The organism is Methylobacterium sp. ARG-1 (assembly GCF_001262595.1).
In the GTDB taxonomy this organism is placed as follows: domain Bacteria; phylum Pseudomonadota; class Alphaproteobacteria; order Rhizobiales; family Beijerinckiaceae; genus Methylobacterium; species Methylobacterium brachiatum.
In genome coordinates this window covers 1-57,671 of sequence record NZ_LHCD01000002.1, presented here as the reverse complement: position 1 = coordinate 57,671, position 57,671 = coordinate 1, and the positions used below count along the sequence as shown (strand labels likewise).

At 67.8% G+C, this 57,671-nt stretch carries 44 protein-coding genes and 4 pseudogenes (1 of these 48 running past the window's edge); 27 read left to right on the top strand and 21 right to left on the bottom strand.

Annotated features, from left to right (window positions below):
• On the bottom strand, window positions 1-2,030 hold the 5' portion of the coding sequence (locus AKJ13_RS02045) for a recombinase family protein (protein ID WP_050731877.1). 559 nt of this gene lie to the left of the window's left edge; only the first 2,030 of its 2,589 coding nucleotides appear in the window; the start codon lies at window positions 2,028-2,030; its stop codon lies off the left edge, out of view.
• 1,705 nt (window positions 2,031-3,735) lie between these two features.
• Here AKJ13_RS02045 and AKJ13_RS33030 point away from each other — a divergent pair.
• Window positions 3,736-3,870, top strand: coding sequence for a hypothetical protein (locus AKJ13_RS33030; protein ID WP_255538462.1), 135 nt, complete (start codon window positions 3,736-3,738; stop codon window positions 3,868-3,870).
• Between the two features lie 90 nt (window positions 3,871-3,960).
• Here the strand turns inward: AKJ13_RS33030 and AKJ13_RS02035 are convergent, their stop codons facing one another.
• The 9 genes and pseudogenes from AKJ13_RS02035 to AKJ13_RS01975 form a co-directional block, all read right to left on the bottom strand.
• Entirely contained in the window at window positions 3,961-4,209 is a 249-nt protein-coding gene (locus tag AKJ13_RS02035) for a hypothetical protein (protein WP_003596801.1), read from the bottom strand.
• A gap of 66 nt (window positions 4,210-4,275) precedes the next feature.
• Window positions 4,276-5,358 (bottom strand): annotated as a pseudogene (locus AKJ13_RS30125) (IS630 family transposase).
• A gap of 2,029 nt (window positions 5,359-7,387) precedes the next feature.
• Window positions 7,388-7,867, bottom strand: a pseudogene (locus tag AKJ13_RS02005) (hypothetical protein); the annotation flags it as partial.
• A gap of 221 nt (window positions 7,868-8,088) precedes the next feature.
• Entirely contained in the window at window positions 8,089-8,973 is an 885-nt protein-coding gene (locus AKJ13_RS02000) for a 3'-5' exonuclease (protein ID WP_231343940.1), read from the bottom strand.
• A 144-nt stretch (window positions 8,974-9,117) separates the two neighbouring features.
• A complete protein-coding gene (locus AKJ13_RS01995; protein WP_003596813.1) occupies window positions 9,118-11,199 on the bottom strand; it encodes an AAA family ATPase in 2,082 nt (693 codons plus the stop codon).
• A gap of 48 nt (window positions 11,200-11,247) precedes the next feature.
• Window positions 11,248-11,751 (bottom strand): hypothetical protein, encoded by a 504-nt coding sequence (locus AKJ13_RS01990; RefSeq protein ID WP_231343941.1) that lies wholly within the window; start codon window positions 11,749-11,751, stop codon window positions 11,248-11,250.
• A gap of 362 nt (window positions 11,752-12,113) precedes the next feature.
• Window positions 12,114-13,073 carry a hypothetical protein gene (locus AKJ13_RS01985; protein ID WP_003596815.1) on the bottom strand — a complete coding sequence of 320 codons (960 nt, stop codon included), beginning with the start codon at window positions 13,071-13,073 and terminating at the stop codon, window positions 12,114-12,116.
• A gap of 244 nt (window positions 13,074-13,317) precedes the next feature.
• A complete protein-coding gene (locus tag AKJ13_RS01980) occupies window positions 13,318-14,592 on the bottom strand; it encodes a metallophosphoesterase (RefSeq protein WP_003596816.1) in 1,275 nt (424 codons plus the stop codon).
• Between the two features lie 133 nt (window positions 14,593-14,725).
• Window positions 14,726-15,703, bottom strand: a complete 978-nt coding sequence (locus AKJ13_RS01975; protein WP_003596818.1) for a DUF6634 family protein — start codon at window positions 15,701-15,703, stop codon at window positions 14,726-14,728.
• Here AKJ13_RS01975 and AKJ13_RS01970 point away from each other — a divergent pair.
• Entirely contained in the window at window positions 15,696-16,247 is a 552-nt protein-coding gene (locus AKJ13_RS01970) for a helix-turn-helix transcriptional regulator (protein ID WP_238229976.1), read from the top strand. The two genes, AKJ13_RS01975 and AKJ13_RS01970, sit on opposite strands and share 8 nt — an antisense overlap.
• A gap of 68 nt (window positions 16,248-16,315) precedes the next feature.
• Here the strand turns inward: AKJ13_RS01970 and AKJ13_RS32515 are convergent.
• From AKJ13_RS32515 to AKJ13_RS01960, 3 genes and pseudogenes are all read right to left on the bottom strand, one after another.
• Window positions 16,316-16,782, bottom strand: a pseudogene (locus AKJ13_RS32515) (VIT1/CCC1 transporter family protein).
• Between the two features lie 163 nt (window positions 16,783-16,945).
• Complete coding sequence (locus AKJ13_RS01965) at window positions 16,946-17,374, bottom strand: helix-turn-helix domain-containing protein (RefSeq protein WP_026105497.1); 429 nt, start codon at window positions 17,372-17,374, stop codon at window positions 16,946-16,948.
• A gap of 225 nt (window positions 17,375-17,599) precedes the next feature.
• Window positions 17,600-19,738, bottom strand: coding sequence for a heavy metal translocating P-type ATPase (locus AKJ13_RS01960; protein ID WP_050731876.1), 2,139 nt, complete (start codon window positions 19,736-19,738; stop codon window positions 17,600-17,602).
• A 64-nt stretch (window positions 19,739-19,802) separates the two neighbouring features.
• Between AKJ13_RS01960 and AKJ13_RS01955 the strand changes: the two genes are divergently transcribed.
• From AKJ13_RS01955 to AKJ13_RS01945, 3 genes are all read left to right on the top strand, one after another.
• Window positions 19,803-20,225 carry a helix-turn-helix domain-containing protein gene (locus AKJ13_RS01955; RefSeq protein ID WP_003596825.1) on the top strand — a complete coding sequence of 141 codons (423 nt, stop codon included), beginning with the start codon at window positions 19,803-19,805 and terminating at the stop codon, window positions 20,223-20,225.
• A 137-nt stretch (window positions 20,226-20,362) separates the two neighbouring features.
• Window positions 20,363-21,319 carry a cation diffusion facilitator family transporter gene (locus tag AKJ13_RS01950; protein WP_003596826.1) on the top strand — a complete coding sequence of 319 codons (957 nt, stop codon included), beginning with the start codon at window positions 20,363-20,365 and terminating at the stop codon, window positions 21,317-21,319.
• Between the two features lie 7 nt (window positions 21,320-21,326).
• Window positions 21,327-22,013, top strand: a complete 687-nt coding sequence (locus AKJ13_RS01945; RefSeq protein WP_003596827.1) for a hypothetical protein — start codon at window positions 21,327-21,329, stop codon at window positions 22,011-22,013.
• Between the two features lie 59 nt (window positions 22,014-22,072).
• On the opposite strand, the gene AKJ13_RS01940 is transcribed toward AKJ13_RS01945, so the two are convergent.
• Window positions 22,073-22,477, bottom strand: coding sequence for a flagellar basal body rod C-terminal domain-containing protein (locus AKJ13_RS01940; protein ID WP_003596828.1), 405 nt, complete (start codon window positions 22,475-22,477; stop codon window positions 22,073-22,075).
• A 510-nt stretch (window positions 22,478-22,987) separates the two neighbouring features.
• On the opposite strand from AKJ13_RS01940, the gene AKJ13_RS01935 reads away from it, so the two are divergent.
• Together AKJ13_RS01935 and AKJ13_RS01930 are read left to right on the top strand one after the other, a co-directional pair.
• Window positions 22,988-23,749 carry a response regulator transcription factor gene (locus tag AKJ13_RS01935; protein ID WP_003596829.1) on the top strand — a complete coding sequence of 254 codons (762 nt, stop codon included), beginning with the start codon at window positions 22,988-22,990 and terminating at the stop codon, window positions 23,747-23,749.
• A complete protein-coding gene (locus AKJ13_RS01930) occupies window positions 23,746-25,077 on the top strand; it encodes an ATP-binding protein (protein WP_003596830.1) in 1,332 nt (443 codons plus the stop codon). The genes AKJ13_RS01935 and AKJ13_RS01930 overlap by 4 nt, the downstream gene beginning before the upstream one ends.
• Before the next feature lie 8 nt (window positions 25,078-25,085).
• Here AKJ13_RS01930 and AKJ13_RS01925 read toward each other — a convergent pair whose 3' ends face one another.
• Window positions 25,086-25,781: a YoaK family protein gene (locus AKJ13_RS01925; RefSeq protein ID WP_012455875.1), complete on the bottom strand. Its 696-nt coding sequence runs from the start codon at window positions 25,779-25,781 to the stop codon at window positions 25,086-25,088.
• 278 nt (window positions 25,782-26,059) lie between these two features.
• Here AKJ13_RS01925 and AKJ13_RS01920 point away from each other — a divergent pair, with 278 nt between their 5' ends.
• A complete protein-coding gene (locus AKJ13_RS01920; RefSeq protein WP_003596834.1) occupies window positions 26,060-26,323 on the top strand; it encodes a hypothetical protein in 264 nt (87 codons plus the stop codon).
• A gap of 223 nt (window positions 26,324-26,546) precedes the next feature.
• On the opposite strand, the gene AKJ13_RS32510 is transcribed toward AKJ13_RS01920, so the two are convergent.
• On the bottom strand, window positions 26,547-27,041 hold the full coding sequence (locus tag AKJ13_RS32510; RefSeq protein ID WP_244471485.1) for a hypothetical protein: 495 nt from the start codon (window positions 27,039-27,041) through the stop codon (window positions 26,547-26,549).
• 387 nt (window positions 27,042-27,428) lie between these two features.
• On the opposite strand from AKJ13_RS32510, the gene AKJ13_RS01905 reads away from it, so the two are divergent.
• Genes AKJ13_RS01905 through AKJ13_RS32125 form a run of 6 tightly spaced genes read left to right on the top strand, consistent with a single transcriptional unit; the run spans window position 27,429 to window position 34,158 of the window.
• Entirely contained in the window at window positions 27,429-28,802 is a 1,374-nt protein-coding gene (locus AKJ13_RS01905; RefSeq protein WP_003596839.1) for an efflux RND transporter periplasmic adaptor subunit, read from the top strand.
• Window positions 28,803-28,813: 11 nt separating this feature from the next.
• Complete coding sequence (locus tag AKJ13_RS01900) at window positions 28,814-32,062, top strand: CusA/CzcA family heavy metal efflux RND transporter (RefSeq protein ID WP_003596840.1); 3,249 nt, start codon at window positions 28,814-28,816, stop codon at window positions 32,060-32,062.
• 5 nt (window positions 32,063-32,067) lie between these two features.
• On the top strand, window positions 32,068-32,421 hold the full coding sequence (locus AKJ13_RS01895) for a hypothetical protein (protein WP_003596841.1): 354 nt from the start codon (window positions 32,068-32,070) through the stop codon (window positions 32,419-32,421).
• Between the two features lie 27 nt (window positions 32,422-32,448).
• On the top strand, window positions 32,449-32,991 hold the full coding sequence (locus tag AKJ13_RS01890) for a hypothetical protein (RefSeq protein ID WP_003596842.1): 543 nt from the start codon (window positions 32,449-32,451) through the stop codon (window positions 32,989-32,991).
• A 42-nt stretch (window positions 32,992-33,033) separates the two neighbouring features.
• Window positions 33,034-33,975 carry a cation diffusion facilitator family transporter gene (locus AKJ13_RS01885; protein WP_003596846.1) on the top strand — a complete coding sequence of 314 codons (942 nt, stop codon included), beginning with the start codon at window positions 33,034-33,036 and terminating at the stop codon, window positions 33,973-33,975.
• Window positions 33,976-33,987: 12 nt separating this feature from the next.
• Window positions 33,988-34,158, top strand: a complete 171-nt coding sequence (locus AKJ13_RS32125) for a hypothetical protein (RefSeq protein WP_003596848.1) — start codon at window positions 33,988-33,990, stop codon at window positions 34,156-34,158.
• Between the two features lie 66 nt (window positions 34,159-34,224).
• On the opposite strand, the gene AKJ13_RS01880 is transcribed toward AKJ13_RS32125, so the two are convergent.
• From AKJ13_RS01880 to AKJ13_RS01870, 3 genes are read right to left on the bottom strand one after another with little or no spacing between them, the layout of a single operon-like run.
• Entirely contained in the window at window positions 34,225-34,590 is a 366-nt protein-coding gene (locus AKJ13_RS01880; protein WP_003596849.1) for a hypothetical protein, read from the bottom strand.
• Between the two features lie 32 nt (window positions 34,591-34,622).
• Window positions 34,623-37,850, bottom strand: a complete 3,228-nt coding sequence (locus AKJ13_RS01875) for an efflux RND transporter permease subunit (RefSeq protein ID WP_003596851.1) — start codon at window positions 37,848-37,850, stop codon at window positions 34,623-34,625.
• 12 nt (window positions 37,851-37,862) lie between these two features.
• On the bottom strand, window positions 37,863-39,590 hold the full coding sequence (locus tag AKJ13_RS01870) for an efflux RND transporter periplasmic adaptor subunit (RefSeq protein WP_003596852.1): 1,728 nt from the start codon (window positions 39,588-39,590) through the stop codon (window positions 37,863-37,865).
• Window positions 39,591-40,482: 892 nt separating this feature from the next.
• On the opposite strand from AKJ13_RS01870, the gene AKJ13_RS01860 reads away from it, so the two are divergent.
• The 13 genes and pseudogenes from AKJ13_RS01860 to AKJ13_RS01800 all read left to right on the top strand — a co-directional run bounded on the left by AKJ13_RS01860 (window position 40,483) and on the right by AKJ13_RS01800 (window position 53,351).
• A complete protein-coding gene (locus AKJ13_RS01860; RefSeq protein ID WP_003596853.1) occupies window positions 40,483-41,979 on the top strand; it encodes a DUF2235 domain-containing protein in 1,497 nt (498 codons plus the stop codon).
• Window positions 41,980-42,045: 66 nt separating this feature from the next.
• The gene (locus tag AKJ13_RS01855; RefSeq protein WP_003596854.1) at window positions 42,046-42,927 is read left to right on the top strand and encodes an AAA family ATPase; all 882 of its coding nucleotides are present in this window, start codon (window positions 42,046-42,048) and stop codon (window positions 42,925-42,927) included.
• A gap of 111 nt (window positions 42,928-43,038) precedes the next feature.
• Window positions 43,039-44,052, top strand: a complete 1,014-nt coding sequence (locus AKJ13_RS01850) for an AAA family ATPase (protein WP_017484342.1) — start codon at window positions 43,039-43,041, stop codon at window positions 44,050-44,052.
• An 84-nt stretch (window positions 44,053-44,136) separates the two neighbouring features.
• Window positions 44,137-44,505: pseudogene (locus AKJ13_RS01845) on the top strand (hypothetical protein); the annotation flags it as partial.
• Window positions 44,506-44,807: 302 nt separating this feature from the next.
• Window positions 44,808-45,029, top strand: coding sequence for a hypothetical protein (locus AKJ13_RS01840; protein ID WP_003596862.1), 222 nt, complete (start codon window positions 44,808-44,810; stop codon window positions 45,027-45,029).
• Window positions 45,030-45,203: 174 nt separating this feature from the next.
• Window positions 45,204-46,838 carry a Fic family protein gene (locus AKJ13_RS01835; RefSeq protein WP_003596864.1) on the top strand — a complete coding sequence of 545 codons (1,635 nt, stop codon included), beginning with the start codon at window positions 45,204-45,206 and terminating at the stop codon, window positions 46,836-46,838.
• Between the two features lie 526 nt (window positions 46,839-47,364).
• The gene (locus AKJ13_RS01830) at window positions 47,365-48,024 is read left to right on the top strand and encodes a response regulator transcription factor (RefSeq protein WP_003596865.1); all 660 of its coding nucleotides are present in this window, start codon (window positions 47,365-47,367) and stop codon (window positions 48,022-48,024) included.
• Complete coding sequence (locus tag AKJ13_RS01825; protein ID WP_003596867.1) at window positions 48,021-49,316, top strand: ATP-binding protein; 1,296 nt, start codon at window positions 48,021-48,023, stop codon at window positions 49,314-49,316. Before AKJ13_RS01830 ends, AKJ13_RS01825 begins: the two co-directional genes overlap by 4 nt.
• Before the next feature lie 92 nt (window positions 49,317-49,408).
• The gene (locus tag AKJ13_RS01820; RefSeq protein ID WP_003596870.1) at window positions 49,409-50,185 is read left to right on the top strand and encodes a membrane protein; all 777 of its coding nucleotides are present in this window, start codon (window positions 49,409-49,411) and stop codon (window positions 50,183-50,185) included.
• A 68-nt stretch (window positions 50,186-50,253) separates the two neighbouring features.
• On the top strand, window positions 50,254-50,661 hold the full coding sequence (locus AKJ13_RS01815) for a hypothetical protein (protein ID WP_003596871.1): 408 nt from the start codon (window positions 50,254-50,256) through the stop codon (window positions 50,659-50,661).
• Window positions 50,662-50,732: 71 nt separating this feature from the next.
• Window positions 50,733-51,530, top strand: coding sequence for a hypothetical protein (locus AKJ13_RS01810; protein ID WP_238229975.1), 798 nt, complete (start codon window positions 50,733-50,735; stop codon window positions 51,528-51,530).
• Window positions 51,503-52,279, top strand: coding sequence for a hypothetical protein (locus AKJ13_RS01805; protein ID WP_003596877.1), 777 nt, complete (start codon window positions 51,503-51,505; stop codon window positions 52,277-52,279). Before AKJ13_RS01810 ends, AKJ13_RS01805 begins: the two co-directional genes overlap by 28 nt.
• Before the next feature lie 298 nt (window positions 52,280-52,577).
• Complete coding sequence (locus AKJ13_RS01800) at window positions 52,578-53,351, top strand: phosphatase PAP2 family protein (RefSeq protein WP_003596879.1); 774 nt, start codon at window positions 52,578-52,580, stop codon at window positions 53,349-53,351.
• Between the two features lie 16 nt (window positions 53,352-53,367).
• Here the strand turns inward: AKJ13_RS01800 and AKJ13_RS01795 are convergent, their stop codons facing one another.
• Together AKJ13_RS01795 and AKJ13_RS01790 are read right to left on the bottom strand one after the other, a co-directional pair.
• Window positions 53,368-56,034, bottom strand: a complete 2,667-nt coding sequence (locus tag AKJ13_RS01795) for a PAS domain S-box protein (protein WP_003596880.1) — start codon at window positions 56,032-56,034, stop codon at window positions 53,368-53,370.
• Window positions 56,035-56,163: 129 nt separating this feature from the next.
• The gene (locus AKJ13_RS01790) at window positions 56,164-57,525 is read right to left on the bottom strand and encodes a PAS domain-containing protein (RefSeq protein ID WP_012455880.1); all 1,362 of its coding nucleotides are present in this window, start codon (window positions 57,523-57,525) and stop codon (window positions 56,164-56,166) included.
• Window positions 57,526-57,671 lie beyond the last annotated feature (146 nt).

Sequence of the window (57,671 nt, the reverse complement as noted above, 5' to 3'; positions counted from 1 at the left end):
GGGTCCGCCTCGCGAAGGAGGTCAATCAGGATCTGGTCCCCTGCGGCATAGACGAACCGCGAGAGTGCACGCCGCATCTCCAGCGCGTCGCCGAACGCCGCCGACAGCAAAGGCAGGCCCGTCCGGAGCCGGAGCAGGAGGGCGTCGACCAGAGCCCGCGTCGGGATGTGGCGCGAGTCATTCCTGTGGCCCGTGACGTCCGGGAGGTGCTTGGCGACGAGGGCCCAACGCGCGTCGTCGATCCGATAACCTCCGGTTGCCATAAGCCGCTGGGCGTCTTCGCGAAGGCGGACATGGCGTCCCATCGGCTGCTCGACATCGACATGGATCACGTCCAAGCTAACACCGGGCGAGCCGCAGCTCCCGTCCTCCTGTAGGAACGCCAAGAAGTCCAGGTGGATGGCCAGGCCCAAGGTCCCCGCCGGCCGGCCATCCCGTATGACCACCACCTGCTGGACGAGGCGGGCAAGGGCGGCGGAGACCTTCGCCTCCGCCTCCGTCAAGGCCCTGAATGGCACCCGCTCGATAAGGTGATCCAACGTGGCGGAAAGTGTTCGAAGCCTCTCACCGGCTTCGTCCACCTCGGGCAGTTCGGCGAGGCCCGCCGAACGGGCCTGAAGGTCTGCGAGCTCCCCCGTCAGCCGGCTCCTCTCCTCGGACAACAGGTCGGATGGATAGGTCGATTCAAGCTCCTTGACGAGCGCCCGGCGAAGCTGTTCGCGGGTGACCGCAATCTTACGCGCAACATCCGCACGGGCGGCGCGGCGGGCGGCGGAGGCCTCACGTAGCGAGCGGTCGACGGCAGCCGCGAAATCCTCCTCGCCGACGAAGGACCGCAGCTTGCCGCAAACGGCGGTGAGGACGGCGCGCTCCACGGTCTCGTGCATAACGGAGTGACGCCTCGCCGGGCAGCAGCCCCCGTCCGACCAGACGTTGCAGGTTAGCTGTCGACCACCCAAGGTGAACCGCTGGCCTTCGACCCCGGCGCAGTCGCACGTCGCCTTTCCGGCCAAGAAGTGGCTGTGCTCGAACTTCTGCTTCCCCCGGGGGCGTCGCTTCTCGTTGACAGCGAAAAACAGATCGTCTGGCACAATTCGAAGGTGATCGAAGTAGTTGCGGGTCATCTCGCTCGGATGCCGACGCTGGACGGTGACCTTCCCCGATTTGCGGTCGAACGTATTCAAGGTAAATGGATAGTACCATCTACCCGTATAGGCCAACTGGCCCAAAACGTTCGCAACGGTCGATTTCGTCCATCTGCAATCCTTCGTCGGTCCTGCAACCCCGCGTTCCTTCATGATCCGGCCGATGCTTCGGTAGGAAATTCCCGCGGCTGCCATTTCAAAGATTGAAAATATGGTCTTCTCTTCCTCGGGGTGACGCACGAGGAAGCCCCTTTCTTCGCCGTACCGATATCCGAAGAACGCACCGGAATGGGCGCCGCCCTGGGCAGCGTGCTGGAACCTGCCCATGCCCATGATCAGGGTGCGACGGTCCCGATCCGCCTCGGCCTTGAGTGCCGCTTCGATGACCTCCTTCTTGTTCAGTGCCTTGAAGTCGCCGGCGCTATGAAATTCCACGCCAAGCTCATTCAATTCCTCGCATACTTCGACCGCATCGTAAGTTTCGCGGGACCACCGGTCAAAGTCCTCAACCATGATGACTTTTATCTTGCCAGACCGACAGTCTTCGAGCAAACGCTGCAGGCTTTCACGATCACGCATTGATCGGGCACTTCGAGCAGGGTCGTCATACAGCACGTAAATCGCGTAACCAAGCTTCCTCATGTAAGCGGTTACAACCTTGACCTGACGCTCGATGCTCATCTCCTTCTGCTTATTAGACGAGTAGCGAGCGTAGAGGCCCACGGGCACAAGCTTGTCCGGTGGGCCGAAGCCGTCACGGCGTTCGACATCCAGGTTCCGTCGAAGGGCCAACCGGTCCAGAGGGCACAATGCCGTCGTATCGACCACCTGCCGCAGATCCACGGCGCCAGGCATCAGGTCGGTCGTCCGTTCACCGTGGGCCATCGCAACGCCGCTCCATGCGAAGAGAAGGGAGAATTGCTTGCCTGAGGACGCGATAGCCGGGACGTGCGCGGGTTCGCTTTACGTCCATCTCGGTGCGCCGGATGGCTTTCCTTTGACTCCGCCCGAGACCGTCACGTTCTCCTCGACGCACCTGGCCGGGTCGCAAGCGGTCATCCTTCCAGGCATCCCGGTAGCGACCGGCGTTCGAATCCATGCCGCGCGACGCCACGTACGCTTCGGCTCGCTCCCGCCGACAAGCGACTTCGGGCGCTTGGCCGTGATTTTCGTCTCTCCCGTCCACGGGGCCGGGTCTCCGCTGCACCATCGCGACGTGAATTTCGCATCCTGGCCGGAGCATTTCGCGTCACGGCGACATCTAATTCCAGGTCGCCCGCGTACAAGTCCCGACCGGCAACTTTCCTATTCTGTCCGCGCGCGACCAGCCTTTGGGCGTCCGACCGTTCGGCGGCCATCCCCACCAAGCCCTCGAACAATGCGTCTAAGACCGTGAGCGGCCGTCCTGAACTGGACGATTCGCCCCGAAACCTCTGGATGCCGAACGACATCGTTCGCTCCCCCTGTTCCATTGAAATTACCCCTGGATCGCGCATGGCGGCTGGCGTACGAGAAACGCGCGTCGGCCGCCCCTTCTGGGACGGCCGCGCCGCATCGACGAAACGTGGGTGAAGTCTCTAATTATACCGCAGGTATATACAACTGCAATACCGGAGGCCGATCCGGAACTCGTCGCCATGTGCGGCGACCGACGGGACGAAAGGGCATCGCGGCCGCACGCGGTGCCGAAGGTAGCCTGTCCAGTTGCAAGAGACCGTTTCCGTTCTCAATGAACCTCAAAGGTCGATGCGGAAGCGGTATGGCGCGTTACGACGCCGCGGAACCGCCACCTGACTTGCGATATCCGCGAGCGCCACCTCCGACCTTGTCGTCCCAGTCCCCGTTGCGAATGCTCCGTCGGTACGGGCAGGTGTCCAGGGCGTCGGCTTCGGTCCGTACCAAGCAGCCCGTGAAGGGCATTCACGACGTTTGCCGGGCGGCTAGGCTCGGAGCAATCGGCCTGCTCCTGAGGAGCAAAAGCACAGCCGCTGACCGAGATGACGTGGGAACCGATGGCCCCCAGGGCCATCCCGGAGAGCACTGACCCTATGCCTGTCGTCGGTGCTGCCGGGCCGTTGCCGAATTCCCCTTACCGAAGTTCCCGCAATCCACAGGTCGACACGACCATCCTGGTCCGGCGCGGCGAGGGTGATGGTCAAGCAGGCGGATCGGCGGTAGAATATACTGGCGATATAAATACGACGCTGGTGCCGCCAAGTGCCGATAGGGTTTGGCTGCCCCTGCGCCAGTGGTCGGACGGTATCGCGACGTCGAAGTCCCCCGGGCGGTAGGCTGCCCCGCCCTGCAGATCAACCGCCCGACCGCGAGCACATGGCCGCGACCGGTGTCAGACGATTTACGACTCCGGTTCCCCAGACACGAAGCGCACTCTAGCAACGGGAGTGAGACGATGAGGCACGCGAGTCCGCGCGACGTTGAGCAGGATAAGGCTCCGTCAAGCTCAACCGGAAGGGCCACACGCCGGCGCCTTCCGCCGACCAGGGAACGGTTGGGCAGGCTGAGGGCGGTATCAGATCGCGTCGTCGAATCCACCGAATACGATGAGGAGACCCAAGGAGCCTTCGTCGAGGTGATGGGTCCCGAACTGCTCGACGTCGCGTTCGACGAACTCGGGGACCTCGCCTTGGTCCGAGGCGAGCTATCGGACAGCTTGCGGCTGCATGTTTCGGCCCTGCAGCGTCTCGACGAGGAGGACCTTTGGTGACGCAGGGCCGAAGCTGCGCCAATCCTTCCTGAGGTCCAGGTGAGTTTAGCCCGCCGGCGCTCTCGGGAGGCGCCGGACACTTCGCCAACCCTACCCGGCGCGCGTCCGCTTGCCCAGCGCGCCGTCCCAGCCTGGGAGGCGCGCATAGGCGTCCTTGCCAACCCTCTGGAAGTATCGCTCGTATTCGACGCTGATCTCGATCTTCTTGCGCGGCATCCCCTCGGATAGCGCTTCCTTGACCAAGCGGCCGCCCTTCAGCGTCGTCATTCGCAGCCGAACCATGATGTCCGCAACCGACATGCTGCCTTGCGCAGGCAGGATCTCGTAGGCTTCGTGCATCACGCGATCCCAGAACTCCTCAGAACGCACGTGGTCCAAGCGCCGGCTAATACCAATCGGCATGGTTCATAACCGATAGGCCCATTCGCGCAGTCCGAGCGACATGATCATCCAAGGCTGTGCGACGAGCTTGTTCCAAGCCTCGCAGCATTGATCGAGGATGTCCTCGTAGGAGTCGAAGATCCGGTCGCCGAGCCAGTTCTCGCGCAGGAACTGCCAGACATTCTCGACCGGGTTGAGTTCGGGCGCATGAGACGGCAGCGTCAGCAAGGTGAAGTTGTCGGGGACGACGAGGTCGGCGGCGACGTGCCAGCCGGCGCCGTCGAGGATTTGGACGGCGTGCGCGCCGGGATCGACGGCGCGGCTGATTTCGGCCAGATGCGCGTTCATGGCCGGTGTGGCGCAGCGGGGCAGGACGAGACCGGCGTCCTTGCCCTTCTCGGGACAGATCGCCCCGAAGATGTAGGCGGACGCCGTGCGCTGATCCTTGGGCGCCGTGGGCCGGCTGCCCTTGCGCGCCCACCGGCGCGGGACCGTGTTCTTCTGACCGACGCGGGCTCTCATCCTGAGGCTCTCGAAGGACGTCCTGCCACCAGAGTTCGAGCGGCGTGTCGACTGGCAGTTGGGCGCGGATCGCGCTCACGCGGGCGGGGAGGTTTTTTTAAACGCCGTCAGCGCCGCCGGGTCCTGCTGATGATGGCGCGGACGGGCCGACAGCTTGGCATAGCCCATCCGCTTCACCTCCCGTCCGACACTGCTCTCGTCGAGGCTGACGCCGAAGCGCGCGAACAGCCAAGCCGCCAAGTCCTTCAGCCGCCAGCGCACCACGCCGTCCCGTTGCAGGTCCGGCCCTTCCTCGATGGCAACCGCGAGCGCCTGCCGCTGGGCCGCGTCGAGCTTGAACCGCGGGCCGGGCTTCTTGCGCTCGATCAGGCCGTCCGGCCCGGCCGCGTTGAAGGCCAGCACCCAGTCGCGCACCGTCTGCAGGCCGACCGCGCCGATCCGCGAGGCCTGCGTCCGGCTCCCACCCTCGTAGATCGCGGCCAGCGCGAGAAGCCGCCGGCTCTGACCGGCATCGCGGCTCTTCCGCGCCAGACGTCGCAGGGTATCCGCATCGAAATCCTCGCGCAGATCCACGGCCTTCGACATGGCAAACCTCCTAGCTTGCCACATCGAATCACATCCGCCGCTTCCGCGTAAACCCGCGAGTCCTCACCCGTACCGATTGGTATTATGGGTACGCTGATTGTGCAGCAGAGATGCGGGACAATTTAAGCGCAGCAATTCCTGGTTGCCTCGCTCGTCGCCGGCTTTGCGCCGAAAACGGCCGTTTGCGGATCATTTTGGAACGAGACTTCGACTTTTCCGTCCCGTCGAGCGTTACGTGCCTGTAGGAAATGCGCACCCGCCGCCGCTCGCTGTTCACATCGTCTTCGGCGGCGGTCGTTGAACCTGCCAAGGTCGCCACACGAAATCGATCCCCGTAATTGCGGAGTTTATTCCATGACACGTACGTCTAAATTCAGAGCCTCACTCATCGCTGGCTTTGCTGCGCTCGCACTAGGCTTTGGCTTGGCAACAATCCCCGAACCGGCAGCCGCCCAAGGCCATGGCTACGGTCATTCCCGCGGTCATGGTGGCGGCTACGGCGGTCACGGTGGCGGCGGTCGGCACGGCTATGGCGGCGGACATCGCAGATCGTACAGTGGGCACGGCGGCGGTCGGCGACATGGCTATTCCGGTGGGCACGGACGCTCGGGTGGCGGCGGTCATCACAGGGGTGGTGGCCACTAGGGACACAAACTAGAAGCTTGATCCCGCAAAGATTGTCTTGAGCCCAAGCATTAGGCGAGGTTGGCGGGACTCAGTCATCGGATGACGGCAAATAGTTCGTTACTCAGAATAATTCTCCGACGTAACGAAATCCGATCCGGAAGCAAAGCACAGCCATGTTTTTTCTTCCAAATCCGAGCACAGGAGAATGATGTCGTGATGAAAAAGTCAGCAAGAGCAATGATCGCTGCGGCCTTTGCCGTATCTCCAACAGCAGTCTTCGCTCAGCATATCGATGTCAATCCGGGCGGGGTTCGGGTGGAAGGCGATAGCCACGGACGACGCGTTGTCGAAGAGCGTAGCGAGGGCGGCCATCATGAACCTCGCAGAGAGCACCACGAAGAGCGTCGAGAGGGACACCATGGCGATGCCCCGCGGGAACGTCACTGACGCCTTGAGATAAAAAGAGCTGTGAATAAGCGACGGGTGGCCATTACAGGTCGCCCCTCGTCTACATTTCAACGATATTGTCTAGGCCGACTAGCACAGATCAATTCAGTTGCTTCTGAAGCTGACGTACAAACAAGGGGAATTTACAGCTTAGCTGTGGCTATAAAATATATTTTTATTACTGTATAACTCTTCACCTTATTTGCTTTCTTCGAAGTCATGTGATGGAACGCTCCTGCCAAGCGCGCGGGCGAGGTGGGATGAAAACACCATTCAGCAGAGCCTGCCGGATCGCACCCGTGCGTTCAGGCGTTGGGCAAGGCAGAGGGCCTTGACCCGCTCAAACGAGTCTTCGGGAAGGGACGCGCAACGCAAAGGAGAAATAGTTATGGCTCGTCTTGGTAGGGTGAAGACGGCACTGAGTGTCGGCCTTCTGACGGTCACGCTCGTCATCAGCCTCGTGGCCATTCCGAGTGCGGCCCAGGCTGAAGGCCATCATGGCGGCTATGGCGGAGGACATGGGTTTTATGGCGGCCATGGCGGAGGCCACAGGTACTATGGCGGCCACGGTCGCACTTATGGGTATGGTGGTTTTGGCTATGGGCGCCGCTACTATAGCGGTCGCGGCTACCGCAGAGGACACGGACATTACGGCCATAGGCGGGGTTACTACGGGGTCCCCGTTGCAGCTGGATTGATCGGTGGCTTGGCGCTCGATGGGCTCGTGGCGCACAGCCCATACTACGGCCACTACGGTTGTGGTTACGCTCCGAGCTTTGATTACCACTACGGTTACTGAGCACGGTCGAGTGTGCCTGCTATACTATTATTTGTCGTCGGGGCCGGATGCTCAACGGTAGATCCGGTTTCGGCTCAGTCTGATATCGATTTTGCGATCTAGTTGCGTCATCATCTGCGAGGCGACTTCTCATAGTCTTCATTTGTTCGTCGTCAGTGTCGCCCGGCTGAGCTCGACCGCAATGCTCAAGGCTTCGGTTGTCTGAAGCTGGGTTTGCGCGGTGATCACGTCTGAGCGAGCAGCGACACAGGCAGCGTACTGGTTCTGAGTGATCACGAGGCTGCTGTCGCCGTTCCCGTCCAGGACCAGCATCACGCCGAGGTCCCTGGCGCTCGCGGCACGGTCGAACAGGATCATCTGCCGTGCCTTCGGGCTCGCTTCCGCGGTCTCGGGCGCGCGCAGGTTGTCGACGACGGCCCGCAGCGAAAGGTCGATGATCTCGACGTTGCGGGCGATGTCGCGTTCGATGACCTGCATGAGGTTCCTGGAGGTCTGCTCGGCCTTGTCCCAGGCATCGCGACGAAGATCGAGGAGCATCGACGCCGACACGATCAGCACGCCGATAGGTGCCAGGACCCCGAGCGCCACCCAAGCGCGGCTATATTCAAGTGGTCGCGAAAGGCGCGGCAGGGTCATCGGCTGTTCCCCCCTGGGCTTGCTGGCCGTTGCCCGATCCTTCGCACGCCAGCCATTACGGTCGATTTACCCCGATGGCTTTCGACGCCTTCGACTCACTCGTGGCTAACGCCCGGTTTTATCGCGGTCTCACGCCGGACCGGCGGATCCGGGCGCGGGACCTGCGTCCCGCCGCCCGCTCATGGGGCATCCCGAGGATTGGCTACTCCGCGACCCGGCCCTCAGGCCCCAAGCGAGCTCCGTCGAGCTCCGTGACAGGTGTCCGGACCAGCCACCACCGCACCCGACCCGGTCGTTCGACCCACATGCATCGGCGCGCGCGATCCAGTCCGTCGCCATTCCTGCGCGAAGGCCGCCAAGTGCGGGCGGGCCGGCCCCTCCGCATCGAGGTAGCGCAGGAATCCCTCCACGGCTGCATCGTGGCCCGCGGCATCCGTCCTGCCCGTCAGATGCGCCCAGCGCATGAAGATGACGTAGAGGTTCGCCACGTCGGTCTCGCAGTAGTCCCGCACCCGACCGAGTTCGTCGCGCGCGACCAATTCGGCGACGCAGGACCCGTGCTCGCCCATCTTGCCCGGTGCGCCGACCGCCGCCGCAGCCTCCTCCAGGGTGAGACGCGAGGCCGCCCCGAAGGCTGAGATCGCATCCATGAGGTCGAGGTGCCAGTCCTGGGCGTAGCGCTGCCCGTAATTGGCCCAGCGCGTTCCGCGAAGAAACCATGCGGGGGCCGCGAGACCGTGCATCAACGAGCGGGCGAGGACCACCGGCATGTCGAACGCCCTGCCGTTCCAGGTGACGAGCCTGTAGCGTCCCCCCTCGAAAAGCCGCCAGAAGGCGCGCAGCAGACGTGCCTCGTCCCATCCCGGTTCGCCGCCGCTGCGGCAGGACCGCAACTCGTAGGTCTCGACCCCCGTGCCCGGCTCCCGACCGACCCCCGCCTCGATCACCGAGATGGCGACGACCTGATGCCACATGGCCTTTGGAAACCGGTCGGCCGGCCAATCCGCGGGCGTTAGGATCGGGTCCGGAACGGTCTCGATGTCGAGCATCATCAACGTGTCCGGGCTGCCCTCGTCGAAGTCGCGGCGGCGCAAGGGATGTCGCATGGTGTCAGGGCGCGGCTCCGCCCCGGGTGAGGCGGCGTCGAACAACGTCCGTTCCGCGAGCGGGCGACGGGCGGGTGAGCGCGACGCGGACGGGTCCCGGCATGCAATCGGTCGGCGTACGAAGGACGTCATGGCCTCTCCACTTCAGATGTCGTGCGTGCGGTGGGCACCGCGGCCCGGACCGGCGCGGCGTCGGGGGGAGGCGGCCTTTCCCGAGAACAACGCCCGAATGGCCGCGTCGTCGAGGTAGGCCGTGCGGAACAGGGCCTCCGCGATCCGTTCGAGGGCGAGGCGCTCGGTCCGCATGAGGTCGCACGCGCGCTCGTAGGCCAGCCGGAGCCGCTCAAGGACCGGGCGCATCAGCCAGGGCATCCGGGCCAGGTCGATGTCCTGGGCGGGGGCCAGGGACAGCAGCGGGAAATCGGCCGAGAACCCCCACGACGCCTCCATCGCCGCGGCGCATCGGGTCGCCTCGGCGAGATCCGAGACCGCGCCGGCGGAGACGTCGCCCAGGAGCACCTCCTCGGCCGCGCGGCCCGACAGGATCATCACCAGGGACCGTTCGAAGTCGCCCTCGGTCAGGGCTCCGTAGGCATCGACGAGCGCATGCTCGGTCAGGCCGCCGGTCGGGGCGATGGTTAGCGTCACCGGTCCGCTCGCGCCGCTGGCCAGGAGCGCGACCGCATGCCCGGCCTCGTGGACGGCGCAGCGCATCCGGAGCCCATCCCCGAGCGCCGGCGTCCCATCCGAGGAGCCTGCCAGGATGTCGTCCACCGTGAGGGTGCGGCCGGCCCGTCGCGCGCTGCCACGCGCCCGCCGCACCAGCGCCTCGACGTCGGCACCCGTCATGCCCCGCAGCAGCGGGACCACCGGCGCAAGGTCGAGGTCATCGGCGTCGGTCCCGAGATACTGGACCAGCATGCCGGTCAGCGCGTCGAGACCGGGAAGCTCGATCCGAAAGTGCCGTTCAAGCCGCCCCGAGCGCAAGATCGCAGGATCGATCCTCGAAGGATGGTTGGTCGTGCCGACGACGACGACCCCTTCGCGGCCGACGGCGCCGTCGAGGTGTTCCAGGAGGGCGTTGACGACCTGGCTGGAGTAATCGCGATGATGTTCTGAGAAAGTATTCCTATCTCCAAAGGAATCGAGCTCGTCGATCAGGACCACGCAAGGCGACCGCCGCGCTTCCTCGAAGAACTGCCGCATGGCGCCCAGGGTATGGCCAAGATGTCCGTCACGGGAGCCCTGCCACTGCGCGAGGGAGCCCGGATGAAGCGGTAGGTTCGCGCTTCGGGCCAGGGCCGCCGCGAACCGTGTTTTGCCCGTGCCGGGCGGCCCGCTGACGAGGGCGGCCGATTCACAGGCGGCGAACGGGATGATCCCCTCGTGCCACGACCGTAGGTCCGCCACCAGGCCGAGCCCCCAATCCCGGGCGGCTCCGAGACCGAGCGAGTCCTCAAGGCGGGGCGCGTTCGCGGTGCGCTGCCTCTCTCGCAGGCGCGAACGCCCGAGGCGCTCCAGGGCCTCGGATGCCCCGCGACCCGGGCGGATACCGAGCCGAAGGTCGGCGGCGGCCCGGACCGCCACGCAGTCCCCGAGCGCGGCGAGGGGCGGAACCTCGCCGGTCACCGCCTCGATCACCAGGCTCAGCACCTCGGCGTCGAGCGGAGCGACGAGAACCTCCCGGTCGACGGCGCGCAGGAAGTCGCGCGGCAGCGTCCTGGCGGGATCCGACGCGACGCCGATGAGCGGGACGCCGGCGACCACGGCCGCGCCGACGGTTTCGTTGCCGCGGTCGGGCCTATGCTCGCGCGAGGCCCCGTCACGCGCGAACACGACGACCTCCCGCCGGCTGCGGTCGTTCCAGGCCCCGCGCCCGCCCTCGCCATCCCGAACCCTCCATCCCAGTCCGAGGAGGCAGGGTCCCACGACGCACCGCATCGGCTCCACCCAATCCGGAGAGGATACGCGCACCAGTAGGACGGGGAAGCCGTCATCGGCCGCGGGAGGTCCTGCCGGAGCGAACGCGCGCCCCAGCATGACCGCGGCGGCCACGACGTCGGCGGCCAGCCGGGGCATGAGTGATGCCTCCCGCCGGCCGAGCGCGAGCGCGTCGAGCTCGGCTTCGTCCAGGCACCATGATGGATCCGGGCTCGCGGCTTCCTTCCGCAACGCCTCGACGAAGGCGCGCGCCATCGCGCAGGCCGCCTCGTTCGGTTCGGGCATGGCATCCTCCGGCTTCGCACGGGACTTCGATGGTGGGGGGCCGATGGTTCAGCGGCGGCGAGACTTGCGCATCCTCGGTCGCGCCCATCGCGCCGCGAGCCGCATGAGCCGGCGCTCGTCGGCGCTGCGCCGTGCCAGCGCGCGCAGGGCGTAGGCGATGACCGCCGGCGCGGTCGCGTCGCCGCGCTCGGCCATCAGCAGGAGATTGCCCATCACGAGATCCGACGCGACCGAAGCCGCGCCGCACGTGCGGACGTGACGGATGGCGAGCGCCGTGGCCGCGGCCGCGTCCCCGTCCCTTGCCGCGGACCAGCGCGTTTCGCCGAGTATCGACGTCGTCGCCAGCAGCCGCGCGAGGGCCGTTGCTTCCGCCCGGTCGAGGCGTCCAGGCGGGTACGTCCGCCAAGCCGCCACCACGCCGGCTTCGACCCTGGGCGGCACGCCGCGCCGCGGGGTTCGGATCGCACGCCGCAAAACCGAACACGAAACCACCCGGCCAGGCTCCGATGCCATATCCACCTCCAGCAGCCCCGCCCGTTCCAAGGCGGTCAACGAATCCGTCACGCTTTCGAAAAACTCGGCCGGTGCCCCCGCGGGGAGCCGGAACGACCCGATAGGCGAATAGGCGGTCGCCGCGCGGCGGACGGGCTCGGCTTCACAGCCCCCAAACCGATTGGCCCGGCTGTCGAATTGGCCACGACTTTTGAGAATACCTATATTATACCTGTGATATATAATACGATCAAGCCACTGCTGTCTTTGGCGGCTGGGAAAAGTCGTGGCGGCGGCAGCCCGAGGCGGGAAGCCAGCGAAGGGCGCCGTCCCCGCCCAACCTTTCCCGGCTCCCGATGCCCGTCGGCCTGTCCGAGGAGCTTGGTGCGGGCGGCCCTGGGCCGTAGGTCGACGTTCCCATCTCAGGCCTCGACCACCAAGGCTGAGTCGAAGGCATCGGCCGCATCCCAACGCCGCAAGGGGTTGGCGACCACCCTGGTCCGGCCAATGCGGTAATCCGCCGGGGCGACGGCCCGGCCGTGGACCCAGAGCGTCGGCGCCCCCCAGGCGTGCATGACATCCTCCAGGTCCGAGGCATGCGAGGCTGCCAGCCAGGCGTCCCCGAGCCATCCCGTCCAGGCGTCGGGCAGCGAACGGCGTGAAGGCGCGAAGTGGGTGAGCACGACGGCGCGGTCCCCGGGGCGAACACCGGGCACGAGCGTCCCGGGTCCCCTCGCGACGTTCAGCGATTGACACACGATGCTGGTGAGGGCGTCCTCGATGTATCCCCGCGATCTTGCATGGGCCCCGAGGGCGTCGAGCGGCGACCACGGGCGCCCCCGCCGAAGCAGGACGCGCCGGCAATCCGCCCAGCTGTGGCGGGCCGCGACCCTGGCCAGGCGGCCCTCGAAGCTCCCTTCGAGGCACCAGTCGGTCCACAGGGTCGCCCCGACCACCACGGTCCCGCCGCCGGCCTCGGGACCGATGCGTACCGCGTCGTCGGCGAGCAGGTGGATGCCGAGGTCCCGGGCGAGCTCCCGGCCGCGGGCGACCGCCTCCACCATGGGCGTCTCGGACCACAACTCCGCGCTGCCCGCCACCATCAGGACGGGCCTGTTCCCCTGTCTGCCGTCCAGGGCCCGCGCCAACCAGTTCAACGCGACGTCCAGCCCGATGGCCACTCCGCCCGCGACCAGCAGGACGTCGAACTCAGGAAGCGGATCGGGGAGCCGGAACTCGGGATTGCGGTCGACGAGCAGGTCGGACAGGATCCAGAACCTCGCGTTCTCCCTTCGGCTCCCGACGGAGGCCGGTCCGGGACAGGCCGTCCGCACCTCGGGCGTCGGGTCGATCCGCGCTCGGGGCCGAAACGGAAGCGGCAACGGCTCCGGGACCTCGGCGCCCGGAACACGACGAGGGGGGCGAACATGCCGCGTCATCGTAGCCCCCCGGCGGCCGCCGATCCCGTTCCGGTCGAGCCCGGGGAGCGGAACGGGATGGGATGCGGCGGAGGTGCTCCCCGGCATCCTAGCGCACGAGGCTCACGGGCGAAGTCCGGCAAGGGCGTCTCCATCGGCTCTCGGCTTGCGGGAGGCAGTCAGGGCGGGGCGGCCGCCCCGGGCGGTCTCAGACCTCGACGACCAGCCCGGGCTGGAAGCGCGGGTTCTCGCCGGGATATCCTCGCGGGTTGCAGAGCACGCGGGTCCCGCCGAGGCGGTAGTCGAACGGCGTATGGGTGTGCCCGTGGACCCAGAGCGAAGGCCGACCGGCCTCGATCAGGTCGTCCAACCGCGACGCGTAGGCGGCATTGAGCGGCTTGCCGAGGAACCGCGGCGCGACGCTCCCCGCCGCGGGAGCGTGATGCGTGACCACGACGTGCGCCCGCGTCGTCGCGTCCGCGGCGGACCGGAGCGCGGTTTCGAGGAAGCGGCGTGACGCGAGGTGCAGCGCGAGCGCCTCCTCCGGCCGGAACCGCCGCCACTCCGGCTTGCGGCTCCAGGCGATGAGGCGGTGATCGTTGAGGCCCACGCGTGCGTCCCGCATGGCGGGGACCCGCGTCGCCGGTCCGTCGAGCTCGTAATCCGTCCACAGGGTGCATCCCGAGACCACGACGTCGCCGAAGCGGACGGTGTCGTTCTCCAGGAGGTGAATTCCGGCCTCCATCGCGGCCGCGCGCCCCGCCTGCAACTCGTCCGGCAGGCATCGACGGTAGAATTCATGGTTTCCGGCCACGAACGCGACCGGCATATGCGGCCGGACCGTCGCGGCGAGCCACGCGATTGACTTGACGAGGCCCTCGCCGACGTCGCCGGCGACCACCGCGAGATCGGCCCCGGGGATCGAGGCTGGGGTCCATGGACTCCCGATGTCGATGTGCAGGTCCGAAAAGATCCATAGGCGCATCGGTTCTCCCTCGGTGTCGTCACCCGGAAGCCGCAGCCGGTCCGGCGCCCCGTCGTCGCTCCCGGCGGAGACGCCCGCCGGCTTAAGTTCCACCCGGGACCGCCACGCATAGGCGAACCGGGCATGGTGCGGTCCGCCCGTCCCGTCGGCGGCGAGACGGTCGAGCGCATCGGCGAGGAACGTCGCGGCAGCCTTTTCGCCGCGAAGCGCCAGCGCGAGCGCCGCGGTGGCGACCACGTCGACGTCGGGATGCGCCGGACCGCATCGTCCGAGGACCGCCCGGGCGTCGCGGAGCGCCGCCGGGGCGTCTTCCCATTCCGAGGCGGCCACGGAGGGACCGGACCCTTGGAGGGCAGCCGTCGCCGCAGCCAGCAACGGCTTGGCCAGATCGGGCGCGAGGGCGCCCGGTCCGACCGTCCGCCACAACCTGGTGAGGGACGTCGAACCGCCCGCCGCCGGCAGCGCCCAGCGACGTTCGCCTTGGGGGTGCACGGGCATCTCCTGACATCCTCGCATGGCCGCCCGGACAGGCGGCGAGGGCTCCCCCGCCCACATCTCGACGGGCGGGACCGGCTTCCGCCTTTCGAGCGAGGGAGGGGCGACCCGCCTCGACGGAAAGGGAGACGGTGCGCTACTGCAGGGAGGGACGCGGACCGGCGGGCCGTCCCAGGCGGTAGAGCCTGGAATAGGTGCGCGCCCAGGTACGACGGTCGGAAACGTAGACTTCCGAGGTTCGGACCCGGCGACCTGGGGGAAAGTCCGGATGGTGCGTGACGCGACCGACGAGCGCCGCGACCGGCCGCATCCCGAACTCCCATTCCTCAAGGACGGGGGCGGCGGCGAGCTCCTCCGCGGACGGGTATTCGCCGTCCTCCGCGGCGTCCAAGGCATCGGCAAGGTCCCGGAGCCGGTCCTGCGCGTCGCGGCGGTCCGCCTCGCCCATCCCGGCCAGGACGGGAGCGATGACGTCGCCGGGATGCCCCGGCATCGGGACCGCACCGGGTACGACCGCGTTCAGCACGCGAAGCGCAGCGCGAACGGACAGGGACGCGAGCAGGGATCCATGGGCCGGGGCGGCGGCGTCCCGCAGCGGAGCCGGCAGGCCGCGAGGGATCACGCGGATCGAGGTGTCGTCCAGGCCCGCGGCCGCCGCCGTGTCGCGCACGGTTCGGTCGGACGCTCCGAGTGAGGGGAAACCGCACCCCAGCAGCCAAGGGACGGCGGCATGCGCGGTCGCGCGCAGCATGGACACGGCCATGGCGCGTTCGAGGACGGACGGTCCGACGGCGATCACCCTGGGACATTCCCCGAGATCAACCGGGCAGTCCGCCGCCCACCCTGGCGGCAGGTCGAGCACCACGAGGCGTCGCGCGGGATCGGCGGCCGCTTCCCGCGGGAAGTCCTCTGCGAAGGAGGGACCGTCCCTGCAAAGCTCGACAACGCGCAGCGTGTCCGGCACGCTGTCGAGTCGAGGCAGCCGGGATTCGTGCGCGCCTACGACGCGCAGGAGCGTCGTGGCGGTGCCGACCGAGGCTGCGGCACGGGCAATCAGGAAGGCGGCGTGCGTGCCAACGGCACGGCCATCGCCGCCGAACAGCGCGATGATCATGGCGAAACCCCAAAGGCGGAAAGCGGCCCTCCCGCTCGACGATCAGTCGGGCGGGGGCGGGCAGTCGGCGGTGCTTGTTGAAGTTCCCAATTATACCTGTGCTATAAAAATCTTTCAAGCCTCGCCCGACGCGCCTCGGGGAGTGGACTTCGCCTCGGCTGCGGATTTCCCTCCGGACCGGACCGTGCCAGGATACCTATGCCAAGCCGCCCGCCTGCTGGTCGGTCTCACCCAGCAGGAGCTTCACCTGCTGGCGCGCGTTTCGAAGAAGTCGATCAACGACTACGAGAACGGCTTCATCGCGATCCGAGTCGCGCTTGCGAAGCGCTTGGTCGCGGCCCTTCGCGGCGCGGGCGCCCGTTTCATCGCGGGCGAGGGATACGTCGGCGTGATCGTGAGCGGGCGGAGAACGGAGGCGGGCGTCCCGGCGGCTCCCTTCGGACAGGGAGTCCAGGAAGCCGGGATCGTCTCCGACCCGGGTCCCTCGGGCGGTTCCGCCAAGCCGCGCCCCGCCCGCGGCAGGCGTGCGTCGCAGGGGGATTGAGGCTCGAAATCCCCCGGTGGCGGTTCTCGGCGCGTTCCAGGCTCACCCCGTCCTGCCTTCGAGCCTCGTCACACGACCTTGCCGACGAGGCTCCCGATGCCTGCGGTGACGCCCACGGCGAGTGATCCCCGGAACGTCACCTGTACTGTACCGTCGCCCGCGGCACTGCGGCACCACCCGCCTTCGCCCCGAGGGCGCCGAGAATGGCGAGGAACACCAGCGAGGCCGCTACCTCCGTGTATTCGGGCCCGCGCTCGACGTAGATGCGAGCGAGATTTTGGCGCTTCGCCAGGGGTCGTCGGTGAGTTCGAGCCGCTCGCGGTCGGCCCGCTCGGTCTCGGACCGGGAATTGACCGAAGGGCACTTCCCGACCGCCATCGACATCGCGCTAGCCATCAGGATCTCCCCGTTTGTGCGTGGCGGACACCGCGACGCCGACGCTGAGGCTCGCGGTCGATACGGGTCCATCGTTGGTGCTAAACGCCGCGACGCGAAGCCAGCCGGCACGGTCGATAAGGTGCTGTGCGGGTCCTATTTACGGCTACGGCGAGAACAGCGAGGGTCGGCAGGCCCAACGTGTTCATCCGAAAGACCTTTGACCGCAGCACGAGCTGAAACTTTCGTGGCGGATAAACCAGCGCTGCGTCATGGCCGACACGGCGCAAGCTTGCCCGGCTTTTCCTGAGCAGGTCCCGGATTCAGGAGATGCGGCCGTGCTCATGCGCGCACTGTCGATGGTCGGCCAGCGTCTCGATCACCCGACACTCCCCCACCCGACCGTGGCCACATGCCTCGACCATGCGCCGCAACTCTCCGCGCAAAGCCACGAGTTGCCCGATTCGACGCTCGACCTCGGCCATGTGTCGACGGGCGATGCCGTCCACCTCCGCGCAGGACCGGTCCGGCTCGGTGGACAGAGCCAGCAACTCGCGAATCGCCTGGATCTCGAATCCGAGTTCGCGCGCATGACGGATGAAATTGAGCCGGGATATCTCTGTCTCCAAATAGCGACGCTGCTTGCCCTCGGTGCGGGTCGGGGCCGGCATCAAGCCTGCTCCCTCGTAGTAGCGGATGGTTGGCACCTTCACGCCCGTGCGGCGCGACAGCTCTCCGATTGAAATGTTCATATCCCGGCCAAACCTCCAGTCCTTAGAGGTTGCACTCTCCTTCCTCCTCGATGGGAAGGGGGCACGAAAGCGGATGGCTCCGACGAACTGTCCGAACGCCATCCGTCACTCGACCGTTTTAAGCCGCCGCAGCCCATCCTTTTGACCTTGAAGCTTTGCGTGACGCTCTCCCGTTGATGACGTCGCACACGGATGGGACCTCCCATGGTGGGAACGTGAAGGGCCTCAGGCGCTCGATCTTCCCTCTCCAAGGAGCCGCAGCGCGTTTGCCGTCACCAGCACGGTTGCCCCGGTATCCGCCAGGATGGCAGGCCATAGGCCGGTGACCCCTAGAACCGTCGTGACCAGGAACACTGCCTTCAAGCCGAGCGCCAGGGCGATGTTCGTCCTGATGTTGAACAGCGTCCGGCGCGAAAGCTCGATCATCCGGGCGATGTCTGCGACGCGTCCGTGCAGGGCCGCCGCATCCGCCGTCTCAAGCGCCACGTCGGCGCCCCCACCCATCGCGATACCGACGTCCGCGGCCGCGAGCGCCGGCGCGTCGTTGATGCCGTCGCCGACCTTGGCCACCACGGCGCCAGTGGCTTGGCGCTCCCGCACGATCCGCTGCTTGTCCTCAGGCAGGAGCTCGGCCCACACCTCGATGCCGAGCGCGGCCGCCACGGCCCAGGCCGTCCGCGCGGTGTCGCCGGTCAGCATGATCGCGCCGACGCCGAGCGACGCAAGGCGGTCGACCCCCTCCCTCGCGTCGGACCTGGGCTCGTCTCGCATCGCGAGCAGCCCGGCTACCGCCCCGTTCGCGAGGAGCACGGACACGGTCTTACCCTCGCCCTGGAGCCCGGAGACCCGCTCCTCCTGATCGGGCGTGAACGGCACGCGCGCGCCGGCTTCCCTCGGCGAGCCAAGGAACAAGTCGAGCCCCCCGACCTTGCTGGCGATGCCCTTGCCGCCGAATGCCTGGGCCCCGAATGCCGGGGGCACCGGCGCTCCGGCCTCGGCGGCCTTGGCCAGCACGGCCCGGGCGAGCGGGTGCGAGGAGCCACCCTCAAGGGCGCCCGACAGCGACAGCACGTCCCGCTCGGACCTCCCGAATGCCACCACGTTCGTCACGACGGGCTTGCCCTCCGTCAGGGTTCCCGTCTTGTCGAAGGCGACCGTCGTCACCGAGGCCAGCCGCTCCAGGACGGCGCCGCCCTTGATGAGAAGCCCGCGCCGGGCCCCGGCCGAGAGGCCGGCCGCGATGGCCGCCGGCGTCGAGATGACGAGCGCGCAGGGGCAGCCGATCAGCAGGATCGCCAACCCCTTGTAGACCCAATCCCCCCACGCGCCGCCCGTGAGAAGCGGCGGGACCACCGCCACCAAGGTGGCCACCGCGACGACGGCGGGGGTGTAGACCCTGGAGAACCGGTCGATCAGGCGCTCGGTCGGCGCCTTCGCCTCCTGCGCTTCCTCCACCAGCTGCACCACCCGGGCGATGGTGTTGTCCTTGGCAGCCGCGGTCACCCGGACGCGGAGCGCCCCGTCGCCGTTGACCGTCCCGGCGAAGACTGCGTCGCCAGGCTCCTTGCGCCTCGGCACGCTCTCACCGGTGACCGACGCCTCGTCGACGTCGCTCCCGCCGTCGAGGATGGTCCCGTCCGCCGGGACGCGGTCACCCGGCCGCACCAGCACGGTGGCGCCGACCTTGAGGCTCGCGGCGGGCACAGATTCAGTCGTGCCGTCGCGTTCCAGCAGCGCCGTCTCCGGGACGAGACCGGTCAACCCACGGATGCTCGCCCGGGCTCGACCGGCAGCGACGCCCTCCAGAACTTCGCCGATCAGGAACAGGAAGACGACGGTCGCCGCCTCCTCGGTCGCCCCGATGATGGTCGCGCCGACGGCGGCGATCGTCATGAGCATCTCGATGGAGAAAGGCGTCCCATGCCGGGCGGCCAAGATAGCTCGTCGGGCAACCGGCACCAGCCCAACCGCCATGGCCGCGAGGAAAGCCCAGCGCTCGGTAATCGGCGCGACGTGCCCGAGCGCGTAGGCTGTCACCAGGGCCGCGCCGCAGGAAGCCGCCAGCAGGGCTTTCGGCGCCCTCCACCAAGGTGTCTCAGCGGTATCCCCCAACGCCACGGCGTCCGGGTCCTCGGCCCCGTAGCCGAGGCCGCGGACGGTGTCAGCGATCATTCTCGCATCGGTCCCGGGTCCGTGACGCACCGCGAGCGTCTCGGCGGCCACCGAGACCTGCACCTGCGCGATGTCGGGCAGGCGGCGCACGGCGGCCTCGACCTTCGCCGCGCAGGACGCGCAGTCCATGCCGGTCACCCGCAGGCGGGTCGTCGGGACGTCGGTCCTGTCCAGGGTCGCTGCTTCGGTCACGGCGGGTGCCTTCCTTGTGGTTAAGGCGACCCTACTTCCTCTAGCGACTAGAGGAGCAAATATCTTGAAGCCCATCGCAATCGGGGAATTGTCGCGGCAGGCAGCCGTGAAGGTGCCGACCATCCGATTCTACGAGGAGCGCGGACTCCTGCCGCGCGCGTCCCGAACGGAAGGCAACCGGCGGACCTACGGCGCGGCCGACGTCCGCAGGCTTCGGTTCATTCGGCACGCGCGTGAACTCGGATTTGAGATCGAGGACATCCGCGCGCTGCTCGATCTCGCCGAGCAGCCGGAACGCCCGTGCGGGGAGGTAGACGCAATCGCCCGCCGGCATCTCGCTGACATCGACGACCGGATTGCGCGGCTCACCGGGTTGAGGGTGGAGGTCCAGGCGATGCTGGATCAATGCTCGCGGGGCAGTGTCCGGGAATGCCGCATCGTCGAGGTGCTGGCCGATCACGGTGAATGCCTGCACGAGGTTCACTGATGCCTACGGCCACGCGGAATTGGATTTTATGCGCTCACCACGTTCGAAACCCCTTGCTCCTCCAGTCGCTAGAGGAATTAGGCGTGCCGCATATGTCGGACGCCCCGCCGAGGGCATGAAGCCGAGCGGATTTCCCAATGACCGGACACGCAGATCGCTCCGTCCGTGCCCTCCGTGACGGAGGTGGACACGAACACGGCCATTCCGGCAATGCTCAGGCATCCTTCGGTTTCGGAAGGGCCTTCGCCGTCGGCATCGGTCTGAACGTCGCCTTCGTGATCGTCGAGGCGGTCTACGGGTTCTTGAGCAATTCCCTCGCCCTCGTCGCCGACGCAGGCCACAACCTCTCGGACGTACTCGGGCTCGCCGTCGCCTGGGCCGCGGCCATTCTCGGGAAACGGGCGCCTAAGCCGCGCTACACCTACGGCATGAAGAGCTCCTCGATCCTGGCCGCCTTGTTCAACGCGGTCATCCTCCTCGTCGCCATGGGCGCCATCGCCTGGGAGGCCGTCCGGCGCTTCGGTGAGCCCGCACCGGTGGCCGGGACCACCGTGATGGTGGTCGCGGGCATCGGCATCCTGATCAACGGCATCAGCGCTTGGCTGTTCGCATCGGGGCGCGAAGGCGACCTCAACGTGAAGGGGGCCTTTCTGCACATGGCCGCCGATGCCGCCGTCTCGGCGGGCGTCGTCGTCGCCGGCCTGCTTATCGCCCTGACGGGTTGGCGTTGGCTCGATCCGGTGACCAGCCTACTCATCGCCGCGGCGGTCGTATGGAGCACTTGGGGACTCCTGCGCGACAGCGTGCGGATGTCGCTCGCCGCCGTGCCCCCCGGCATCGACCCTGACGCCGTGCGCGCGCATCTGCGGGGCTTGGAGGACGTCACGGCCGTCCACGACTATCACGTCTGGCCGATGAGCACGACCGAGGTCGCCCTGACGAGCCATCTCGTAAGGCCGGACGGCACGGACGACGCTTTCCTTATACGAGCCGCACGCGAATTGAGGGGCCGCTTCGGGATCGTCCACGTCACGTTGCAGGTCGAGACGAGCGAGACGACCGCCTGCGCCCTGGCCCCGGACGGCGTGGTCTGAACCTGCGATGCAAGCCTGGCTCTATACCCTCATCCCGGCAGCCGCCGCCGTCCTCGGCGCCGCGGTCGCCGTCAACATGCGGCCGGGACCCGTCTTGGTCAGCGCCATCCAGCACTTCGCCGCAGGCGTCGTATTCGCCGCGGCGGCGGGCGAGATCCTGCCTGACCTCAAGCATGCCGGATCGCCTTGGGCCACCCTGGTCGGCGGCGGCGTCGGTGTTGCCGCCATGCTCGCGGTCCGCACTCTGGAGCGTCGGGTGAAAGGACCAGTCGGTCTACTGACCGTCACCGGAATTGATATCTTGGTGGACGGGCTCGTCCTCGGCATCGCCTTCGCAGCGGGCGCCAAGGCCGGTTTCCTGCTTACGGTCGCCCTGACCATCGAGGTGCTGTTCCTCGGCCTGACCGTCGCGAACGAACTCGGCGAGGGCGGAACCTCGAAAGCCAGGGTGGTCGGCTTGACCGCCGCCCTCGTCGTCCTGCTGCCGCTCGGTGCGCTGCTCGGCGGCCCGGTCGCCACGCTGCCCGCGGCCATCCGCGGCGGCTTTCTCGCCTTCGGCCTGATTGCGCTCCTCTACCTCGTGACGGAGGAACTTTTGGTCGAGGCACACGAAACGGAGGACCGTCCATGGGTGACCGCGATGTTCTTCGCAGGCTTCCTGCTATTGCTCTTGCTCGATGAGCTTGTCGGTTGATGGCGCACGTGCCGGCCGCGTTTGATGCGTCATCACGAAAGGCTTTCGGGTCGATGACATCAGCTCTTCAGTAGCGCGAGCGTCTTTCCTTTCAGGTCGTCAAAGGTCGCGATAGTGCGCAGATTGGCCTCGTACGCTCGCATCGCAGAGCGAAGTTCGGACATCTCGACCGTAGGGCGGACATTGGGAAGCTTGAGGTTGCCGCCAGCATCGGCGGCGGGGTGTCCAGGACTATGAACCGTCGGGAATTCGGTCTTGTCGCGTACGATACGGATGGCCGGTGCCTCTTCGGTGTTGCCTGTGATCGGCTCGAACACTGCAATCTTGCGCCTATAGGGTTCGCCGTCTGGGGCGGACGCCGTGGAACGCGCGTTGGCAATATTCTCGACCGACACGCGCATGCGACCCTGATGTATGCGTAGGGCGGCAGACGCCAAGCTTGGCCCGGAAATGTCGTCCTTCATCGCCGCCAGCCTCCCTCTTGCCGGCATCCTGTCCCGGCGTGCACAAATTTGTTAATCAAATCTAATGAGTTAGAGTTAAAAAAAGGTTAATTCACGCCTCATGGTGTTAGAGTAATCCGAGCGCCGGCCCGTCCGAATTCAGGAGTATTCGGCGATGTCTTCGAACCACCGTTCAGCTCTTTTCCGGGAAATCGGGCGAACGAGCATCGGATCGCTCCATTCGCACCTCCGCGACAGCCGGATCCATAGGCCGATTTGTACTCACCCGGCATCGACCGCTTCTGACTTCAAAATTTTGATATCCTCGTAAATTACATTTAATTATGTATAGAGCATACTATCAAATCAAATTGGTCGTATTTTTGGTCGAGCAGTCGTATCGACAATATAAAATATGCAAAATTTATACAAGTGACTTCATTGACGTTCGTGGCCCACTCGATGAGAGTCCCCTGATGCGTTATCTGAATCTGACGGAGACTTTGTTCGCAATGGACCCCGCGGCGATGGATGAAACGGTGGCTGATGGAACGCGATGACAGGCCGGGAGCGGGCTGCGCACAGGAGCACATCCTCCTGATCGAAGACGACGACGGCATGCGGGTGTTGGTCACGCGACTCCTGAGGGAGAGCGGCTACCGCGTCACCGGTTGCCGCAGCGGCGCCGAGATGTGGTCGCTTCTGCCCGGGAAGTCGGTCGATCTCGTCTTGCTCGACGTGATGCTGCCCGGCGCCTCCGGCTTCGATCTGCTGCGGGCGCTGCGCAGCAAGGGCACCGTGCCGGTCATCATGCTCTCCGCCCGCAACGAGGAGGCGGACCGGGTACTCGGACTCGAACTCGGAGCCGACGACTACGTCGCCAAGCCGTTCGGCCGGCCGGAACTCCTTGCCCGCATCCGCGCGGTGCTGCGTCGGACCACCATCGCGCCGGCCGCCACCGCGGCGGAGAGGGCACAGGTTCTGACCTTCGCCGGCTGGCGGCTCGATTTGCGCAGCCGGCAGCTGACCGATCCCGGGGGGGCTGCCGTAGACCTCTCGGGGGCCGAGCACGACCTACTCATGGTGTTCCTAGAGCATCCCGGGCGCGTGCTCGGCCGCGAGCAGATCCTGGAGATGAGCCGCGGACGGCTCGCCGCCCCGTCCGACCGTAGCGTGGACACCCTGGTCAGCCGCCTGAGGCGCAAGCTCGAACCGCCCGAGGGCACGCTCCCCGTGATCAAGACGGTTCGCGGCTCCGGCTACATGATGGCCGCCAAGGTCGAGCGGGCGTGAAACAACTGGTCGATCTTGCCCGCAGCCTGGAGGGGCGCACCGTCGCCGTGCTGTTGCTGGCGGTACTCGTGGTCCACGGGGGCGCGTTGTTGCTGTACCGTCAGTCGGCGTCGGCCGCGGCCGACGAGGCGTTCGCGAACGAAGTGGCGCGACAGCTCGTCTTGGCGCGGGAAGCGGTACTGCGGCGACCGCCGGGGGAGCGCGGCATCGAGGCAAAAGCCCTCTCGTCGGGTCATTTCGAGATAGGCTGGGAGCGGGGGGAATCCGCCGAGACGGGCAAGACAGACCCCGCCTTGCGCGATCTGCGCGAACGCGTCCTGGAGATCGAGCCCGTGCTCGGCCCAGGTCTGGCGCTCGCCCTGGCGGCGCCGGACGAGCCGCTGCACCAACAGGACCTGCGCGGCGCCTTCCCGCTGCCGGACGGCAGTTTCCTGACCTTCCGGTCCGCCCATTCGCCTCACCTGGTCCACCTTGCACCCTGGGCGTACCTCGCCACCGCGATGGCGATCCTGGTCGGCGTCGCCGCCGTCGTGCTGGTGCACCGGATCGCCGGCCCGCTCAGGGAACTTACGCACGCCACCGTCCGGATCGGGCACGGTACGGTCGTGTCCGTGCCTGAGGTCGGACCGGACGAGACGCGCGGGATCGGTCGGGCGCTGAACGCGATGCAAGGGCGCATCCACCGCCTCGTCGCGGAACGGACGCAGGCTTTGGCGGCGGTCTCGCACGATCTGCGCACGCCGATCGCCCGGCTCCGTCTTCGCCTGGACAAGGTCGATGACCTTGCGGACCGCCGTGCCATGGCTGCCGACCTCGACGACATGCAGGCCATGATCGACGCGACGCTGTCGTACCTGCGTGGCGAAGCCGACCCGGAAGCACGGCAGGTCGTCAACGTGGCGAGCGTGCTGATGAGCGTCGCCGACGCCTCCGCGGACGTGGGCCGCGAGGTGGGCTACGACGGCCCCGGCCGGGCGCTGGCGTCGGTACGTCCCGTTGCCTTCCGCCGCGCGGTCGAGAACCTTGTCGACAACGGTGTGCGCTACGGGATCCGGGTCCGGGTCGGCATCGAGATCGAAGAGGCGACCCTGGTGGTGCGCATCGACGACGACGGCCCCGGCATCGCGCCGGAGGACGTCGCCCGGGCCTTCCAGCCCTTCACCAGGCTGGAGGGGTCGCGTAACCGCAACACGGGCGGGACGGGGCTCGGACTGACCATCGCCCGGCGCGCGGTCGAGGCGGACGGCGGCACGCTCGTCCTGTCGAACCGGCCAGAGGGCAGCCTGCGGGCCGAGATCCGCCTGCCGAGGGCGAAGGGACGCGATTGAGACGCGGCCTACCGGGCGGTCGCCGGTGCGTCGGGGTGCGCGTCCGGCTGCGCCGACCGCTCGTTCGAGACATAGCCGCTCCCAGGCAGTGCCACCGTGAGGATGATGCCTGCGACAGCCAGCGACGCGGACAGGGCCGCCGGAACGAGGAAGGCATCGGGACCAAGGGCCTTCTGGATGAAGCCGCCGGCGACCGCGCCAAGCGTCAGGCCCGCCCAAAGCGGTGCCTGGAGCCAGAACGACGGCGCGGGCTTGTGCAGGACCATGTTCGCCAAACCGGTCCCGAAACGTACGACGGTTCCGGTGACGTAGGTCAGGGCGAGGCTCCGCCCGGCCTCATCCTGCAGCGTCGCATTCAGCATGCCGAGGGCAAGGACGACGGGATAGGCATGAAGAGGAAACGCATCGGAAGCTTCCGGCAGGAGGTTGCCGATGGACAGCAGGACGGCCTGCGCGCCGAGCAGGACCGAAAGACGCCACCGCCCAGCCCAAGCCGCAACAAGGGTGCCGGCGAACGCACCGAAGCAGAACAGCGCGATGGTGCTGCCGAACCTGGTGACGCCCGACCAATCGAAGGAACTGGCCGCGACGCCGAACCGGGTCGTGTTCCCACTCATGAACGACATGAACAGTTGAGAGTGTTCCAGGAAGCCTATCGAGTCGGCCGAACCCGCCAGGAATGCCAGCGCGACGGCCAGGGGCACGCGGGTCTCGGGTCTCGACGGGAAAGATCTGTCCACTTGGCCACCTGTCGCTGCCGCGTCGGATCTCGCCGGGGTCGCGTTCGACCCGGCGTCCGGTCCTGCGGGGAGCCGGTAGGGATACGTCGACCCCATGGCCGAGGCTTTGCTCGACCTTGACGAAGTGTGTCGGCACGCGCGCCTGACACACTTCGTCACGAACGCGGCGAACGGCAGTCAAACGGGTCGGCTATCTCCACTCCTCAAGCGGCCGATGTGGCCGATGGAAGGGATACAGATCGATGAAGCGTACGCTTGCCGCCGTTCTCACCGCCGCGATGCTGGCCGGAGCGGCCACGCCCGCCCTCGCGGTCGACGGGCACGGCAACGCCTCCAATCCGGAGCGCAGCGTCCCGAACTCGGGCGACGTCTCCGGCGGACCCGCCCACCGTGACGATCCGCGGGTGCGGGAGGCGCAGGAGAAAGGCCCGGACGGCAAGCCCGCGCACCGCGAAGGCGACGGCCACGCGCACGGGCACAGCCAGGATAAGCCCGGCAAGAAGTAAGCTTCCCACGAGGTGACACGATGAGCGGGAGACGCGCGATGCGATTGCTGCCCCTGCTCGTCGTCTTCGCGCTCCTGGCAACGGGCCTCGGCTACGCGCTCGCGGCGTCCCCTTGCCCGGACGACTTTTCACGGTGCGATACAGCCCCCTCACGCATCGTGGAAACGCCCGCCTCGACGCAAGTCGGGGCGGGCGTCCGCCTTGGTTCGGTCGACCGAAACGTTCAGTCGTCGAACTCGCGGTGATCGTGGCGCTCAAAGCCGTGGCGGTTCTCGTCCCGGTCGTCGTGATGATGGCGACGAACCTCCACGTGGTCGTGGTCGCCGTGATGGTGGCGGCGCACCTCCTCATGATGGTGGGGAGGTGGTCCGTAGCCGTAATGTTGGGCCGACGCGGTCATGGGGACCGATGCGAGGGCAGCGGTCGTCAGGGTGATCAAGCGACGTTTCATGGACGAAAATTCCTTGCTGGTCGCACAAGGCTCTGCCGACGGCTTTGAACGGGGCGTGAAGCGACCATTCAGTATCCTCCGACCAGGGAAGCCTTCACCACAACGGGCGACCGCAGCTTGCGACACAGCCTCGGAATCGCAGATAAGGACGGTGATGACTTCGGCGCGGCGCCATATGAGCTTCGGAGCGATGACGGGGTGGTGGGCAACCGCCGCCCTCGCGCTCGTCCTGGCGCTGGCCATCGCGATGCCCGGCGCCGGTCTCATGGACGACCTTGTCTCTCACCAGGGCCGTCAAGGCCATGACAGGAGCGAACTCTCGCTCGTCCCGCATACGGTGTCTGGCCTGGATCATGCCTCCGACCCCGGGTCAGCCGACCACGTCCATTGCGGTTGCCACGTCGCCTTGAGCACGACCGTCGCCGGCGATGCCCCGCTCCCCGACGGAACGCGCCCCTCCTACGCCAGATTGTCCGAGAGGATGCCCTCGGTCTCTCCCGACCGCCTGCCAAGGCCGCCGCGCGCCTGAGGTGACGCCGCGAAGGCGGCGCGTCACGAACCCGGGTCCGACCGACCCGAGCCGTCTCCTCACGTCACCGACCGCGATTGTCCGGCATGTCCGTCATCGGCTTCCGGCACGCCCGAGCAGGCATCATGCGCATCATCCTGACCGCCCTCATCCTGGCCGTCGGCGTCCTCGTGGGCGCTGCGGTTCCCGCCGTCTCCGGCTTCGTCCAGGGGCTGTTGATATCGGCTGGCCTGCCGCCGACCGTCTTCAACCTCGCCAGCGGCCCCACCGCCGCGAATTCCGCCGAGGCTTCCCCCGGCGAGGCGGGCCACGCCGCGGGCGACGGACACGGTCACGGTCACGGCAAGCCGGCCAGTAAGCCCGGGGCCGAGCAGACCCAAGGCGAGCATGACCACTCCGAGGCCGAAGGCGAGGAAGGTCATGTCAAAATGACCGCCGAGCAGATCGAGAACCAGGACATCAAGGTGGCCAAAGCCGAGGGCGCCATGCTGTCTCGCCATATCCTGGTGCCCGGTACGATCACGCCCGACACCGACCGGATCGCGCGGGTCCCTGCCCGGGTCGTCGGCACCGTCGCCGAGATGCGCAAGCGCCTGGGCGACGCCGTCAAGAAGGACGAGGTCGTTGCCGTCCTGGATAGCCGCGAGGTCGCGGACTCCAAGAGCGAGTACCTCACCGCCTCGGTGAAGGCCGACCTGGAGAAGACCAATTTCGAACGGCAGCAGGCGCTCTGGGACAAGCGGATCTCGGCCGAGAGCGCCTTCTTGAATGCCAAGGCGGTCTATTCCGAGGCGACGCTGCGCCAGGATCTGGCGCGGCAGAAGCTGTCGGCGCTGGGGCTCGACGCGACGGCGGTGGCCAAGCTGGCCAAGCGCGACGAGACCACCCCGAACCTGTCGAGCCTGCGCCAGTACGAACTGCGCTCGCCGATGTCGGGGCGCATCGTCGAGCGAAAGGTCGACGTCGGCACCGCGGTGGGCAAGGAAGGCGACCCTTCCGACCTCTACACCGTCGCCGACCTCTCAACGGTGTGGATCGAACTTGCCGTTCCGACCTCGGAACTCGCCAAGGTCAAGGAAGGCGCGTCCGTCACGGTCGCGCCGGGCCAGGAGGGCGGCGTGCAGCACGAGAAGGGCAAGGTCGTCTTCGTCAGTCCTTTCCTCACCGCCGACACGCGTGCCGCCAAGGTCATCGTCGCCCTGCCGAACAAGGACATGGCCTGGCGTCCGGGCACCTACGTCACCGCCGAGGTCGAGATCTCGCGGGATGCCGTTCCGGTGAGCGTGCCCAAGGCGGCCCTCCAGACCGTCGAGGGCAAGCGCGTCGTCTTCGTCCGCACAGACGAGGGCTTCGAGAAGCGCGAGGTCGAACTCGGGCGCTCCGACGACGACGCCTACGAGGTCGCCTCGGGTCTCAAGCCCGGCGAGGCCATCGCCGTCGGCAACACCTTCCTCCTCAAGGCCGAGCTCGGAAAGAGCGAAGCCGACCACGCGCATTGAGGGGACGGGCCATGATTTCGAAGATCCTCGACTTCTCCGTCCACCAGCGCTGGCTCGTGCTGCTGCTGTCGCTGCTGGCGGCCGGATTCGGTGGCTATGCCGTGACCAAGCTGCCCATCGACGCCGTCCCGGACATCACCAACAACCAGGTCCAGATCAACACGACCGCGCCCTCGCTCTCGCCCGTCGACATCGAGAAGCAGGTCACCTACCCGGTCGAGACCGCGCTCGCGGGCATCAAGGGGCTGGAATACACCCGCTCGCTCTCGCGCAACGGCTTCTCGCAGGTCACCGCCGTCTTCGCGGAGAAGCTCGACATCTACTTCGCGCGCCAGCAGGTCGCCGAACGCCTCTCGCAGGTGAAGCAGGACCTGCCGCCCGGCGCCGAGCCCGCCATGGGCCCGATCTCGACCGGCCTGGGCGAGATCTACATGTGGTCGATCCACTACGCCAAGCCGGGCGAGCGCCAGGTCTCGGCCGCGGGTAAGCCCGGTTGGCAGCCGGACGGCAGCTACCTGACGCCGGAAGGTCAGAGCCTCAGGACGGAACTGGAGCAGACCGCCTACCTGCGCACGGTCCAGGACTGGATCATCCGCCCACAGATCAAGACGGTCCCGGGGGTCGCCGGCATCGACGGCATCGGCGGCTTCGAGAAGCAGTACCACGTCCAGCCGGACCCAACGAAGCTCGCCGCCCGCGACCTGTCCTTCGGTGACGTCGCCCGCGCCCTGGAGACGAACAACGCCAACCAGGGCGCCCGCTACCTGGAGGACAACGGCGAGGGCTACGTCGTTCGCGCCGCCGGGCGCCTGGAGAGCATGGACGAGATCGGCGACGTGGTCGTCGCCACCCGTGCCGGCGTCCCGGTGCGCATCCGGGACATCGCCGAGGTCCGCATCGGAAAGGACTTGCGCACCGGCTCCGGCAGCGAGAACGGCCAGGAGGTCGTGATCGGCACGGCCCTGATGTTGATCGGAGACAACAGCCGTAAGGTCGCCGCCGCGGTCGACGCACGCATGGAGCAGATCCGCAAGTCGCTGCCGCCGGGGGTCGAGGTGCAGACCGTCCTCGACCGTACCCGCCTCGTCGAAGCCACCATCAAGACCGTGGCCAAGAACCTGTCCGAGGGCGCCGCCCTCGTCATCGTCATCCTGTTCCTGCTGCTCGGCAACATCCGCGCGGCCATCATCACGGCGCTCGTCATCCCGGTCGCCATGCTGATGACCATGACCGGGATGGTCGAGGCGAAGATCTCGGCCAACCTGATGAGCCTCGGCGCGCTCGACTTCGGCCTGATCGTCGACGGGGCGGTCATCATCACCGAGAACGCCCTGCGGCACCTCGCCGAGAAGCAGCACGAACTCGGGCGGAGCCTCGACACCGAGGAGCGCCTGCAGACGGTGCGGGCCTCGGCCGAGGAGATGATCAAGCCCTCCCTCTACGGGCAGGCCATCATCATCCTGGTCTACGTCCCGCTCCTGACCTTCACCGGGGTGGAGGGCAAGATGTTCGAGCCGATGGCGCTGACAGTCATCATCGCGCTCGTGGCCGCCTTCGTCCTCTCGCTGACTTTCGTGCCCGCCCTGATTTCCATCGTCATCACCGGCAAGGTCACCGAGGAAGACAACTTCATCATCCGTGCGTTCAAGGCAGCCTACCGCCCGGTGCTGGCCGCTGCGGTCCGCGCGCCCGTCGCCTTCGTCGTCGGAGCGCTCCTGCTCCTCGTCGGTGCGGGAATCCTCTCCACACGCCTGGGCACCGAGTTCATCCCGCAGCTCGACGAGAAAAGCATCGCGCTCAACGCCACACGCATCCCCTCGACCTCGCTGACCCAGTCCCAAGCGATGCAGCTGAAGGTCGAGCAGGCCGTGTCAAAATTCCCGCAGGTTGCCTACGTCTTCTCGAAAACCGGCACGGCGGAGGTCGCATCGGACCCGATGCCGCCGAACTCGTCGGACACTTTCGTCATCCTGAAGCCTCAGGAGGAATGGCCCGACCCGAGCCTGTCCAAGGCGGACCTGCAGGAGCAGATCGAGAAGGCGGTCGGCGAACTCGCCGGCAACGTCTACGAGTTCTCCCAGCCGATCCAGCTGCGTTTCAACGAGCTCTTGGCCGGCACCCGCGGCGACCTCGCCGTGAAGGTGTTCGGCGAGGAGTTCGAGCCGATGCTCAAGGCGGCCAATCAGGTCGCCCAGGTGCTGCGCGGCATCACCGGGGCCGAGGACGTCAAGGTCGAGCAGACCGCCGGCCTGCCGTTCCTGGAAATCAAGATCAACAAGGCCGAGGCCGCCCGCTACGGGCTCAGCGTCGGCGCCATCCAGGAGGTCATCGGCGCGGCCATCGGCGGCAAGGATGCCGGCGTGGTGTTCGAGGGCGACCGGCGCTTCCCCATCGTCGTGCGCCTGAACGACAAGGTGCGCGAGGACCGCGAGGCATTGGAGAACATCCCGGTGCCGCTTCCTCCGGGGCTGAACGGACGGGCGAGTTCGGTCCTGCTCAAGCAGGTGGCGTCGTTCTCGGTGACCGAGGGGCCGAACCAGATCTCGCGCGAGAACGGCAAGCGTCGGGTCGTGGTGACGGCCAACGTGCGCGGCCGCGACATCGGCTCGCTGGTGGCGGAGGCGCAAGGAAAGGTCGCCGCACAGGTCCAGCTTCCGTCCGGTTACTACGTCACCTGGGGTGGCCAGTTCGAGAACCTCGCCTCCGCCAAGCAACGTCTCATGATCGTGGTGCCGGTCTGCTTCTTCCTCATCTTCCTGCTGCTCTACTCGGCGCTGGGCTCGCCCCGGGACGCCCTGCTGGTGTTCAGCGCGGTGCCCCTGGCCCTGACCGGCGGCATCGCGGCGCTGTGGCTGCGGGGCATGCCCATCTCGGTGCCGGCGGCGGTCGGGTTCATCGCGCTCTCGGGCGTGGCGGTGCTGAACGGCCTCGTGATGCTGACCTTCATCAAGCAACTCGTCGCCGAGGGACGGCCCAAGCGCGAGGCCATCCTCGAAGGCGCCATGATCCGACTGCGGCCGGTGGCGATGACGGCGCTCGTCGCCTCGCTCGGCTTCGTGCCGATGGCCATCGCCACGGAAACCGGCGCCGAGATCCAGCGGCCGCTCGCGACCGTGGTCATCGGTGGCCTGATCAGCGCCACCTTGCTGACCTTGGTCGTCCTGCCGGCCCTGTACGCGCGCTTCGGCAGGGTCGAGACCACGGCAGCGGCTGAGCGCCCGGCGCCGTCGGTTCCTCGCCAACTCAAGGCGGCGGAGTAGCCCCGATGGGAAGGGTCCGGTCGGGCATGCTCGTGTGGTTCGGCTTGACCATGGCCGTTCAGGCCGAGCCGACCAAGATCGTCGGCATCGGTGCCGCCTCCTGTGCCCGGTTCGGCGCGGATGCCGCGGCGCAGCCAGCCATGGAGCGCGACTACTTCGCCTGGGCGCAGGGGTTCATGAGCGGCGCGCTGATCCGGGCGCCGGACGGGGTCGACGAGGGCTTGGACCTCGCGCCGCCCTCCATGCCCTTGGCCGCCCAGGCGGACTTCCTACGCACGTTCTGCGCGGCCAATCCGGCCACCGATTACTCGGACGCGGTTCGTGCCCTCTACCACCGACTGCGTGGACCCGCGTCCTAGGAACCGGGTCCGACGGGAGACCGAGCGATGAGGTGGCACCTGCGCGTCCTTCACGCGGCCGCATTCGCGGTCGTCCCGGCCCTCGCCGCCGATGCGGGCGAGGCGCCGTTCGGCCTTGCGTGGGGACCGCTCTCCGAAGTGCCCCGTCCGCTGAAGGTCGACCGCGAGGCGAACTTGACGGCCCTGTACTACCCGCAGGGTTGGCGGCCGGCCACGGGACCCGGGACGGCCGAGGTCATCCTGGTGATCTGCCGGACCGAGGGGCTGCAGCAGGTGGTCTGGGTCGGCGTGCCACTCTCCGGCGACGACCTCGCGAAAGCGCGTCGGGCCATCCACGACGAAGGCGTTCGCCGTTACGGCGAACCCGAGCCGGGACCGACGGCGGATGCGGAACTCTGGCCCGGTGGGCAGGCGCTGCTGGCCAGCCGCGAAACCGCGGACGGACGGCGCGAACTCGTCATGACGACGTTCGGCCCCGGATACCAGGCCTGTTCCGGGACGCACCACGTCGAGGCCGGGCATCCGGCTGGCGCACACGTGGCCGACCTGATCGGCGGAATCGCGCCCTGAAACCCGCGGTCGGACACATCATCGCAAACCTGGGATCGGCATATGGGACACGGACACGCACACGGCGGCGGCCATGGGCATTCGCACGGCGGCGGCATTCCCTCGGGCTCGGCTGCGGCCCGCAACAAGGGACGCCTCGCCTGGGCGCTCGGGCTGACCTTGACCTACATGTTCGCCGAGGTCGTCGGCGGCCTGCTCACCGGCAGCCTCGCGCTCCTGGCGGATGCCGCGCACATGGTCACGGACGCCGGCGGCCTCGCCCTGGCGTTGCTCGCCATTCACTACGCGGCCAAGGCGCCGACGGCGGGCAAGAGCTTCGGGTATATGCGCTTCGAGATCCTCGCGGCGCTCGCCAACGCCGTCGTGCTGCTCGGGGTCACCGCCTACATCCTCTACGAGGCCTATCGGCGCTTCGTGGAGCCGACCGAGATCCTCGGCTGGCCGATGATGCTGGTGGCGCTGGTTGGGCTGGGCGTGAACCTCGCCAGCATGAAGCTGCTGTCGGGCGGCTCGTCCGAGAGCCTCAACGTGAAGGGCGCCTACTTCGAAGTCTTTTCGGACATGCTGGGCTCGGTCGGCGTCATCCTCGCGGCCCTCGTGGTGATGGGCACGGGCTGGACCTGGGTCGATCCTCTCATCGGCGCCGGCATAGGCCTGTTCATCGTACCCCGGACCTGGCGACTGCTGAGCGAAGCCCTTCACATCCTGTTGGAGGGCACGCCTCCCGGCGTGGACCTCGCCGCCCTGAAGACCGAGATCGAGGCGATGCCGGGGGTGCGCCGCGCCTACGACCTGCATGCCTGGACGTTGACGTCGGGCTTCGACGCGATGAGCGGGCACGTGGTGGTCGACGACGTCGCCGGCGGGCCGGCGGTGATCCGTGCCGTGCGGGGCCTAATGAAGGAGCGGCACGGCATCGAGCACGTCACCGTCCAGGTCGAGGACGAGGCACTCTCCGCGGAGTTCCCGCACCTTCCCGTCTGAGGCGGCGCGGCCATGGTAGGCAAGAAGCTGGCCCGGGAAATCGAGAGATGGGAGTCCAAGCCGCGCGGCAGGCGTCGTGCCCGTCCGCACGTCAGAAGGCGGGCGGGACGCGACCTCGTCAAGGTGCTGGCGGTGTGCTTCCTGCTCCTGGGCTTCCTGGTGCTCCTGGGCCATTTGTCCTGACCCGGAGGTAGCCGGGCCGAGGCGGCCTGCGCGGAAGGAACCGCACGGGCCGCCCCACCGACGGCCCTACTGCTTCTCGAACCGCGCCTGGATGTTGTGCCCGTGCATCTTCGCGGACAGCACGACCTTCGCTCCCGCCGCCAGCGGGGCCTTAAGGTCGGCCATGAGCTTGTTCGGCGCCCCCGGCTTCAGGGTCAGCGTCTCCGTCTTGCCTCCGACCTGCACGAATGCCTTGGCCGAGAGGCCGGCGGTCTCGACCGGCTTGCCGTCCTCACCGGTCACGAAGAAGGTGATGCCGGTCTCGGTCGCGACGAACTCGACGGGATGTCCATCGGCGACCGTCGTCTGGCCGCCGTTCGGGCCGGCGGCGAGGCAGGGCGACGCGAGGGCGATGGCGACGGCAACGACGGCGAGGCGGAAGGGGGAGCGCATGACGATGTCCTTTCTCGGGGGTCGGGAAGGTCTCAGAACGCCTCGACGGGCGAACTTCTCGGTGCCTCGGGTGAAGCCTCGGGGCGGTGACGGGCCTCGTCCCGCAGCCGCTCCAGGGGCTTGCGGCCGAAGGTCAGGAACAGCACCGGGGTCAGCACGGTGTCGAGCAGCGTCGCACTGATCAGGCCGCCGAAGATCGTCACCGCCACGGGGTGCAGGATCTCCTTGCCCGGCGCGTCGGCGCCGATCATCAGCGGCACCAGGGCGACGCCCGCCGAGAGCGCCGTCATCAGGACCGGCGCCAGCCGCTCCAAGCTGCCGCGGATGACGAGGTCGCGCCCGAACGGCATGCCCTCGTGGATCGCCAGGTTCAGGTAGTGGCTGATCTTGAGGATGCCGTTGCGGGTGGCGATGCCGGTCAGCGTGATGAAGCCGATCATCGAGGCGACCGAGAGTGGCTGCCCGGCTATCCAAAGGGCGGCCACCGAGCCGATCAGGGCGAGCGGGATGCTGCCTAGGATGATCAGCGTGAAGACGACCGAGCGGTAACGGGAGTAGAGCAGCGCGAAGACCAGGGCGAGGGAGAGCAGCGACAGCAGGCCGATGGTCCGGCTCGCCTCTGCCTGGGCCTGGAAAGAGCCCTCCAGGCTCGTGGCGTACCCGTTGGGCAAGTTCGCCGCGGCGACCTTCTCCTGGATGGCCTGGACGATCTTTCCCATGTCGGAGCCGGGTTGGGTGTTGGCCTGCACGACGATGCGGCGCCGGGCGTTCTCGCGCAGGATCTGGTTCGGCCCGTCGGTCTCGCGGATGTCGGCGATCTGGCGGGCCGGCACCCAGCCGGACGGGGTCTCGATGAGGAGGTCGCCGAGGCGCTGGGTCGTGCGCATCGTGTCGGAGAGGCGCATCACCACGTCGAAGCGGCGGTAGCCGTCCACCACCCGCGAGACCACCTGCCCGTTCGACAGGCGGCTCAACTGCTCGACCAGGGCCGCGGGTTGGACGCCGTAGAGGGCCGCGCGGGCATAGTCGACGCGAATTTCCAACTGGGGGATGAGCACCTGCTTCTCGACCTGGAGGTCGGCGAGGCCGGGGATGTCCGAGAGCCGCGCCCTCGTGTCCTCGGCGAGCGCGCGCAGGGTGTCGAGATCCTCGCCGAAGATCTTGAGCGCGATCTCGGCGCGCACGCCCGAGAGCATGTGGTCGAGCCGGTGCGAGATCGGCTGGCCGACGTTGACGCTGACGGGCAGCACCGCGAGGCGCCCGCGGATGTCGGTGACGAGTTCGGGCTTGGGTCGCGACCCCGGCTTCAGGTCGATCTCAAGGTCGGAGGAGTGGACGCCTTCCGCGTGCTCGTCGAGCTCGGCCCGGCCGGTGCGGCGACCGATGGACTTCACGTCCTGCATCTCCAGGAGCAGCCGTTCCGCCACCAGTCCGATCCGGTTGCTCTCGGCCAGCGAGATGCCGGGGTTGAAGGTCATGTTGACCGTGAACGAGCCCTCGTTGAACGGCGGCAGGAAGGTGCGTGGCAGGAAGGTCGCCGCGAGCCCGGCCGCCGCCACCGCCAGACCGGCGACCGCCATGACCGGCCGGCCATGCCCGAGCAGGCCGCGCAGCAGGGCGGCGTTCCCGCGCTTAAGCCACTTGAGGAATTGGCTGTCATGCTCCTCCAGTCGCTTGAGGCCCGGCAGCAGGTAGTAGGCCAGCACCGGCGTCAGGGTGATGGAGACGAGGAGGCTCGCCAGGATCGAGACGATGTAGGCCTGACCCAGCGGGGCGAAGAGCCGGCCCTCGATGCCCGACAGGGCGAAGAGCGGCACGAACACCAGCACGATCACCATAGTGGCGTAGACGATGCCGGAGCGCACCTCGTTCGAGGCCTCTACCACGACTGTGAAGACGCTTTTGGGGTTACCCGCTTTACGGTTCTCGCCGAGTCTCCGAAAAATGTTTTCGACGTCGACCACCGCGTCGTCGACGAGTTCGCCGATGGCGATGGCGAGGCCGCCAAGGGTCATCGTATTGATCGACAGCCCGGCGAGGTGGAACACGACCGCGGTCGCCAGGATCGAGACCGGGATCGCCGTGAGCGAGATCGCGGTGGTGCGCACGTTCAAGAGGAAGGCGAACAGCACCACCGCGACGACGACGACGGCCTCCATCAGCACCGTCTCGACGTTGCGTATCGAGGTCTCGATGAAGTTCGCCTGCCGGAAGATGAGCTGGTCGGCGCGCACGCCCTTGAAGGCGCATGCCTCGCCGACGGGTTCGGCCACGGACGGACCCGTCCGATCCGAGCTGCCCTTGCCCGCGTCGGGGCCGCAGGCGTTCAGGCTGGCGGTGATCTCCGCGAGGGCCGTCTCGACCTCGCGGGTGAGCCGCACCGTGTCGACGGCCGGCTGCTTCTCGACCGAGACCACGACCGCGGGCGCGCCCATGTAACCGGCATCACCCCGCTTCACCCGGGCCGCGAAGGAGACCTCGGCCACCTGCCGCAGGTAGATCGGTCGGCCGTTGACGGTGGCGACGACCATGTTGCGCAGGTCGTCGAGGCTCATGCTCCGGCCGAGGTTCCGGATCAGGTACTCGCGGGCGTACTGGTCGGTGAAGCCGCCGCCGGTGTTGGTGCCGAACTGAGCCAGCGCCGTCTCCAGTTGGCCATGGGTGACGCCGAGCGCCCGCAGGGCCGTGGGCTGGGGCGCGACGCGGAACTGGCGCACCTCGCCGCCCATCGGGATCACCTGGGCGACGCCGGGGATCGAGAGCAGGCGTGGTCGGATGGTGAAGTCGGCGAGTTCCCGCAATTGCATCGGCGAGACCGTGCCGCCGTTGAGGGCGACCATCACGATCTGGCCCATGATCGAGGAGACCGGACCCATCATCGGGTTGACGTTTGGGGGTAGTTGCGGGCGCACCATCGCGAGGCGCTCGGCGACCTGCTGGCGGTTGCGGTAGATGTCGGTGCCCCAGTCGAACTCGACGTAGATCACCGAGAGGCCGACGCCGGACACGGAACGCACCCGGGTCACGCCCGGCAGGCCGTTCATCTGCGTCTCGACCGGGAACGTGACGAGCTGCTCGACCTCCTGGGGGGCGAGTCCCTCGGCCTCGGTCATGATCGTCACCGTCGGCCGATTGAGGTCCGGGAATACGTCGACCGGAAGCTTGGTCGCGGTGAAGGCACCGTAGATGACGAGCACCGCGGCAAGCGCCAGTACGAGGAGGCGGTTGCGCAGGGATTGCGTGACGAGGAGCGTGAACACGGGTTGGCCTCCTCAGCGGACCTGGTTGAGGAGTTCGGCGCCTTGGGTCACGATCCGCTTGCCCGCGGCGAGCCCGGAGACGACCAGCACCTGCCCCGCATCGAGCGGCTCGACCCGCACCTCGCGGGGCTCGAAGCGCTCCGGCGCGGTGTGCTCGTAGACGATGCTTTGGCCGTTGCCGCCACGCACCACGCTCATGCGCGGAAGCGCCAACCCCTTCTGCTGTGCGTCGGTTGCGGCCAGCACGGTGACGAACTGCCCGGTCCGCAGTTCCGACGGCGCGCCTTCGACGGCGAAGTGCATCGGCACGGCTTGGCTGCGGTCGGCGAGCCCTGCGCCCATGTAGGCGAGGCGCAGCATGCGACCGTCGGCAAGGCGGGCGGTGGCGTGCTGGCCGCCGGTGAGGGCGTCGAAGCTCAGCGCCTCGATCCAGAGGCGGGTCGGGTCGACGATCTGGAACACCTGCACGCCGGGGCTCGCCATCTGCCCGGCCACGGCGGTCGCCTCGGCGATCACGCCGTCGACCGGCGCCTTGAGTGCTTCGGGCTGCTGGCGGATTGTGTCGAGGGCGGCGCGGCGGTCGAGCAGACCCTTCAGCTCGGCCTGGGCGTCCTCCAGTTGCACCTGCGATACGGCGCCGCCCGGTGCGAGCTTGCGGTAACGTTCGACCCGTCGCTCCGTGACTGCGATCTGCTGGTCGAGTTCGCCCTGGCGTTGGCGCATGTCGGAGGCGTCGACCGCCTGCACCGGCGGCGTGACATAGGCCAGCACCTCGCCCTTGCGCACCCGCGTGCCGAGCCGCGGGAAGATCCCGGATTCCGGCGGCGAGAGCCGGCCGCCGACCGAGGACTGCACGACCCCGCTGGCACTCGGATCGGGCACGATGCGCCCCGGCAGCTCGACGGTGCGGCGCATGATGTCGGAGGATGTCACCACCGTGCGCACGGCCAGTACCCTCTGGGTGGGCTTGGGCACGAAGATCGACCCGTCCGGTTGACGTCGCGCCAAGTCCTGTCCCGCCGGCGCCGGGGCGGCCATGAGGGTGGTTTGCGATCCGGGGGCACTCCCGTGACCGTGCCCCTCGCCCGCGAAGGCGCGCGGCGCGAACGCGAGGGCGACGATGAGGGCGACGAGGGCAGTGGCCGGCAAGTAACGGCGCCCCTTCATCAGGAGCGTGACCGCGATGCCGAGAAGGAAGCCGGTGCTGCCGATGGCCAGCGGCAGCGGGTCGGCCTCCTTCAGGTGGCGCTGAAAGTCGTGGGCCGCGGCGAGGCCGGATGCCCACGCGGAGACACCCGCCTCAGACTTCGGCGGCGGTGCCTCCCGCACCGTCAACGTGACCGGAAACATGTCGGTTGAGCCTGCCGCGGTCACGGTGAAGAGCACCTCGTGCTCGCCGGGGTGCAGGCTCCAATGTGCATCGACCGCGTAGCTGCCGTCCGGCATGGGCGAGGCGGTGAGGGAGCCGTCCGGCGTCTCGGCTCGGACGACGGCGTCCGTCACAGGCTCGTTGGTGCCCACACGGTCGAGGAACACGGCCAAGCGGCCGCTTCGGACGATGGCGACCAATTCGAGCGCGTCGGTGCTCGACGTACTGCGCGGCGCTGTAGCCGCCGCCGGAGCCTGCGCCTCGTTGCCGTGGTCGTGCCCCTCATGGGCGACGGCGAGCGTCGGCGCACCGGCCCAGAGGCCAAACGCCAGGAGAGCCGTCCGCAGGGCGGAGGCGGAGAGAACACGCATGGGATGATCGAGCCTTCGCGTAAAGGAGGCTGGCGGCTGTCGTTCACGGACAGCCGCTCAGGGCGCGCGTTGGAGCGCGGACCTCAGGCGAAGGTTCGAGGGGGTTCGGGAAGCGTCTCAGGAACCACGCTGTCGAACGTGACTTTGCGGACGCCAGCCAACGTTCGCTCGGGCTTCCAGGCAACCACGACGGTCAAGCAGTCCCAGCGCGCGAACGACACTGGGCAGCAAAGGCCGCAAGGACCAGCCACCGACTCTTCGGCGCTTCGGTCGGCATGGCCCACCATGTCGTCAACCTGACCTGGCCCTCCGGTCACTTGGTACCCGACCGAGACGGACGTGTCGTGTCCGACGTGAAGCTCCCCCGCGTGCGAGTGTCCCGCACCCGCCACCGAAAAGGCGGCAAGCGACACGATCTGGAAGACCGTGAGCAACGAACGCCAAAAGGACCGGGTGGCCGACATGATGCGGGGTGCATAGCACATCCACGCGGGCAGACCATGAGCTATTTGGCGCTCAACGAGTGGCGCCCCGACGAAAGTCCTTGGATGTATCCGCCCCAACCGTTCGGTCCGGTGAGCGAGGTTCAAATCCGGGCACCGGCGGGGCCGGCCGCCGGTAGGGGGTTAGGTCCCGGCCGCCATTCCGGCCGCCTTGGTGTCAGGGGTGAGGTTGTTCGCGTGCAGGGCGCGACTTCGCCCGCCGGGCTTCGTGCTCGGAGGCCATGGCCTCCGTCAGCGCGTACACTCTGGTCGCAGATTGGGAACAAACAAGGAACCTGGCGGTTGCGACTCCCGAAGCTGGGCTTAACCGGTCTGACTGGGCGTCGGACGCGATCCAGCCTCGCAAGATGGGCTCCATTCCAGGACCATCCCGGCTGCAGGAGGGGGGCGTGGCTAAGAACATCGTGGTCTTCTCGGATGGCACCGGCCAGGAAGGTGGCCTCCGCGAGGAACAGCGCCTCAGCAACGTCTACAAGCTCTACCGCGTCTGCCGGGTCGGGCCGGACAGCGGCATCGACCCGCGCGAGCAGGTCGCCTTCTACGACGCCGGCCTCGGCACGGACGGCTCGGCCCCGGGTTTCGTCGGTGCCTACCGCCGACTGCAGAAGCTGCTGTCCTCGGTGACCGGCCTGGGCATCACGAAGAACATCGCCGACTGCTACGAGTTCGCCATCAACCACTACGAGCCCGGCGACCGCATCTACCTGATCGGCTTCAGCCGAGGGGCCTACACGGCCCGTTGCGTGGCCAACGTTCTGTTCCTGTGCGGCGTCCCGACGAAAGTGCCGGGCGGAGACCTTCCACGCTTCCGCAAGGCGACGCGGGACATCGCGGATGAGGCGGTGATCAAGGTCTATGAGTACGGCGCGGGTTCACCCCGGGGCGGCGACTACGAGAAGGACCGGTTCGAGTTGGCGAGGCGATTCCGGCGCAAGTACGGGTCGGGTGACGACCTTTCCTCGAACGTGGCACCGCACTTCATCGGCGTGTTCGACACCGTCGCCTCGCTCGGCGCGACCGGACCCAAGTGGTGGGGCATTGCGGCCGGCCTGACGATCCTGGCCGTGCTGGTTGCAGCCGTGCCCGCCGTCTTGTCCGACCTAGCGTTCGGCACCGGCTACTGGCGCCCGTTCCTGGCCACCCTCTCGCTCACTGCGGCGTTCGTCCTCTGGCGTTGGCTGCCGACAGCGGTCAAGACCATCACCGACTCACCGGTGAACGGGAAGGCGCGCTGGCACATCGCGCAATGGCGCTCCGGGAACTACGACCAACTGCTGAGCGGCCATGTCGGCTATGCCCGGCATGCCCTCTCCATCGACGAGACCCGCGCCGACTTCCCGCGGGTCAGGTGGGGCAGCCGGGACGGGGTGCGGAAAAAGGTCCAGGGCGAGCCCGATCCGCTCATCCAGATGTGGTTCGCCGGCAACCACTCCGACATCGGCGGCAGCTACCCCGAAGCCGAGAGCCGGCTGTCCGACGTCGCGTTGCAGTGGATGGTGGAGCAGGCCACCAAGATCCCGGATCCGCTTCGGGTCGACGGGATGGTGTCCGAAGAGCCCGGTACCGGCCGGCTGCACCTGCATCCGGCGTCCGATGGCATGCAGCACTGCGAGGTCGCAGGCATGCACGACTCCATCGCCGGCATCCTTCCCCGCTGGCTGTCCCGTCGGATGGGATGGCTGGGATGGCCGGTGAAGGTCCGGGAGATCCCGGAGGATGCCCTGGTCCACCCGAGCGTCAGGGAAAGATTCGATCTGGCCGAGGTGACCCAATGTGATGGGAAAGGTCCTTATAGGCCGTTGGCGTTGGCGAACCACCGGGACTTCAGGACCGCTTATGCGCCGGGCTCGCCAAACCCAGGGGCAGCGAAATCCGGCATCGTCTAGCAGACCAATCTGCGATTGCAGTTGCTTGGCCATCCGCGAAGCTGCGGACCGACTACGAGGGATGGAATGAGGCTCGACAGTTTCAGGGTCACCAATTTTCGCAGCGTCGAGGATTCGGAAGAGGTCACGCTCGGCGACATGGTCTGTCTTGTCGGCAAGAACGAGGCTGGCAAGACCGCCCTCCTTCAAGCCTTGGCCGGCCTGAATCCCCACCCGGCGACACCAACGGTATTCGATAGGGAACGGGACTACCCCAGGCGGCACCTGAACGAGTACGACGCACGGCATCCGAAGGAGGAGGGCGAGGCAATCGTCATCACGTCCAAATGGTCCCTATCGCCCGAGGATGTGGCGACGCTGGCCGAAGCGTTGGGCCCCGACTGTCTCCGGTCGCGTCAGATCACCCTCTCGCGCCGCTACGACGACGAAACCTTCCGCATCGACGTTCCGCTGAACTACCCGGCCATCGCCGAGTACCTGATGGCCAGCCACGGCCTCGGCGAAACCGTCAGGGAACCGCTTGCGGAAGCCACAACCACGGACATGCTCCGAAAGGCGTTGGAGGCGTTGGCGGAGCCGACGCCGGACCAAGTCGCGCTCCTGGAAACGATCAGGTCGTTCCCCGGCCAGAACGCGGTGGGTTTCGTTGGGAGCTACATCCGCTCCGTGACGCCCCAGTTCATGTACTTTTCGTATTACGACCGCATGGCCGGGCAAATCCGGGTCGACGACATCGTACGCAACGGGGACGCACCGTACCACCATCCCGGACATCCGCATGGAAACACGCATTTGGACGTCGGCGAGAGGGTTTTCCTCGACTTCCTCGAATTCGCCGGGACCTCGGTGGAGGAGATCAAGGCGTCGACGACCTACGAGTCGCTGAACGCCAAGTGTGAATCCGCATCGAACGCCATCACCGACCAATTGCAGGAATACTGGACGTAGAACGCGTTCCTGGAGCTTGAGGTCAGGGTCACGAAGGCGGAAGCGGGCGACCCCGCCCCGTTCAACGCCGGCGCGATCGCCCGCGCCCGTGTCAGGAACACCCTTCACAGGGTGACGGTGCCGTTCTCGGAGCGTAGCGCCGGGTTCATCTGGTTCTTCTCGTTCCTGGTGAAGTTCGCGCAGGTAAGCAAGCGTGGGGGCAACCAGATACTCCTGCTGGACGAGCCGGGGCTGACCCTCCACGGCAAGGCCCAGGCCGATCTGCTGCGGTACTTCGCCGACCGACTCCTGCCGAAGCACCAAGTGGTCTTCTCCACGCATTCGCCCTTCATGGTGCCGCCCGACGACCTGACGCTCTCCCGGATCATCGAGGACCAGGTCGAGCAGAAGCGTCCAGGCTTCTGGACGACGAAGGGTACCAAGGTCAGGGGCGACGTGCTCGCCACGGACCCGGACACCCTCTTCCCCCTCCAGGCCGCCTTGGGCTACGACGTCACCCAGGCGCTGTTCATCGGCAAGCACACCCTGCTGGTCGAGGGACCGGGCGACATCCTGTTCCTCAAGGCCCTGTCGGCTCAGCTGAAGCGACGGCGACGGACCGCGCTCGACCCCCGCTGGACGATCTGTCCGGCCGGTGGGCTCGACAAGATCCAGTCGTTCGTCTCCCTGTTCAAGGGCGCGAACCTACACCTGGCGGTGATGTCCGACAGAGCCCAGGGCGACAAGCGCAAGCTTGAGCAGCTCAAGGCCGCCGGTGCCATACCAGAGAGCCGCATCATGAATTATCCCGACGTGCTCGGCATCGCCGAGGGCGACGTCGAGGACATATTCGAGCCCGAGACCTATGTCGGCATTGTCAACGGCGCCTTCGAGCTCAAGGGGCGTTCCGCACTGACCCTAGCCAAGCTTGACAAGGATGCACCGGGCCCCGGCCGGCTGGTGAAGCGCATGGAGACGGTGTTCAGGATCCTCCCGGCATCCACGCCGGAATTCGACCACTTCAGCCCGGCTGATTGGCTCATCCGCAATCCCAGTTTCCTGGACGGAAACGGCCCTGGCGTCGTGACGACCCTCGACAACGGTGAGAAGGTCATCGAGGCCATCAACGCTGCTTTGCCACGGTAACCGGTCAACCCGACGCTTTTCACCGCGACAGGCGACCCGAGCGCCTCGCCCGCACGAAGGGCCGGCAACAGTCGTCAGTGGACGCTCTATTGCACCGTATATCCCTGCCATAACTGTGCCCGGCACCTCGTCACCGCCGGGGTGAAGCGGGTCTATTACGTCGAGCCTTACGTGAAGAGCCTCGCGGTCGAGCTTCACTCCGACACCATCGTTACGGAACTTCCGCAACGGCCCAAGGACGGAAAGGCGCCGACCCAGGCCCAGATGGTCATCGTTCCATTCACCGGCGTCGGCGAGCGAATGCATGAGGATTTCTTCATCAAGAAAGGTGATCTGAAGGACGAGCACGGCACGTTCGTGCCTCCCGGCGGGGGCCTGCCCGAACATGCCGTCCGGCTGCGTGACTTGGCCTCCGTCGAGAGGCGTGCCGCCTCCTTGGTCCCGGAAGCCTGACGATGGCCGAACGCAAGATCCTCAGCTTCCCGACCCGGGCGCTGGCGCCGCATGCCGTCCCGTCCATGCCGGACCTGCAATACACCCTCTTCCCCGGCCAGGACGACTGAGAGGGCGCCGTCGCCTTCGTCGACATCGAGGGGCTGACGGAGGAGCCTCTGCTGCGCCTGATTGCGACCAACGCCGCGCGGGCACTCGTCGATCTGAGGCCGCGACCCGTCTTCCAGCGTCCCCGCTTCCGGCACAAGAACGTCGTCTTCTACCTGCACGACCGGGACATCCGGTACGTCGAGTTCGCGCTGATGGCGCGCTGGCCATCCCGGGACAAGGCCGTTGCCGCGATGCATTCCTCCGAGGCATACGCCAAGATCGAGCCGGTCCTCGAACACGGGCTGGCCATCTGCCTCTACGACCAGTCCGCCGAGGACCTCGGCTGGCTCGATGAGATGCGGCGCCTGCTCAGGCATTCGAAGGGATATCGGGCCGAGGTGAACCCGCGCTCCTTGACCGGCATGCCGGTCTGAGGGGGTCTTCGACTTCCAACCGCTCGGAGACATGGTTGCCTTGTCCGGGAATCGAGTAGTAGACGGGTATATCAGCCTGCCTTAGGGCAATTGCGAGCTTATGTTGTTTTAAACGACACAAGAGGTTATTATGTCGATATAAGCGACGGGGCTTCCGCCGCCCGGGGGCGTTAAGTGGCTACGACGCACGGTGATCTGATCCTCACGCGAGGCGACCCGCAACGCGACCGGTCCCTTCAGCGGCAGGCCGCCGCCGGCAAGCTCCGGCGGGTCGGCGACGGCATCTATGCGGTGTGCAACGGTCGTCCCGTCGAAGAGATTGTCTGCGGCGGATGGGCTCCCATCCTCGCTCGATACGCGCCTGGTGCCGTGCTCAGGGGCCGGACTGCCCTGCAGAGGAATCCCTGGCGTGAGCGCGGGCCGGACGGGCGCGTCGTCTTCCCGGGCTGGGTGTTCGCGACCGATCCGCACGGGAAGGCCCGCAGGCGGTTGTCACTGCCCGGCTTGGAAATCAGAACCTTCCCCGGTCCAGGGCCGTTGGAGGGGGACATGTCCTTCCTCGGGGTCTACCTTCCGAGCGACGCGCGCGCCCTGCTGGAGAACCTGCAGGCATCACGCGCACGGAGTGGGCCTAGCCGCACCGTCGGAAGGGAAGGCGTCGAACGAGAGGTCGAGCGGTTGCTGAAGACCGCCCATGAGGACGGTCTCCGGGAGATCCGGCAGCGGGCCGAGTGCATCGCAGGCTCGCTTGGGGCGGAACAGGAACTGCAGGTCCTCCTCGATATCATCGGGACCATCCTCGGAACGCGCAAAGCCGGTTTGGTCGCAAGGGACGTGGCCGCGCGGCGCCGGCCGGACGACCCCTACGACCCCGAGTGCATGGAGCGCCTCAAGGTCTTGGCGATGACCCTCGGGCGCGTCGCGCCCGACTTGGCCGACCCGCACGTCGGTCCCGGCGAGCGGGACTGCACGTCATTCGTCGAGGCGTACTTCACCAACTACATCGAGGGCACGCGCTTCCTCGTCGACAAGGCGCGGCGCATCGTGTTCGAGCACGAACCGGCCGATGGGCGGCCGCAGGACGGTCGCGACGTGACGCAAACCTTTGCCCAGGTCGCGAGCATCGTGCCGGGCGAGGCGCGCGCATCGTCCGTCGATGAGTTCATGGCCGAGATCCGCGAGCGGAACGCGCGGTTGCTCGACGCGCGCCCCGACAAGAAGCCGGGCGAGTTCAAGGAGGATGCCAACAGCGCCGGCAACACCGTCTTCGTGTTGCCTGACCTCGTCAAGGGGACTCTGCGCGAGGGTTTCGCCATGCTGCGCGACCTGCAGGCCCCGTTCGCCCGCGGCGTGTTCGCCCACACCCTCATCGTCCTCGTCCATCCCTTCAACGACGGCAACGGTCGGACCGCCCGCATCATGATGACGAAGGAATTGGTCGGCGGGGGGAAGTCGCGAATCGTGGTGCCGACCATCTACCGGTCGGACTACATCGGGGGGTTGCGGGCGCTTACCGCACCCGGCGCCGCTCAAGCCGCGCCCCTCGTGCGCGCGATGCTGCGGTGCCAGTCCGTCACGGCCCGCATCGCTTCGCCGGACCTCGACGAAACGTTGCGCCTTTGGGCCTCGACACACGCTTTTCTGGAAGACGAGAAGAACGCGAGGTTCACCGACCCGAACGTCAACGTGGACATCGTATGGCGGCGAGGCATCCCGGCCCCCGCCTCCTACTGGCAGGAACTCGACTTGACGGCCCAACTCCAGGACGATGTCACCGGCCTGATACCCCTTGAACATCAAGTCGTATAGAACGACGATGACGCACTTCCAACGACCAAAAACTACAAAGGCCGCGTGATGACGTTCATGATGGTAGGTCGTTGCGTCACTCGCCTGCAAGGCCAACTAGGGGCGAGGTGCCGGAACGGGCAGTATGTGGTTTTGGGTCCGGCCACCACCGGCGATTCGGCAACGCGCCATCCGCATTCATCCCGAGCCATTTGGTGTATCGCAAGCCCGACGGTGATCCGTGCTGTCCGCTCGGCGCCGTCATGACGGCTCGCCATATGCCCAGTGGCGGCAGGTCGGACGCAGACGTCGGCACGTGGCCGGAAATCTCCCGAAACCCGACACCGCCTCCGAGGCGCCGATCCAGGGCTGCTTTCCTCAAGTCCAAAGGAATGCTTACGCCTTTAGGGTAAGCGACTTCTCACGTCGCTGTTGTCTCGGCTGCAGGCTAGGACCGGTCCGTGGCGCGGCTCAGTTCCGGCTCCGGCTTGCGAGCGGTCACGGCCAGCACCGCGCCATGAATGCTCCGACCCGAACAAGGCGACCCATGCGCGTGCTGCTGATCGAGGACGACCGCATGATCGGCGAAGGGTTGTCGCACGGCCTTGCCGCCGAAGGCTACTCCGTCGATTGGGTACGCGACGGCCCCATGGCCGAAACGGCGCTGCGGGTCGGCGGCCACGCATTGGTCCTGCTGGACCTCGGCCTGCCGGGCGCCGACGGCCTGCAGGTTCTCAGGTCCGCGCGGACGGCGGGCAACGACATGTCGGTGCTCATCATCACGGCGCGGGACGGACTCGACAGCCGCGTCGCCGGCCTCGACCTCGGGGCCGACGACTACCTGGTCAAGCCGTTCGAGATGCGCGAGCTGCTCGCCCGGATGCGGGCGATCCTGCGGCGCCGGGCCGGGCGGGCGACCGCGCGGCTCGTGGCCGCCGAGACCGAACTCGACACGGAGAGCCATGTGCTATCCCACGCCGGAACCGTCGCGGTCCTGTCGGCGCGCGAATACGCCCTCATGCACGCGCTCATGGAGCGACCGGGGCGCATCCTCTCTCGGGCGCAGATCGAGGAACGCATCTACGGGTGGGGCGAGGAGGTCGAGAGCAACGCGGTGGACGCCCTGATCCTCACGGTCCGCCGCAAGGTCGGCAAGGGCGTGATCCTCAACGTCCGCGGCGCAGGCTGGATGGTGCCCAAGCCATGAGGGCCGCCTCCTTGCGCCGCACGACGCTCGGCTGGATGACCGCCCTGCTCGCCGGAATCGGCTTGGCCGCGATGGTCGCGGCCTATGCCCTCGCGCGGATCGAGGCGGCCGATTTCCTCGACGGGCAGTTGCGGCAGGTCGCCCTCAACGCCGGTCCCGGGCTCCCGGACGCGGACGCGCCGCCCGCCGCCGACCAGGACCCGGAGGACCAACTCGCCGTCACCATCTGGAAGGACGGGCAGGTCCTGCGCGACGACCGCGGCGTCGACGTCCGCCACCCCGGCCGCACGGGATACGCGAACGTCGTCATGGGCGGCGAGCTCTGGCGCACCTACACGACCGCCAACGGCACCACGACGGTCCGGGTCGCCCAGCGCGACGTCGTGAGGGCGGAGTTCGCACGCAATGCGGCGCTCGGCGCCGTGGCCCCGCTGCTGCTCCTCGTCCCGCTGTCGTGGATCGTCGTCGGCTGGGCGATGAACCGGGCGCTCGGGCGGCTCGACGGCTTGGTGCATGACCTCGCCGGGCGCGGCGCCGCCGCCCAAGGCCCCTTGCCGACGCGCGGCGTGCCGACGGAGGTGGCGCCCCTCGTCGAGGCCATGAACGGGCTCATCCTTCGCCTGCAGGCCGCTCTGGCCGCCCAGAAGCGGTTCGTGGCCGACGCGGCGCACGAACTGCGTACGCCGCTTGCCGCGATGCAGATCCAACTCGACTCCCTCGGCGGGCCTGCCGGTGGCGGGGGCGACGCGCGGCGTATGGCGCTGGCGGACGGCCTCCGGAGGGCGAACCGGCTGGTGGATCAACTGCTCCGTCTCGCCCGGCTCGACGACGGTGCCGAGGCCCGTCCTGCATCCGTCGACCTCGGCCAGCTCCTGCTCGACTGCGTCGCCGACCACGTCGTGCTCGCCGAGCGCAAGGACATCGACCTGGGCGTGCATATCGAGACACCCGCGACGCTTCACGCGTCGGAGGACGAGGTCCGCGTCCTGTTCGCCAACCTGGTCGACAACGCCCTGCGCTACACGCCGTCGGGAGGCCAGGTCGACGTCCGTCTGCTGAACCGGAACGGTGCGTGCGTCGTCACGGTTCGGGACACCGGCTGCGGGCTGCCGCCGGGAAGCGAGGGCCGCCTGTTCGACCGCTTCTTCCGGGCCGCGCCACCGGAAGTCGAAGGCACAGGGCTCGGGCTCGCCATCGCCCGCCGCATCGCGGAGCGCAACGACCTCGGCCTGACGGTCGAAAACCGACGTGACGGGCAGGGGACCCTCGCAACCGTCAGACTGCCGGCCTGAGGCCGAGCCTGCGGCTCCTCCGGACGAAGCTCATTCTGCCCTCATTCTGGCTCGCTATCACCGTGCCCGACCATGACGGACGGGAGACGGGGATGAGCGAGATCCAGCGCCAGGTCTTGAACAAGGTACCGGAGGTCACCGCGGCCTTCTGGGTCATCAAGATCCTGTCCACGACCGTCGGCGAGACCGGCGCGGACTACCTCGCGGTGAACGTCGGCCTGGGTGCCGCCGTCACCGCCACCCTCACGGCCGGCCTCCTCGCGGCCGTCCTCGCCCTGCAGGTGCGCGAGCGGCGCTACGTGCCCTGGACCTATTGGTCGACCGTCGTCCTCGTCAGCGTGGTCGGCACGCAGGTCACCGACATCCTGACCGACAAGCTCGGCGTGAGCCTCTTCGTCAGCACCGGCGTGTTCGCGGCCGCCCTCGCCGCCGTGTTCGCCCTCTGGTACGCGACCGAGCGGACGCTCTCGATCCACGCCATCGTGACCCGGCGCCGCGAGGCGTTCTACTGGCTCGCCATCCTCCTGACCTTCGCGCTCGGCACGGCCGCGGGCGACCTGGCTACCGAGGCGCTGGGGCTCGGCTTCAATCTCGGCGTCGTCATCTTCGGCACGATCCTGGCCGCCCTCGCCCTCGCCTGGCGCCTCGGCGCGAACCCGGTGACGACCTTCTGGCTCGCCTACATCGTCACGCGCCCCCTCGGCGCATCGCTGGGCGATCTGCTGTCGCAGGCACGGGAATACGGCGGCCTCGGCTTCGGCACGGCCTCCACCAGCCTCGCCTTCTTCTCCGTCATCGTCGCCCTGGTGACGTCCCTGAGCCTCGTCTCCGGACGCCCTGGCGAGCCGGCCGGACAGCGGCGGGCCTGACCGTCCGCCGCCTCCCGCATCCCCATCCTCCAGTCCTTCCAACGCCGCACGACACGGAGCGAACGACCATGCGAAACATCCTCCTCGCCGCCATCGCCGCGACGGTCATCGGTGCCACGGCCGCCCCCCTGGGCCTGCTGGCGATGCAGGACGCCGCCGTCGGAGCGACGCCCAAGGCGATGGCGGCCTCGAAGCTTGGCGACCTCTCCAAGTTCCGGACCATCGTCGTCGACGTGAAGGCGATGACCGACCGGGGCGACCTCGCCGCCGCCAAGACGCGCATCAAGGACCTGGAATTGTCCTGGGACGCGTCCGAGGCCGGCCTGAAGCCGCGAGCCGCCGCCGACTGGCACGTCGTGGACAAGGCCATCGACCGCGCCCTCGACGCGCTGCGGGCGTCGAACCCCGATCCGGCCGCCTGCCGTCGCGCGGTCGACGACCTGCTCGCCATCATCGACCAGACCCACACCGCGTGAGCCAGCCCTCGCTTTCCCACGGCAGCCCGATGCAACCGACCGAGCGACCCGGACACGTCGAACCCGCCAAGGTGCCTGAAGCCACCGCCGGGTTCTGGGCCATCAAGATCGTGGCCACGACCCTGGGCGAGGTCGGCGGGAACGCCGTCACGTTGACGCTCGGCCTCGGCTATCTCGCCGGCACGGCGATCTTCGGGGCCGCCCTGGCGGTGCTGCTGGCCGCACAGGTCCGGGCGGACCGCTTCCATCCGATCCTGTACTGGGCCGTGGTCACCGCGACGACGCTCGCAGGCACGACCCTCGCCGACTTCTGCGACAGGTCCCTCGGCATCGGCTACGCGGGCGGGTCCCTGGTGCTGCTCGGATCGGTCGTCGCGACCCTGATCCTGTGGAAGCGCACGCTCGGCACGGTCGCCGTGGAGACGGTGCGGTCCCCGCGGGCCGAAGGTTTCTACTGGGCCACGGTCATGTTCTCCCAGACGCTCGGCACCGCGTTGGGCGACTGGATGGCTGACAGCAGCGGGCTCGGGTACAACGGGAGCGCGCTCCTCATCCTCGTCGCGCTGGCCGTGGTCACGGCCCTCCATCTGCGAACGCGTGTTTCCAGGCCCATGCTGTTCTGGACGGCGTTCGTCCTGACGCGGCCGCTCGGCGCCACCCTCGCCAACTCGCTCGACAAGCCGGTCGCTTCCGGCGGCCTGGGCATCGACGACATCACGATCTCCGGCGTGCTCGCGCTCGTCATGGCCGGGGCTCGTCCTCCTCATCCCGCAGCGTGCCGGTCGCCGGGCGGCCTGCGCCGACGCGCCGTGAGGTTTTTCTCGAAGAAGGAGCAGGTCCGATGGACGACCGTTACGAACGCGCCCTGAGCAAGGTACCCGAGGTCACGCTGGGCTTCTGGATCATCAAGATCCTGGCCACGACGCTCGGGGAGACCGGCGGCGACACCGTCACCATGACCCTCAACTGGGGTTACCTCGCCGGCACCGCCCTGTTCGCCGTGCTGCTGGTCGCGCTCGTGGTCGCCCAGATCATATCGAAGCGGTTCCACCCGGTCCTGTACTGGTCCACGATCGTCGCCTCGACCACCTTCGGTACGACGATGGCGGACTTCGCCGACCGCTCGCTCGGCATCGGATACACCGGCGGGTCGACCCTGCTACTCGCCTGCCTCGCGGCCGTGCTCGGGCTTTGGTACGCGACCGAGGGCACCGTGTCGGTGGACACGGTTTCGACCCCGCGGGTCGAGGCGTTCTATTGGGGGGCGATCACCTTCTCGCAGACGTTGGGCACCGCGCTCGGCGACTGGCTCGCGGACACCGGCGGCCTCGGCTACGAGGGTGGCGCCCTCGTCTTCGCGGCGGCGCTCGCGGTCGTCATCGCCCTGTACTACCGGACCTCCGTTTCACGGGTCACGCTCTTCTGGGCGGCGTTCATCCTGACCCGCCCGCTCGGGGCCACGGTGGGCGATTTCCTCGACAAGCCGGTCGCCAACGGCGGGCTGAACCTGAGCCGGCCGCTCGCTTCCGCCGTGATCGCGGCCTTCATCGTGGCGCTCATCGTCCTGCTACCGCAGCGGGCCGGCCGTCATCCGGGCGCGGACGCGACGGCGTCATGAACCTGCGGTCGACACCGCATGGCGACGCGCCGGGGCCCCGCCCTTGTCCGGCGCCGCGGCGACTTCGTCCACGGGGCCGTGCGCGCGACCTGCCCCCGATCCGTGGAGTTCGCACGGATGCCGGCGGCCCGGGGACGGCGGCCGCGCGCATCCCGAGGCCGGGCCAGAAGCAGTCGCCGTGGGTCAGGGCCGCGGTCCATCGACGATCCTTGCATCCCCGGTCTGGCCGCCTCGCCCCACGGGCGACGCGCGTCAGACCTGGGGCGGCGTACCGAGGTCCGGCCGGGAGGCGAGGCGGATGAACGAATTGGGTGCCTGGGCAGCAGCCGTGACGCGCCTCGGGAAACGGGAGCTCGGCCTCGTGGCGACGCTGTTCTGCGTCGCCGCACTCCTCCTCGCGTTCGGCCTCCTCGCCGGCGAGGTGATGGAGGGTGATACCATGGCGTTCGACACCCGGGTCGCGCGCTTCTTCCGTCCACTCGGCGCCGCCGGCCCAATCGGGCCGGCCTGGGTGCATGAGATGGCGCGCGACGTGACCTCCCTTGGGAGCATGGTCGTCCTGTGCTTCCTGCTGGCTGCGACCGTGGGGTACCTGCTCCTGGTCCGCAGGCGTGGGACTGCCCTCCTGGTGGTGGGCTCGATGCTGGGCGGCACGGTCATCAGCTTCGGCCTGAAGCTGCTCTTCAACCGCCCTCGTCCCGACATTCCCGGCGGCATCCAAGTGTTCACAGCCAGCTTTCCCAGCAGCCACGCCATGCTCTCTGCGGTGACCTTCCTGACGCTGGGGGCGATCATGACGAGGGTCGCAGCGGGCGCACGGCTGAAGGCGTACTTCATGGGGCTCGCCGTCTTCCTCACCGTCGTCGTGGGGCTGAGCCGCGTCTACATCGGCGTCCACTACGCGACCGACGTGTTGGCGGGCTGGTGCGTCGGGTCGGCCTGGGCGGTGCTGTGCTGGATCGTGGCGCTGCGCCTCCAGCGGCGCGGCCAGGTCGAAGCGTCGGGGGCGGCCGGTGAGCCCGACCGTACGGCTCATGCGGATTCGAAGCTGTCCGTTCGGACCTTGCGTTAGCGTCGCCTTACGGCGCTCAAATGGCTCGGCCGTGCTGCCGGATCACCCGGTTCAGGGTGCGCCCGAGTTGGTCGGCGGCGTAGGGCTTGTGCAGCAGCTCGAAGCCGTCACCACCTCCCTGGGCCAGCGCATCGCTGTAGCCGGACGCCAGGACGACCGGCAGGCCGGGGAGCCGCCCGCGCAACAGCTTGGCCATGGCGAGGCCGCCCATGCCGGGCATGACCACGTCCGAGAACACGACGTGGAAGCCGGCGCCATCCGGGCCGAGCCGGTCGAGGGCCTCCTCGGCGTTCGCCGCCCAGTCCGTCGCGAAGCCCAAGTCCTGGAGGATCTGCGTGGCGAATCGCCCGACCTCGACGTTGTCCTCCACGACCAGCACGCGCCGCCCGGCTCCGGACGAGGTGGCCTCGTCTCCCGTTTCATGTCTGCCCGGCTCCGGGGCGGCCTCGATCTCGGGCAGGTACAGCGTGAACGTGGTCCCACGCCCCGGAGCGCTCTCCACGTTCACGTCGCCGCCCGATTGCTTGGCGAAGCCGAACACCTGGCTCAGGCCCAACCCCGTTCCCTTGCCGACTTCCTTCGTGGTGTAGAACGGCTCGAAGATGCGTCCGAGGAGCTCCGGGGCGATGCCCGTGCCCGTGTCCGACAGCGAGACCGCCGCGAACGGCGCCGGGCTGCCGCCGTGACCGCGGATCGAAGGCATCCCCTGCGAGCAGGACAGCCGCAGCGTCAGCGTGCCCTCGCCGTCCATAGCGTCGCGGGCATTCACCGCCATGTTGATGACGGCCGTCTCGAACTGGCTCACGTCGGCCAGGACGTGACAGGGACGCTCGGGCAACTCGGTCAGCACGCGGATGCGCGAACCGGTCACCGTGTCGAGCATGTCGGCCACGCTTTTCAGACGGGCGCCGGCCTCGAACACCTCGGGCTTGAGCGCCTGCCTTCGGGCGAAGGCCAGGAGTTGCCCGGTCAGCTTGGTGGCGCGCTCCACCGTGTCCGAGACCGCGTCCATGTAGCGCCTTCGCCTGTCGTCCGGCAGGTCGGGTCGCCGCAGGAAGTCGACAGAGGACCGGATGATGGTCAGGAGGTTGTTGAAGTCGTGGGCCACGCCCCCGGTCAGCTGGCCGACCGCCTCCAGCTTCTGCGACTGCCGGAGCGCCGCCTCCGCCTCGCCCAGGCGGGCGGTGCGCTCCTCGACCCGCTGCTCAAGCGTCGCGTTCAGGGCCGCGAGCTGCCCCGCCGCCTCGCGCAGGGCGGCGTCGGCGCGCACGCGCTCGATATGCGCCCAGCAGCGCTCCGTCACCTCGCGGAGAACCGCAAGGTCGTCGCCCGACCAAGCCCGCGCCACCCGGTCGTGGATGGCCATCATGGCCGTCAGGCGCCCGTCCTTGACCAGGGGCATGCAGGCTACCGCCGCGACACCAACGGCCTGGAAGGAGGCAGCGTCCGCAGCCGGCAGTTCAGACCGGACGTCGCCGACGACGAGCAACTCGCCCGAACGAAGGCAGGTCGCGGCCAGCGTGCCGAAATCGGTGAGGCGGTAGCGCCCGACGATGCTCGGCGAGCCCTCCGCCGACCAATCCCCGCGGATGGTCAGGCCTTCCCCGTCCGGGTCCATGTCGGCGTAGGCGCAGTTCGAGAGACGCAGATGGCCCGCCACCATGCGCGTCGTCACCGACAGGATGCCCTCGGCATCTGTGTTCCCGGCGGTCTCCGTGCCGAGTGCGTCGAGGAAGCGCAGCCTTGCCTCGTTGGCTTGCCGGACCTCCTCGGCTCGCCGCCGCGCCGTGATGTCGATGGCCGTGCCGAGCGCCCGGACGCACGCTCCTCTCGCGTCGAACAGGCCCTTGCCCTTGGCCGCGACCCAGCGGACGACGCCATCCTCCTTTCCGACCGTGCGGTACTCGACGTCGTAGGTCGCGCGCCGCGCCGGGTCGAGCGCCGAGGCGAAGGCCGCGCTCGTCACCTCCAGGTCGTCCGGATGCAGCCCGGCATAGAAGTCGGCCATGCTGCAGGGCACGCCCGGCGAGATGCCGAACATCGCCTTGGTACGATCCGACCAGGTCAGCACGTCGGTGGTCAGGTCGAGGTCCCAGGTCCCCACCTCGGCGGCCTCGGTCGCGAGCCGCAGGGATTCCTCGCTGAAGGCCAGCCGCTCCAGGTTGGCCCGCCGCTCGGCCGTCAACGCCGCGTTCTCGTCCTCCAGCACGACGAGGCGCTCACGCTCGACCGTCACGTCCAACTGGCTGGCGAAGAAGTATGCGAGATCGCCGCCCGCGTCGTTGACCGGCGCCAGCAGCAGCCGGTTCCAGAACGGTGTTCCGTCCTTCTTGTGGTTGCGGATGTCGATCTCGATGGACCGGGGCGCGACGATGGCCTCGCGGATCAGGCGGACTGTCTCCGGGTCGGTCTCAGGGCCCTGCAGGAAGCGGCAATTGCGCCCGAGGATCTCCTCCCGCGCATAACCGGTCAGGCGGCAGAAGGCATCGTTGACGAAGACGATGGGATTGTCCGGCCGGCGCGGATTGGTGATGACCATCGGCATGCGCGTTGCCCGCACGGCAGCGGGGAACGGGTCGGTCCCGCCATCAATTCCGGCGAGTTCGGCCTCGATCCTGGCTTGGTCGCGTCGGAGCCGCTCAGGCGTCGCGCGGTATGGGGGTGGCTTGACCGTGTCGTCCATCAGGCTTCGGTTCTAGCAGCCGTTGCCACAATTCGCAGCGGGGTCGGGCGCGGCGGTCGCCGGACCCGCCAAGTCGCCCGGTGAAATTTTCACAACCGAGCGACCCCGAAGGCGAGGCGCCCGACCGGACTACGCCAGGACGGAGGCCGGCAGCCTTACCGTCACGGTCGTCCCGCCCGCGCCGCTTGCCATCGCGAGCGTTCCGTTGAGCTGGCGGACGAACGCCTCGACGAACCGGGATCCAAGGCCGGAACCCGGGCCGCTGGTCGCGTCCAGCCCGATGCCGTCGTCGGCGACCGTGAGCACCGCCTCACCGTCCCGGCGCCTGAACCCGAGGAGGATGCGGCCCCCTCCGGACGGAAACGCGTACTTCACCGCGTTGGTGGCGAGTTCGTTGACGATCAACCCGACCGTGACCGCCTGGTCGGCGACGATGGACAGCGGTTCCGCCTCGACGTCGACGGCGATGCGGGCCTCGGCGCCGAGCAGGCTGGAACGCAGGCTTCCGGCGATGCCCTCCAGATATGGCCCCATCGCCACCGGGCCGAGCGTCGAGGAGCGGGAGATCACGTCGTAGAGCTCGGCCACGGCGCCGATGCGGCCCTGCATCGCGCGGTAGCCCTCGACGCAGGGTTCGGCCGCCCGGCGGATTTCGTACGAGACGAACGAGGTGATGATCTGCAGGCTGTTCTTGATGCGATGGGCGAGCTCGGCGGCGAGAAGGTCGCGGTGCCTCTCCAGCATTCGCGCCTCGGTCACGTCCTCGAAGACCAGGAGCAGCCGAGTGATATGGTTGCCGGGACGGTGGACCTTGCGGGCGTTGAGCTTGAAGATGCGCCGACCGAGTCCCGGGAACTCGTCCTCGACCTCGAAGCCGTCGATGGCCATGTCGTCGGGCACGATCCGCCCGAGCAGATCCTGGAGCCGCCCGACCCGCCACTGGCCTTGCGACAGGTCGTAGAGCGACGTGCCGACCACAGTCCCAACGTCGAGGCCGAACATGCGCAGGAAGGAGCGGCTGGCACTGACCACTGTCATGTCGGCTTCGAGGACCACCAGCGGGTCTCGAACCGTGTCGACGATGCCCTGGGCGAGAAGTCGCTGTCGCTCGGCCTCGGCCCGGGCCTCGTGCTCGCCCGTGACGTCGTCGATGGCGAGGAGCAGGTATGGAACGTGGCCGTCCTCCCTGAACACCTTGCGGGCGTTGAGGCGCATGCACTTCACGCCGATGCCGGGAAAGTCGTGCCCGACCTCGTAGCCCTCGACGGTCCCGTCGCGCGGCACGATCTCGCCGAGCAGCGTGCGCAGTTCGGGGATCCCCCACTGGCCGTTGCCGAGCTCGAACAGCGGCCGTCCGACCGTCGCCTCGGGCTCGACCTTGAAGGTGTTGTAGAAGGCGCGGTTCGCCGACTTGACCCTAAGGTCCATGTCGAGAACCAGCAGGCTGGTCCGGACGGTGTCGACGATGTCTTGCGAGCTTACCGTGTCCATGCGTCCACCGTCGGGTTCGAAGCTACCCGTCCGCACGGTCCACGAACCCTAGCCGACCGGTGGGACGCGAGTCCGCGTAGTGGATGCGGGCGGGTTCACACGGCCGTCTCATTTCCCAGCCGTCCGCCACCGGAGCCGGGGGGGGG

What these genes read in the sequence shown, in the direction of transcription:
- AKJ13_RS02035 (WP_003596801.1), bottom strand. Translation starts at nt 4,209, where the DNA reads ATGCACGAAGCCTACGAGATCCTGCCTGCGCAAGGCAGCATGTCGGTT.
- AKJ13_RS02000 (WP_231343940.1), bottom strand. Translation starts at nt 8,973, where the DNA reads ATGCGACATCCCTTGCGCCGCCGCGACTTCGACGAGGGCAGCCCGGAC.
- AKJ13_RS01995 (WP_003596813.1), bottom strand. Translation starts at nt 11,199, where the DNA reads ATGCCCGAACCGAACGAGGCGGCCTGCGCGATGGCGCGCGCCTTCGTC.
- AKJ13_RS01980 (WP_003596816.1), bottom strand. Translation starts at nt 14,592, where the DNA reads ATGCCCGTGCACCCCCAAGGCGAACGTCGCTGGGCGCTGCCGGCGGCG.
- AKJ13_RS01970 (WP_238229976.1), top strand. Translation starts at nt 15,696, where the DNA reads ATGATCATGGCGAAACCCCAAAGGCGGAAAGCGGCCCTCCCGCTCGAC.
- AKJ13_RS01975 (WP_003596818.1), bottom strand. Translation starts at nt 15,703, where the DNA reads ATGATCATCGCGCTGTTCGGCGGCGATGGCCGTGCCGTTGGCACGCAC.
- AKJ13_RS01965 (WP_026105497.1), bottom strand. Translation starts at nt 17,374, where the DNA reads ATGAACATTTCAATCGGAGAGCTGTCGCGCCGCACGGGCGTGAAGGTG.
- AKJ13_RS01950 (WP_003596826.1), top strand. Translation starts at nt 20,363, where the DNA reads ATGACCGGACACGCAGATCGCTCCGTCCGTGCCCTCCGTGACGGAGGT.
- AKJ13_RS01945 (WP_003596827.1), top strand. Translation starts at nt 21,327, where the DNA reads ATGCAAGCCTGGCTCTATACCCTCATCCCGGCAGCCGCCGCCGTCCTC.
- AKJ13_RS01940 (WP_003596828.1), bottom strand. Translation starts at nt 22,477, where the DNA reads ATGAAGGACGACATTTCCGGGCCAAGCTTGGCGTCTGCCGCCCTACGC.
- AKJ13_RS01935 (WP_003596829.1), top strand. Translation starts at nt 22,988, where the DNA reads ATGAAACGGTGGCTGATGGAACGCGATGACAGGCCGGGAGCGGGCTGC.
- AKJ13_RS01920 (WP_003596834.1), top strand. Translation starts at nt 26,060, where the DNA reads ATGAAGCGTACGCTTGCCGCCGTTCTCACCGCCGCGATGCTGGCCGGA.
- AKJ13_RS32510 (WP_244471485.1), bottom strand. Translation starts at nt 27,041, where the DNA reads ATGAGACCGGCGCCGGGCATCGCGATGGCCAGCGCCAGGACGAGCGCG.
- AKJ13_RS01905 (WP_003596839.1), top strand. Translation starts at nt 27,429, where the DNA reads ATGCGCATCATCCTGACCGCCCTCATCCTGGCCGTCGGCGTCCTCGTG.
- AKJ13_RS01900 (WP_003596840.1), top strand. Translation starts at nt 28,814, where the DNA reads ATGATTTCGAAGATCCTCGACTTCTCCGTCCACCAGCGCTGGCTCGTG.
- AKJ13_RS01895 (WP_003596841.1), top strand. Translation starts at nt 32,068, where the DNA reads ATGGGAAGGGTCCGGTCGGGCATGCTCGTGTGGTTCGGCTTGACCATG.
- AKJ13_RS01890 (WP_003596842.1), top strand. Translation starts at nt 32,449, where the DNA reads ATGAGGTGGCACCTGCGCGTCCTTCACGCGGCCGCATTCGCGGTCGTC.
- AKJ13_RS01885 (WP_003596846.1), top strand. Translation starts at nt 33,034, where the DNA reads ATGGGACACGGACACGCACACGGCGGCGGCCATGGGCATTCGCACGGC.
- AKJ13_RS32125 (WP_003596848.1), top strand. Translation starts at nt 33,988, where the DNA reads ATGGTAGGCAAGAAGCTGGCCCGGGAAATCGAGAGATGGGAGTCCAAG.
- AKJ13_RS01880 (WP_003596849.1), bottom strand. Translation starts at nt 34,590, where the DNA reads ATGCGCTCCCCCTTCCGCCTCGCCGTCGTTGCCGTCGCCATCGCCCTC.
- AKJ13_RS01870 (WP_003596852.1), bottom strand. Translation starts at nt 39,590, where the DNA reads ATGCGTGTTCTCTCCGCCTCCGCCCTGCGGACGGCTCTCCTGGCGTTT.
- AKJ13_RS01855 (WP_003596854.1), top strand. Translation starts at nt 42,046, where the DNA reads ATGAGGCTCGACAGTTTCAGGGTCACCAATTTTCGCAGCGTCGAGGAT.
- AKJ13_RS01840 (WP_003596862.1), top strand. Translation starts at nt 44,808, where the DNA reads ATGGCGCGCTGGCCATCCCGGGACAAGGCCGTTGCCGCGATGCATTCC.
- AKJ13_RS01830 (WP_003596865.1), top strand. Translation starts at nt 47,365, where the DNA reads ATGCGCGTGCTGCTGATCGAGGACGACCGCATGATCGGCGAAGGGTTG.
- AKJ13_RS01825 (WP_003596867.1), top strand. Translation starts at nt 48,021, where the DNA reads ATGAGGGCCGCCTCCTTGCGCCGCACGACGCTCGGCTGGATGACCGCC.
- AKJ13_RS01820 (WP_003596870.1), top strand. Translation starts at nt 49,409, where the DNA reads ATGAGCGAGATCCAGCGCCAGGTCTTGAACAAGGTACCGGAGGTCACC.
- AKJ13_RS01815 (WP_003596871.1), top strand. Translation starts at nt 50,254, where the DNA reads ATGCGAAACATCCTCCTCGCCGCCATCGCCGCGACGGTCATCGGTGCC.
- AKJ13_RS01805 (WP_003596877.1), top strand. Translation starts at nt 51,503, where the DNA reads ATGGACGACCGTTACGAACGCGCCCTGAGCAAGGTACCCGAGGTCACG.
- AKJ13_RS01800 (WP_003596879.1), top strand. Translation starts at nt 52,578, where the DNA reads ATGAACGAATTGGGTGCCTGGGCAGCAGCCGTGACGCGCCTCGGGAAA.
- AKJ13_RS01795 (WP_003596880.1), bottom strand. Translation starts at nt 56,034, where the DNA reads ATGGACGACACGGTCAAGCCACCCCCATACCGCGCGACGCCTGAGCGG.
- AKJ13_RS01790 (WP_012455880.1), bottom strand. Translation starts at nt 57,525, where the DNA reads ATGGACACGGTAAGCTCGCAAGACATCGTCGACACCGTCCGGACCAGC.